The organism is Nocardiopsis sp. NPDC055824, from assembly GCF_053616335.1.
This window is the reverse complement of record NZ_JBSHDN010000011.1, coordinates 1-57438: the sequence shown is the minus strand read 5'-3', so window position 1 is coordinate 57438 and position 57438 is coordinate 1. Positions and strand designations below refer to the sequence as shown.

Sequence of the window (57438 nt, the reverse complement as noted above, 5' to 3'; positions counted from 1 at the left end):
GGACAGGTCCATGCGCCCGTCGCCGCCGTTCCCGTACCAGGTCCGGAGGTCCGCCCCGGGGAGCGCGCCGACCAGCGCGGCGGTCTCGTCGCGGTGCGCGTGCTCCGCGGGCCCGCGGTCGGCGTGCAGGACGAGGACCCGGCGGGCGCTGCGCTGTTCGGCGAGCCGGTGGAGCATGGCGACCATCGGGGTGCAGCCGATCCCGGCGGAGACCAGCAGGAGGGGGTGGTCGCCCCCGGACAGGGCGACGTCGCCCGCGGGGGCGGACACCATGAGGGTGTCGCCGGCGCAGGCGGTGTCGTGCAGCAGGGTGGAGACCTCCCCGGCGGGGTTCTCGCCGGCGCGCAGCCGCTTGACGGTGATCCGGCGGCGCCTGCCGTCCCAGCCGCTCAGGGAGTACTGGCGGGCCTGGTGCACGCCGTCGGGCATGCGCACCCGGACGCTGACGTACTGGCCGGGCAGGAAGTCGGGGACCGGGTCGCCGAAGCCGGGTTCGAGGGTGAGGGAGACGGTGTCGGGCGTCTGCTCGCGGCGTTCGGCCACCCGCCAGGGGCGCCAGACGTCGCGTCCGGCGCACCCGGCCGCGGCGTACAGGCGGGCCTCCAGGGCGGTGAGCGCCCCGGCCATGAGCCAGTACACCTCGTCCCAGGCGGAGACGACCTCCGGGGTGGCGGCGTCGCCGAGGGTGTGGGCGATGGCGCCGAAGAGGTACTTGTGCACGACCGCGTACTGGTCCTCGGTGACCCCGAGGGAGACGTGCTTGTGGGCGATGCGGGAGAGGAGGGCGTCGGGGCGTTCGTCCGGGTGGTCGAGGAGCGCGGTGGCGAAGGCGGCGATCGACCCGGCCAGGGCCCGGCGCTGCTCGCCGGAGGCCTGGTTGCCCCGGTTGAACAGGCCGTCGAGGAGTTCGGGGCGGTCCCCGAGCATCGTCTCGTAGAACCGGGCCGTGATGGTGTCCAGCGACCGGGCGACGACGGGGATGGTGGCCCGGACCGTGGCCGCGGACTCGGTGGAGAGCATGTGCCGTCCTCCTTCGCCGGGAGGCGTGGAACCCTCCCGGATCAGATAATTGGTATCTGAAATGCACATTAAATCCGTCCATGGAGAGCCCGTCCCCGGGGTCCTCCTCCGGGGCCCCGCCGCAGCCCGGGAGGACGCGTCGCCGCAGGCGCGAGGGGGCGGGAGCGGCACGAGGGGCCCCGGCGCCAGGGCCGTGCGGCCGTGCCTGCCGGGACCTCGGACCCCTCCGGCCGGGGGCGGAGGTCGCGTCCCGGTCCCGGCGGCGTACCGGGGGCGCCCGCGCGGAGACCTTCGCCACACGCGGCACGGGAGCCGGGACCGGTGGCGGGAGGGCAGCACGGTGCGGGCGGGACCGGAGCACCCCCTGTATCCATGAAACCGCGGACGGGCGGCCTCCGCCAGGGGCTGTGGACGGCCGGCCCGCCCCGGGCGCGCGGGAGCGCACGCGGCCCGCCCGGGCCGGGGTCAGGCGGAGGGCCCGGCCGCCTGTTCCGGGCGCAGCAGGGAGAGCGCGTCCCGGGTCGGCGGCGCCACCAGCGCCTCCACGGTGACGGCGTCGAGGGAGGAGTAGAACGCCTCGCGCGCGTCGCGCAGGGCGCCGCGCAGGCGGCAGGCCGCGCGCAGGGGGCAGGGCGGGTCGTCCTCGCAGCCGGCGAGGTCTCCCCCGCCCTCCAGGGCGCGCACGATCGACCCGACCGGGGTCCGCCGCCCCTCCTCCGTCAGGCGCAGCCCGCCGTTGCGGCCGCGCCGCGTCTCCACGATCCCCATGCCGGACAGGCGGGCCACGGCCTTGGCCATGTGCGTGTACGGCACGGCGAGCATGCCGGCGGCGGTCCTCGTGGTGAGGAGCTCGCCGTCCCCCGCCACCGCGAGCCGCATGACCAGTCGCAGGGAGACGTCGGTGAAGGCGGTCAGGCGCATGCCCCCAACGTAGGCGACCGGCCCCGCCCCGCGCGTCGGCCGGCGTCCCCGGCCCCGCCGGCACGGGCCGGGTGTGCGGGGTTCCCTCCCGGCGCCGTCCTCAGCTCGCCCCGGCGTCCCCGCCCCGCGGGGCGTCCGCCTCCTGGTGGCGGCCGGCCTCGCGGGGCATCCAGACCAGGACCACCACCAGTCCGACCAGGCCGAAGCACAGGGAGATCGTCGCGGCGGTGTGCAGCCCCGTCATGAACGCCTCCTTGGCGGGGCCGACCAGCGCACGGCCGGCCTCGCCCGCGCCGCGGGCGAGCGCCAGGGTGCCCTCGATCGACTCCCCCGCCGCGCGCAGCTCACCGGGGTCCGGCCGGTCGCCGCCCTCCTCCTGCGCGAACCGGTCGATGCTCCCGGTGATCCCCGCCCGGTAGCGGAAGGAGATGACCGCCCCCAGGATCGCGACCCCCATCGCGGTCGCGACCTGGCGGACCGTGTTCTGCACGGCGGAGGCCGCCCCGGCCTTGCCCGGCGGGACCGACGACATGATCGCGTCCGTGGCGGGTGTCAGCACGACCGCCATCGACCCCGACTGGAGGAGGAAGAAGCCGATGATCAGCGGGAGCGGCGTGTCCGGTTCCAGCTGCGTGAAGAAGACGAAGCTCGAACACACCCCGAGCACCCCGCAGGCGGCAACCACGCGCGGCCCCGCCCGGCGCACCAGGGTCGGGCTGAGCGGCGCCATGACCATCTGCCCCACGGCCGCGGGCAGCACCAGCAGGCCCGCGGCGAAGGGCGAGAACTCCCGGACGCTCTGCCAGTAGAAGCTCAGGAAGAAGATGATCCCCGACATGCTGAAGAACATCACCATGATGGTGGCGATGGAGACGCTGAACCGGGGGTCGCGGAAGAAGCGCACGTCCAGGGACGGGTCCTCGGTCCGGGACTCGTGCACCAGGAACAGCGCGAGCACGGCCACGCCTCCGGCCAGCGCGCCCCACACGTCCCAGTCCGCGAGCGAGGCCCGCTCCCCCGCGGTGATGATGCCGTAGATCAGGAGCACCAGGCCGGGGACGGACAGCAGCACGCCGAGGACGTCGGGCCGCCCCGGGTCCGCGTCCCTCGACTCCGGGATCAGGAAGAACACCAGTGCCAGTCCGAGAACGACGAAGGGCACGTTGATCAGGAAGATCGATCCCCACCAGAAGTTCTCCAGGAGCAGTCCGCCCGCCGAGGGGCCGATCGCCATCGCGAGTCCGACCGAGCCCGCCCAGATCCCGATGGCGCGTCCGCGCTGCTCGGGCGGGAACACGTTCGTGATGACCGACAGGGTCTGCGGCGTCACCATCGACGCGCCGAGCCCCATGGCGGCACGGGCGAGGATGAGCTGCTCGGGGCTCTGCGAGTAGGCCGACAGGGCCGACGCCGCCCCGAAGACGGTGAGGCCGGCCACGATCATGCGGCGCCGCCCCACGCGGTCGCCGATCACGCCGAAGGCGAAGAGCAGCCCCGCGAAGACCAGCGTGTAGGAGTTGATCGCCCAGGCCAGCTGCGACTGGCTGGCCCCCAGACCCGCCTCCGGGTCGGAGAGCACGCGCAGCGCCACGTTGAGGATCGTGTTGTCCGCGACGATCACCAGGAGGCAGATGACCAGGACCGCCAGCCCGCCCCATCTTCGCCGGTATGCCGTCTGTGCGTCCACGCGCCACCTCCGCTGCCGGGACCCCGATGGGCGGTTCGGGCCGTGGCACCCGTCGCGGCCGACGGTGTCCCGCCCGGTGGCGCAACCGGTATGACGGCTCACCCCCGCAGGCCCTTCCGCAACAAGAGGTACAGGGAATGAGCAGGCGGCGCAATCCGGTTGTATCCCGCGAGGAGACGCGTGTCGCAGGCATGCGATGATGCTTCCGTGTGGCGGCAGGAACCGGTTCCGCACCGTCGGCCACGGCGGTCGGAAGCCCTCCGGGACACCGGCGCCGCACCGCCCGGCCCCCTCCACGAGGGCCGCACCGGGGCCCCACGGCCCTCACGCGCGCGAGCGCGGACCATCATTCGTCCACATGTCCGGGGACACCCGCCGAGGTGCTTCGAGACGACGGAGGAAGAACACGCCATGACCATCACAGCCAACACCCCGCCCGCGGGCAACTCCCTGTACGGCGGCGTCACCAGCCGCCGCGTCACCGTCCGCGACCTGGCCTCCGCCAAGGTCCGCGGCGAGCGCTGGCCCATGCTGACCGCCTACGACGCCCTCACCGCCCGGGTCTTCGACGAGGCCGGGATCCCGGTGCTGCTCGTCGGCGACTCGGCCGCGAACGTCGTCTACGGCTACGACACGACCGTCCCGGTCACCGTGGACGAACTGGTCCCCCTGACCGCCGCCGTGTCCCGTTCGACCCGGCGGGCACTGGTGGTCGCCGACCTGCCGTTCGGCTCCTACCAGTCCTCCCCCCAGCAGGCGCTGGAGTCGGCGTCGCGGTTCATGAAGGAGGGGCGGGCCCAGGCGGTGAAGCTGGAGGGCGGCCGCGCGGTCGCACCCCAGGTGGAACTGCTGGTGTCCGCCGGGATCCCGGTGATGGCGCACCTGGGCCTGACCCCGCAGTCGGTCAACACGCTGGGCGGGTACAGGGTCCAGGGCCGCGGCGAGGCCGCCGCCGGGCTGCTCAAGGACGCCAAGGAGATGGAGCGCTCGGGGGCGTTCGCGGTCGTCCTGGAGTGCGTGCCCGCCGAGGTGGCCGCGCAGGTCACCGAGCAGCTCTCCATCCCGACCGTCGGCATCGGCGCGGGTCCGTCCACCGACGCCCAGGTGCTGGTGTGGCAGGACATGGCCGGGCTGAGCCCGAAGGTGGCGAAGTTCGTCAAGACCTACGCCAACCTGCACGAGACGCTGCGCGACGCGGCCTCGGCCTACGCGGACGAGGTCGTCAGCGGGGCCTTCCCGGAGGAGCGCCACTCCTACGCGAGCTGAGCGGGGAGCGCAGGACCGGCGTCCCGGTAGGGACGACGGCCGCCGGCCGGGGTGCGTGCGCCCCGGCCGGCGGTCCCCCGTACGGGGCGCGGCGGTGATCCGCGCGGCCGGCGCGGCCCCGGTGACCACCGCCACCAGGGCTTTCGCCGCCCGCCGGATAGCATGCGTTCCTGAACGGACTTCTCGGATACAGGGGTACGCACCATGACAGAACACACCGCACCCACCGTCAGCGTGGAGTGGCTCTCCGACCACCTGGACGACAAGGGCCTCGTCGTCGTCGACTCCACCACCCTCCTGTCCGTTCCCGACGAGGGCCCCTACACGGTGGAGTCGGGCCGGCCGGGCTTCGAGGCCGAGCACATCCCGGGCGCCCTCTTCGCCGACCTGACCACCGACTTCGCGGACACCGGGGCCCCCGCGCCGTGGACCGTGCCGCCCTCGGAGAAGTTCGCGGTCAGCGCGGGCGCACTGGGGATCGGGCCCGGCCGCACGGTCGTGGTCTACGACCGGAGCACCGGGTTCTGGGCGACCCGCCTCTGGTGGCAGCTGCGCCTGGAGGGCTTCGACGGCGCGGTGGTCCTCGACGGCGGGCTGCGCGCCTGGAAGGCCGCCGGCCTGCCGGTCACGGACGAGCCCACCCCCACCCCGATCCCCATGGCCTTCCAGGCCGAGCGGCGCCCCGAACTGCTGCGCTCCACCGAGGAGGTGGCCGCGGCCGTCGACGACCGGAGGACGGTGCTGGTCAACGTGCTCGACCCGGAGACCTACAGCGGCGACAAGCACACCTACGCACGCGACGGCCACATCCCCGGCAGCGTCAACCTGCCGGTCGGCGAGGTCCTCGACCCGGAGACCGGCAGGCTCAGGCCGGTGGAGGAGCTGCGCGCCCTCTTCGACGGCGCGGGCCTCCTCGACCCCGGGGTCACCCCGGTCACGTACTGCGGCGGGGGCATCGCGGCCACGGGGGTCGCGCACGCGCTCGCGCTCGTCGGCCGCGAGGACGTCGCCGTCTACGACGGCTCGATGACCGCGTGGGCCGCCGACCCGTCCCTGCCGCTGGTCACCGGCGACTCCCCCCGCTGACCGCCCCCGCCGCCGGCCGGGACCCCGGCCGGCGGCGGCCGGGGCCGTCCCGGGGCGTCCGGGGCGCCTCCCCGGAGGGGTCGCAGGGGTGTGGGCCGGACCATAGGCCGAACGGTACTCGGCAGTAGAGTTGCTCCCGTACCCAGCACCCACACGGGCCGGGGTCCGGCCCTCCCGGGAGGACACACATGCGCATCTCGATGCCGCTCCAGTACGCGGGTGACCCCAAGGCCTCCGTCGACCGGGTGGTCGAGCTGGAGAGGGCCGGGCTCGACACCGTGTGGGTCGCCGAGGCCTACGGGTTCGACAGCCCCACCCTGATGGGGTACATCGCCGCCCGCACCGAGACCGTGGCGATCGGTTCGGCCATCCTGCCGATGTACACCCGCACTCCCACCCTCATCGCGATGACCGCCGCCGGGCTCGACGACCTCTCCGGCGGACGGGCCGTCCTCGGCCTGGGGGCCAGCGGGCCGCAGGTCGTCGAGGGCTTCCACGGCGTCCCCTACACCAGGCCCCTCGCCCGCACCCGCGAGACCATCGAGATCTGCCGCAGGGTCTGGGCGCGCGAGGACCGCCTCACCCACGACGGCTCCGTCTTCCAGATCCCGCTGCCGCCGGAGAAGGGCACCGGGCTGGGCAAGCCCCTCAAGATCATCAACCACCCCCGGCGCCCGGACATCCCCGTCCACGTGGCCTCGCTGGGCGTGAAGAACGTGGCGATGACCGCCGAGATCGCCGACGGCTGGCTCCCCCACCTGTTCATCCCCGAGAAGGCCGACCTGGTGTGGGGCGAGGCCCTGGCCGAGGGGCGGGCGAAGCGGGACCCCTCCCTGGGCGGGCTGGAGATCACCGCCGGGGGCCTGCTCGCCATCGGCGAGGACGAGGACACCCGGAAGCTGCTCGACCTCGTGCGCCCCATGATCGCGCTGTACGTCGGCGGCATGGGCGCCAAGGGGAAGAACTTCTACAACACGGTCGCCCGCCGCTACGGCTACGAGGAGGCGGCCGAGCGGATCCAGGACCTGTACCTGGACGGCAGGAAGGACGAGGCCGCCGCGGCCGTGCCCGAGGAGTTCGTGGAGCTGACCAACCTGGTCGGCCCCGAGTCCTACGTGCGCGAGCGCGTGGAGGCCTTCCGCGCCGCGGGCGTCACCCAGCTCAACGTCACCCCCGTCGGCGGCGACCCGGCCGCCCTGGTCGGGAAGGTCAAGGACTGGCTCTCCTGAGCCGCCGCCCCGGGCCGGGGCCGCGGAGAGCGCCTCCCCGCGGCCCCGACGCGCGCACGGGGTTCACAGACCGGTGATACGCAGGCCCGCGTGGGTCTTGTACCGGCGGTTGACCGCGATCAGGTTGGCGGTGAGCGCCTCGACCTGGTGGGCGTTGCGCAGACGCCCGCCGAAGACCCCGCGCACGCCGGGGATCCGCCCGGCCAGGGCGCGCACCTCGTCGGTGGCGGCGCGGTCCTCGCCCAGCACCAGAACGTCGAGGTCCACCTGCTCGACCCCGGGGTCGAGCAGCACCACCGCCGACACGTGGTGGAAGGCGGCCGTGACCCGGCTCCCCTCCAGGATCCGGGCCGCCTGCTCGGCCGCGCTGCCCTCGGCGACCTCGAGCGCGTACGGGCCCCTCTCGTCGAACCCGAGCGGGTTGACGCAGTCGACCACGATCTTGCCCGCGAGGGGTTCGACCAGGCCCTCCAGCAACTCCCTGTGCCCGTCCCACGGCACGGCGACGATGACGATGTCGCCCGCCGCGGCTGCGGCGGCGTTGTCCAGTCCGCGGACGTCGATCCGCGCGGACTCCCCCTCCACCAGCTCGCGCGCGGCCTTCTGCGCCCGCTCCGCGCTGCGGGACCCGATGACGACGGTGTGGCCCGCCAGCGCGAACCGGCGTGCCAGGCCGCGCCCCTGGTCGCCGGTCCCGCCCAGGACCGCGATGGTCTGCCCGGCGGTGTCAGCGCTCTCGGGCGTGCTCTCTTCAGTCATGGCCCGATCCTGTCAGAGGCGCCGCCGCCGGGGCCCGCGGACCCTTCACGAACCGCCGTCCGCCTCGCGATCGTCCTGGGCGTCCCACTCCTCGTTGCGGTCGGCCGCGATCGACAGCGCCCGGGCCGCCGTGGCCTCGTCGGGGTACGGGCCCATCCTCTCCCGGTTCGGGCACCCCGCGCCGTGCTCGACCCTGTTGTGGGTCAGGCAGTACCACCAGCCGTCGTCCTGTACGTCGCTCACGCGCGTCCGCCTCCTGTCGGTCGGTCCTCGTCGCGGGTCTACCCGGAGTGGGGTGCTCCTCACACCACCGGCCGGCGCCTCGCCGACGCCGGGCGGGCGCGCCCACGAACTACAATCAGTCTCCATGACTACTCCGCTGGTGCCTGGGCGCATCTCGCCCCAACGTTCGGTTCCCCCCTCCATCGTCCGCCCGGAGTACGTCGGTCAGAAGTACCCGGTGGAGGGCGTTCTGGGCGACGTGCAGACGCCCGAGACGATCGAGCGGATGCGGGTGGCGGGCAGGATCGCGGCGCAGGCCCTGGAGGAGGTCGGCAGGCACGTCCGGCCGGGGGTGACCACGGACGAGCTGGACCGGGTCGGCCACGAGTTCCTGCTGGACCACGGGGCCTATCCCAGCACGCTCGGATACAAGGGCTACCCGAAGTCGCTGTGCTCGTCCCTCAACGAGGTGATCTGCCACGGCATCCCGGACGACACCGAGGTGTCCGACGGGGACATCGTCAACATCGACATCACCGCGTACAAGGACGGCGTGCACGGCGACACCAACGCCACCTTCCTCGCGGGGAACGTGTCGGAGGAGAACCGGCTCCTGGTCGAGCGGACCAGGGAGGCGACCATGCGCGCCGTCAAGGCGTGCCGGCCGGGCCGCCGGATCAACGTGATCGGCCGCGTCATCGAGTCGTACGCCAAGCGGTTCGGCTACGGCGTGGTCCGCGACTTCACCGGCCACGGCGTGGGACCCGAGTTCCACTCGGGCCTGGTGGTCCCGCACTACGACGACCCGCGCGCGGACACCGTGATGGTGCCGGGGATGACCTTCACGATCGAGCCGATGATCACGCTCGGCGGCGTGGAGTACGACATGTGGGACGACGGCTGGACCGCCGTCACCGCCGACCGCAGGTGGACCGCCCAGTTCGAGCACACCCTGGTGGTCACCGAGACCGGCACGGAGATCCTCACCCTGTCGTAGGCGCGCGGCGTCCACGGGCCCCGGAGCGCCGCTCCGGGGCCCGTTCGTCCTCCCGCGGCGTGCCCCGGTGCGCCGGCCCCGTCCGGCGCGCGGCCCGCGCCTCGGTGCCCCGTGCGTCGGACGCCGCGGGGCCCGGCCCCGTGTCGCAAGGGTGACCCCGCGCCTGTGGATCTCCCGCCGGGCCGGGGCGTAGTGTCGTCCGGGTGAAGATTCTCATCTCCGCCGACATGGAGGGCGCCACCGGCGTCACCTGGCCCGCCGACGTCGAACCCGGCACCGAGCAGTGGCAGCGCTGCAGGTCCATGTTCACCAGCGACGTGAACGCCGCGGTGGAGGGGCTGTTCGAGGGCGGCGCGACCGAGGTGCTCGTCAACGAGGCGCACTCCACCATGCGCAACCTCCTGCTGGAGGAGCTGAACGGCGAGGCCACCATGATCACCGGGCGCCACAAGGAGCTCTCGATGGTCGAGGGCGTGCAGTCGGGGGACTGCGACGGCGTGGTCTTCCTCGGGTACCACTGCGGCGCCGGCGACGAGGGCGTGCTCGCCCACACCTACCTGCCCAACGCGGTGACCGGTGTGTGGCTGGACGGCGAACCGGCCGGCGAGGGCCGCCTCAACGCCGCCGTCGTCGCCGAGTACGGCACCCCCGTCATCCTCGTGACGGGGGACGACCGCGCCTGCGAGGACGCCGCCTCCTACGCTCCGTTCGCACGCACGGTCGCGGTCAAGGACCACGTCAGCCGGTACGCCGCCCGCTGCCGTCCGCCCGTGCGGACCGCGCGGGACATCAGGGCGGGGGCCCGCGGCGCCATGCTGCTGGCCGGGCGGGTGGAGCCGGCCGCCCCCTCCCCCAGGGCCGTCGAGGTCGAGGTGGACTCCGCGCATCTCGCCCAGGCCGCCGCCATCGTGCCGGGCGTCACCCGCACCGGGGTCCGGCGTGTCCGGTACACCTCGCCCGACGCCTACGAGATGATCCGGTGCTTCAAGGCGGTGACCACGCTGATATCGAATGCGATGGAAGCCCACTACGGGTAGAACTGTGGCGGGGACCGCCGCCGGGTACGCGGTCGTCCCCTGTCCGCACCACCGCACCGAGAGCGAGGCCGCGCCCGTGGGCCACCCCGTCACACCCTCCCCAGACAGCACCGACGCTCTCGCCGCGGCCGGCGACGACGCCCTCCACCTGGCCCGCGAGCTCATCCGCCGCGACTCCACCAACCGCGGCGGCGGCGACGGCGACGAACGCGCCTCCGCCGAGTTCACCGCCGAGGCCCTGACGGACGCGGGGCTGGACCCGGTCCTCCTGGAAGCCGCCCCCCGGCGCTCCAACGTGGTCGCCCGCGTCCCGGGCACCGACCCCGGCGCACCCGCCCTGCTGGTCCACGGCCACCTGGACGTCGTGCCCGCCGAGGCCTCCGACTGGACCGTCCCGCCCTTCTCGGGGGAGGTCGCCGACTGCCCGGTCACGGGCGTGCCCGCCCTCTGGGGACGCGGCGCGGTGGACATGAAGAACACGATCGCCATGGTCACCGCCGTCGTACGCCACTGGGCCCGGCACGGGCTGCGGCCCCGCCGCGACATCGTGCTGGCGTTCGTCGCCGACGAGGAGGACAGCGCCGCCTACGGCGCCGACCACCTGGTGCGCGAGCACCCCGGCCTGTTCGAGGGCTGCTCCGAGGGGATCGGCGAGGGCGGCGGGGAGACCGTCCACGCCCGCGACGCGGACGGGCGCCCCGTCCGCCTCTACCCCGTGGGAGCGGCCGAGCGCGGCAGCGCCTGGCTGACCCTGCGGGCCAAGGGGACCGCGGGCCACGGCTCCCGCCCGCCCCGCGACAACGCGGTCGGCGCGCTGGCGGAGGCGATCGCCCGCATCGACCGGCACGAGTGGCCGCTGCACCTGACACCGGTCACCCGGGCGTCGATCGACGCGATCGCGTCGGCGCTGGGGGTGGACAGGACCCCCGGCGACACCGACACCGCCGAGGCCCTGGACGCGCTGGTCTCCCGGTTGGGCGTGGCCGGGGGGCTCATCGGCCCGACCACGCGCAACAGCGCGGCCCCCACCATGCTCTCGGCCGGGTACAAGGTCAACGTGGTGCCCGGGGAGGCCACCGCCGCCGTGGACGGGAGGGTCCTGCCGGGGGCCGAGGACCAGTTCGCGGTCACCATGAGCGAGCTCACCGGCGACCGCGTGTCCTGGGAGTACGCCCACGGTTCGCCCCCGGTGGACGCGCCCGTGGACTCGCCGGTGTTCGGGGCCCTGCGCTCCGCGCTGCTGGCCCACGACCCCGGCGCCCACGTGGTGCCGGTGTGCCTGGCCGGCGGCACGGACGCCAAGGTGTTCTCCCGGCTGGGCATCGACTGCTACGGCTTCTCCCCCCTGGCGCAGCCCGCCGGGCTCGACTACACCAAGCTGCTGCACGGGGTGGACGAGCGCGTCCCGGTGGACGGGCTGCGGTTCGGGGTGCGCGCGCTGGACACGTTCCTGCGCGCCTGAGCGAGCCGTCGCGACGCGGAGCGCGCGCGCCGGACATGCTGGGGGGACCCGGTCCGGCGGAGAGGGCCGGCCGGGCGCCCCGCCGGGGCGCCCGGCCCCGGACGACGGGACGGGCGGGTGCGTGCCGCGCCCGTGCGCGGTGCGGTGGGGACACGGACGACGGAGGGTGGGACGTGGGCGAAGTGACCGGGGTGGGCGAGGAGCTGGACGGGTTCGGCACCGTGGTGGAGGGGCGTCCGGATCCGGGCGGCCGGGTCTCGGGGGCGCCGTCCGGGGAGCGCCGGGGGGTGCGGGAGCTGGTCCGGCCGCCGCGCCTGCGCGAGGGCGGCCGGGTGCGCCTGGTCGCACCGTGCAGTCCCGTCCCCGCGGCGCAGCTGGACGCGGCCACGGAGGTGCTGCGCGGCTGGGGCCTGGAGGTGGGGCACGCCCCGCACGTGCGCGACCGGCACCCGCGGCTCCCCTACCTCGCCGGGGAGGACGCGACCCGGGCCGCCGACCTCCAGGAGGCCTGGTGCGACCCGGACGTGGACGCGGTGTTCTGCGTGCGCGGCGGCGACGGGGCGCACCGGACGCTGGACCTGCTGGACTTCGACGCCATGAGGCGTGCCGCGCCCAAGGCGCTGGTCGGGTTCAGCGACATCACGGCGCTGCACGAGGCGTTCGCCGTCGAGCTGGGCGTGGCGACGGTGCACGGGCCGGTGGTGGGCACCAAGTACTTCGTGGGCGACGCGGTGGCCCAGGACGAGCTGCGCACGACCCTGTTCCGCCCCGAGCACCGCACCGTGCTGACCTCGCCGGGCGCGTACGCGCTGGTGCCGGGGCGGGCCCGGGGCGTGACGTTCGGCGGGAACCTCAGCCTGCTCAACGACGGCCTGGCGACACCGCACAGCCGCCTGTCGGCCTCCGGGGGGATCCTGGTCCTGGAGGACGTCGGCGAGGACGTGGCCCGGCTCGACCGGATGCTCACCCACCTCCTGCGCACCGGGTGGATGGACGGGGTGGCCGGGGTCGCGCTGGGCACGTGGACCGACTGCCCGCCGGACCCGGGGGTGATCGCCGACCTGATGCGGGAGCGCCTGGAGCCCCTGGGGGTCCCGGTGCTGTGGGGTCTGGAGTTCGGCCACTGCGCGGCCCAGCTGACCGTCCCGCTCGGGGTACCCGCGGTGCTCGACACCGGGGCCGGCAGTCTGGAGCTGGACGTGCCCGGCCTGGCGTGACACGCGGGGCGGCCGGTGCGGCGCACCCCGCCACGGCGTCCTCCCGGCGGTGTGACGACGGTGTGCGGGTGCGCCGGCCGCGCACCGGCCACACCGTCGAATAACTATACCGGTATTGCTATAGAACCCTGGCGCGGGGGCGTTAGACTCGTCGCATGGTTCGTGAACCGCTGACCGCAGACCAGATCGAGCGCGGCCGCCTCCTCGGCGGGCTGCTCCGGCAGGCCCGCGCCGAGCGCACGATGGTGGACGTCGCACGCCAGGCCGGGATCTCGGTCGAGACGCTGCGCAAGATCGAGGGCGGGCGCATCCCCACCCCGGCGTTCTTCACCGTCGGCTCCATCGCCGCCGCCCTCGGCCTCTCCCTCGACGACCTCCTGCGCCGGGTGCACTCCGCCGTGCCCGTCGCGGGACCCGTGCCCGAACCCGCCTCCCTGGCCGTCTGACCCCGGCCGGTCCCCGTACCTTGGACACAGGCCCGTGACCCGCGCGCTGCCGTGCCGCCCCCGGACCGCGGCGGCGGCGGGCGCGCGGGCCGCGTCAACGAGGACCACCAGGGGGAGACCATGACAGAACAGGCGCTGAGACTGGACGAGGCCGAACTCCGCGGCCTTCTGGACGGCCGCTGGGCCCGCGTCCGCGAACACGTCCGCGACACCGTCCGCGGGGATCTGTTCGCCCCCGTCCACGGCCTGTCCGTGGAGGACCACCGGGCCCGCACGCTCGCCCAGCTCAAGGCCCTGGCCAAGACGGACCTTCCCGCGTACGGCTTTCCCGAGTCCGTGGGCGGCAGCGACGACGTCGGCGCCTCCGTCGTCGGCTTCGAGATGCTGGTCGCCGACCTGTCCCTGATGGTGAAGATGGGCGTGCAGTGGGGGCTCTTCGGCGGTGCGATCCGCGCCCTGGGCACCGACCGCCACCACGCCGAGTACCTGCCCGGCGTGATGTCGGTGGAGCTTCCGGGGTGCTTCGCCATGACCGAGACCGGCCACGGGTCGGACGTCCAGCACCTGCGCACCCGGGCGGTCTACGACCCGGCCGCCGAGGAGTTCGTCGTCCACACCCCGGACGAGTCGGCGCGCAAGGACTACATCGGCAACGCGGCCCGCGACGGCCGCATGGCGGTGGTGTTCGCCCAGTTGGAGGTCGACGGCGAGGAGCAGGGCGTGCACGCCCTGATGGTCCCGATCCGGGACGGCGAGGGACGGCCCGCGCCGGGGGTGCGCATCGAGGACTGCGGGCCCAAGGCCGGGCTCAACGGCGTGGACAACGGCCGCCTGTGGTTCGACCGGGTGAGGGTGCCGCGCACCAACCTGCTCAACCGGTACGGGGACGTGGCCCCCGACGGCACCTACTCCAGCCCCATCGAGAGCAAGAACCGGCGCTTCTTCACCATGCTCGGCACGCTCATCCGGGGCCGGATCAGCGTGGCCGGCGGCGCGGGCAGCGCGGCCAAGGCCGCGCTGGCCATCGCCCTGCGCTACTCCGACACCCGCCGCCAGTTCACCCGCCCGGGCGTGGACGGCGAGCCGGAGCAGGAGGTGCGCGTCCTCGACTACCTGGCGCAGCAGCGCAAACTGCTGCCGGCGCTGGCCCGCACCTACGCCCTGCACTTCGCGCAGGAGGAGCTGGTCACCCGGCTGCACGAGCTGTCGCGGTCGGCGGAGGGCGACGACCACGCCCAGCGCGAGCTGGAGTCGCGGGCGGCGGGGCTCAAGGCGGTGGCCACCTGGCACGCCACGGCGACCATCCAGACGTGCCGGGAGGCGTGCGGGGGCGCCGGGTACCTCTCCGAGAACCGCATCCCGCAGCTCAAGGCCGACTCCGACATCTTCACCACGTTCGAGGGGGACAACACCGTCCTGCTGCAGCAGCTCACCAAGGGCCTGCTGACCAACTTCCAGGACTCGTTCGGCGACCTGGACCAGCTGGGCCTGGCCCGGTTCATGGCGGGCAAGGTGTTCGAGACGGTCATCGAGCGCACCGCCGCGCTCCCGCTGATCGACCGCCTGATCGACGCCGCGCCGGGGCGCGGCGAGGAGGCCAGCCTCTACAACCGGGGCTGGCAGCTGGAGCTCCTGGAGGACCGGGAGAAGCACGTCGTCGAGGGCCTGGCCGGGCGCCTGCGCCGGGCGCGCAAGGACGGCAGCGACGCCTTCGAGGTGTTCAACCGGGCACAGGACCACGTGCTCGCCGCGGGCCGCGCGCACATGGACCGGGTGGTCCTGGAGGCGTTCGTGGCGGGGATCGACCGCTGCGGCGACAAGGCGACCGCCAAGCTCCTCAACCGGCTGTGCGACCTGTACGTGCTGTCGGTCGTGGAGGAGGACCGCGCCTGGTTCCTGGAGCACGAGCGCCTCTCCACCGCGCGGGCCAAGGCGGTCACCCAGGCGGTGAACGACCTGTGCCGGGGCCTGCGGCCGTACGCGGTCCGGCTCGCCGACGGGTTCGGGCTGCGCGACGAGTGGCTGGCCGCTCCGATCGCGCTGGGCTCCGAGCACGCCCGCCAGGGCGACCCGCAGCCCCGGCGCGGCTGATCCGCCGTCCCGCTGCCGCGCCTCCCCGTGCCGGGACCCGTCCGGGCACGGGGAGGCGCGGGGCGGGAGTCGGTGGGATCCGCGGGGCGACCGCGCGCGGAGGATATGCCGGTCAGAGTTGAATGGCGCAGAACGCGCTGGTGAGATGAGGGGTGTGGATGTCGGCCATCCGGTTGCTGGTCCTCGGGGCGGTCCGGCTCCACGGGCGGGCGCACGGCTACCAGGTGCGCAACGACCTGGAGTTCTGGGGCGCGCACGAGTGGTCCACCGCCAAGCCCGGGTCGATCTACCACGCCCTCAAGCAGATGGCGGGGCAGGGGCTGCTGATCGCCCACGAGACGGCCCCCTCCACCGCGGGCGGTCCGCCCCGGACCGAGTACGAGGTCACGGAGCGGGGCGACGAGGAGTACTTCGCCCTGCTGCGCGCGGCGGTGTCGTCCCACCGGGCGAGGCAGGACGTCCTGTCGGCCGGTCTCGGCTTCGTCGTGGACCTGCCCCGGCAGGAGGCCCTGGACCTCCTGCGGGAGCGGGTGCGGGGCCTGGAGGGGTGGCGCGGGAGCGTGACCCAGTACTACCCGCCGGAGGAGGGGCCCGAGCAGATGGGGCACATCGGCGAGGTCATGGGCCTGTGGGCGCACTCCGCGGAGTCGGACGCCGCGTGGACGCGCGGGCTGATCGGGCGGATCGAGAGGGGTGCGTACGTCTTCGCCGGCGAGAGGGGCGAGCCCTACGCGGGGGTCCTCGCCGACGACCCCGCCCACCTGGGCGGCGAGGAGCACCGCCCCGGGGCCCCGTAGGGCGGAGCCCGCCCGCCGGTCGTTGCGCACACCCCGCCCTCCGGCCCGCACACCGTGCGGACCGGAGGGCGGGAGCCGGGACCGGGGTCCTCAGCCGCCCAGTCCGCGGAAGCGGGCCGCGGCGAGCGGGAACGCGACCGCGAGCAGCACTGCGGGCCACAGCACCGCCAGGAGCAGGGCGTTCTCCGCGGGCCAGGACGTCCCGGCGGCGCCGGGGTTGCCGAACAGTTCGCGCACGGCGGTGGCGGTGGCCGACATGGGGTTCCACTCCGCGAGCGCGCCGAGCCACCCGGGCATCGACTCCGGCGAGGCGAAGGCGCTGGAGGTGAACGCCACCGGCCAGACCAGGATCTGCACGGCCATCACCAGCCCCGGCCTGCCGACGATCATCCCGAGCCAGATCCCGCACCACAGCATCGCGAAGCGCAGCAGGAGCAGCAGCCCCACCCCGCCCAGGGCGGCGGCGAGCGAGCCGTGCCAGCGCCAGCCGATCAGGAGTCCGGCGCCGACCATGACGGCCAGTCCGACCACGGACTCCAGCATGTCCGCGACGCTGCGGCCCACCAGGAGTGCGGTCGGCGCCATCGGCATGGACCGGAAGCGGTCGACCACCCCCTTCTGGAGGTCCTGGGTGATCGCGGTCATCGTGCCCTCCAGCCCGAAGGCCATGGTGAGCACGAACATGCCCGGGACGAGGAACTCGCCGTAGTCGCCTCCCCCCGCGACCGTCATGCTGCCGCCGAGGAAGAGCGCGAACATGACCAGCATCATCACCGGGAAGGCCAGTCCGATCGCGACCCCGACCGGCCGGCGCGCCCAGCGGGCGAGCTCGCGCCGGGTCATGGTCCAGGAGTCGGCCAGCCACCAGCCGAACGCGGAGGCGGGGCCCGGCGCCCGGGAGGGGGCCGGGGGCACGGCGGACGACGTCGCGGAGCTCATGCGGACACCTTCCCGTCGTGGCCGGACCGGTCGGCGTGCGGCGCTCCGCCCGCCCGGTCGACCCGGCCGGCGGGACCGCCGGTGAGGTGCATGAACACCTCGTCCAGGGTGGGGCGGCGGACGGTGAGGTCCTCCGCCTCGATCCCGCGGTCGTGGAGCGCCCGGACCACGTGGGTGAGGGCGGCCATCCGGTCGGCGACCGGCGCGCTGACCCTGCGCGCGTCCTCGTCCGCCTCGACGGTCCCGGCCACGGCGACCTCTGCCAGGACGGCGGCGGCCCCGGGCAGTCCGGCCCGGTCGCGCAGGACGACGTCGACGCGGTCGCCGCCCACCATGGCCTTGAGCGTGTCGGCGGTGCCCTCCGCGATCACCCGGCCCCCGTCGAGCACGGAGATGCGGTCGGCGAGCTGGTCGGCCTCCTCCAGGTACTGGGTGGTGAGCAGCACGGTCGTGCCGCCCCCGACCAGTGAACGGACCGCGTTCCACACCTCGGTGCGTCCCCGCGGGTCCAGGCCGGTGGTGGGCTCGTCCAGGAAGAGGACCTCCGGGTCGACGATGAGCGAGGCGGCCAGGTCCAGGCGGCGCCGCATCCCGCCGCTGTAGGAGCCGACGGCCTTGTGTCCGGTCTCCTCCAGCCCGAACCGCTCCAGGAGGGCGTCGGCCCGAGCCGCGGCGCGGGGCCGGCCCAGGCGGTGGAGGCGGCCGAACATCTCCAGGTTCTGGCGGCCGGACAGCTCCTCGTCGACCGCCGCGTGCTGTCCGAGGAGGCCGATGCGCTTCCGCACCTCCCGGGGCCGGGCGCCGACGTCGATCCCCGCCACCTCGGCGCGGCCCCGCTCCACCCGCAACAGGGTGGCCAGGGTGCGGACGAGCGTGGTCTTCCCGGACCCGTTGGGTCCGAGCACCCCGTGCACCGTGCCGCGCGGCACGGTCATGTCGAGCCCGTCGAGGGCCCTCTTGTCTCCGTAGGTCCTGCGCAGGCCCTCGGTTCGGACCGCTGGTACGTGTTCCGTCACGGACCCTCCTATTGATCAAATTTGACTAGTTAGTTGTGCGCGTGCCCGGACACGCGCGGTCTCGCGCCCTGCTCCTCGGACCCCGCTCCGGCCCGGCCGCGCACGACGAAGTCCGCACGCACCCGGGACACGGGAGCCTCCGGCCTCCGCGCGCCCCCGAACCCCGCGGGCGCCCCGCCCCGCTGCCGCGCGGCAGGTCCTAGACCCGGTCGGCGCCGCCGTCCTCGCCCAGCCAGGCCCGGAGGGCCTCGGCGTTGCCCAGCTCCGCCCCGACCCGCTCGCGCTCCTCCTCGGTGAGCTCGACCCCGGCGAGCATCGCCTGCCACTCCTGCGCCTTCGCCCCGTCGCCAGGGCGACGGAGAGTTCGACCAGGGTCGCGTACGCCAGCGCCCGGTCCGCGGCCGGAGCCCCGTCGCCGTGGCGGCGCAGCGCCGAGTTCGCCCTGCGGTAGGCGGCCTCGTCGTCGTTCTTGAACTCCCGGAAGATCCGCACCTGGTCGAGCGCCCTGGCCAGCCCCTCCAGGGAGGCGGACCCGCCGTACTCCGGTTCCGCCGGCTCGTCCCGCCGGATGAAGATGACCGAGTTGCCCGAGGGGTCCATCAAGGTGAAGCGGCTCGCCCCGGGCCGGTGGCGGGTGATGCGGGGCAGTCCCCTGGCGAGGACCTTCCCGTAGGCGGCGCGCATCGCCCGCGTGAGCTCGGCGTGGTAGGGCGCGACCTCGTCGACCATCACCAGGCAGCCGCCGCTGGTCTCCAGGGCCGGGTCCAACCCCTCCGGCGCCCTGCCGAAGTGCAGGTCGAACCCGCTCCACCGGAACGCCAGGTACAGGTACGGCCTCGTCTGCTCGTAGGTGACCTCGAAGCCGAGGGCCCGGTAGAACGCCAGGGTCTCCTCCGCCGAGACACAGGGCAGCACGGGCACCGTCGTCTCGTCGGGCCGCATCCGCCCCTCCGGCTCCCCGGGTGTCCCCACCGGGTCTCGCACGACCATGGAACCCCCTTCATTAATCAAGTTTGACTACTGATCGAGGCTAGCTCCCTCCCGCGCCACTGGTCAAACTTGACTACATGGCGACGGCGCCGGACCGCGCCGATGTGCGCGGCCCGGGGCCTTCCGCCCCCAGCGATCCCTGCCTAACATGAGACGAATTCACGTTAGGTAGGTCACACGTGCGCACTCCCCCCGCGCAGCCCTCCCCCGCGTCCCGTCGGCCGGTCCCGGCCGCACCGGCCGAACCCGTCCGGCCCGTCCGCCGCCTGTGGGTGGCCGGGATCAGCCTGGCCAACCTGGGCATGTGGATGGCCTTCTTCGGCCCGCTCCAGGTCCTGCTTCCCGAGCAGGTCGGGATGATCGCCCCCGACAGCAAGGAGACCACGCTGGCCTGGGTGACCGGGATCGGCGCCGCCTGCTCGACGCTCGGCACCCCTCTTGTCGGGGCGCTGTCGGACCGCACCACCGGCAGGTTCGGACGCCGCCGTCCCTGGATCCTGGCCGGGGCCGCCCTCGGCGCCCTGGGCCTGGTGGTCCTGGGGCGGCAGGACGGCGTGCTGGGCGTCCTGCTGGGCTGGTCGTTCGTCCAGGCCGCGCTGTCCTGCCTGAACGCGACCCTGCTCGCGGCCGTCCCGGACCGCGTACCGGTCCGCCAGCGCGGCGCGGTGTCCGGATGGATCGGCATCCCCCAGTCGGCGGGTGTGGTGGTGGCGGTGCTCCTGGTGACCGTGGTGGTCACCGGGCCCGCCCCCGGCTACGCCCTGATCGGCGCGCTGACCCTCGTGTGCGCGCTGCCGTTCGCGCTGCTGGCCCCCGATCCGCCGCTGCCCCGGGAGGCGCGTCCGCCCTGGCACGAGTTCTGGCGCGGCTTCCGGGTGTCCCCTCGCCGGTACCCCGACTTCGGCTGGGCGTGGCTGACCCGTTTCCTCATGCAGACGGGCAACGCCATGTTCACCCTCTACCTGCTGTACTTCCTGCGCGACGGCGTGGGCTACGAGGAGCTGTTCCCCGGCTCGTCGGCGGCGGACGGCCTGCTGGTGCTGATCCTCGTCTACACGGCGGCGGTCGTGTCCACGACCGTGCTCGCCGGGCTGGTCTCGGACCGGATCGGCCGTCGCCGGGGACCGGTGTGCCTGTCCGGCGTCGTATCGGCGGTCCCCGCGTTCCTGCTCGCCGCGTACCCGACCTGGCCGATGAGCCTGGCGTGCGCGGTGGTGCTGGGCGTGGGCTTCGGCATCTACCTGTCCGTGGACAACGCGCTGGTCACCGAGGTCCTGCCGACGGCAGGGGGCCGGGCCAAGGACCTGGGGATCGTCAACATCGCCAGTGCCGGTCCGCAGGTGCTCGCCCCCGCCGTCGCCGGGCCGATCGTCGTCCACCTGGGCGGATACCCGGTCCTGTACACCGTGTGCGGTCTGCTCACGCTGTTGGGCGCCGTGCTGGTCTGGCGGATCAGGGGGGTCGCCTGACCTCCCCCTCGATCCCCGTGAACCCCGTCGCAACCGCGTACGCACGAAAGGCAGGTCCGTCCATGTCGTCACCGTTCCTGTGGGGGGTGGCCTCCTCCGCCTTCCAGATCGAGGGTGCCCTGGCCGAGGACGGGCGCGCCGCGTCCGTCTGGGACACCTTCGCCCAGAGGCCCGGCGCGATCCGCGACGGCCACAGCCCCGCCGCGGCCTGCGACCACTACCGCCGCTGGGAGGAGGACGTGGACCTGCTGGACCGGCTGGGCGTGAACGCCTACCGGTTCTCGATCGCCTGGCCCCGGGTGGTGCCGCGGGGGCGCGGAGCCGTGAACCGGGCGGGGCTGGACTTCTACGACCGGCTCGTGGACGCCCTGCTGGCCAGGGGCATCACACCGGTGCCGACCCTGTTCCACTGGGACCTGCCGCAGGCGCTGGAGGACGGGGGCGGGTGGGGGACGCGCGACACCGCGTACGCCTTCGCCGAGTACGCGGCGGTCGCCGCCGACCGCCTCGGCGACCGCGTGGGGCGGTGGATCACCCTCAACGAACCCGTGGTGCACATGGCCTACGGGCACGCGTTCGGCGTGCACGCCCCCGGCCTGACCCTGGACGTGCCCGACGTCCTGGGCGTGGCCCACCACCTGCTGCTCGCGCACGGGCTCGCCGCCCGGGAGCTGCGCTCGCGCGGGCTGGAGGCCCTGCTCACCAACAACTACTCCCCCGTCGCGCCCGCCACCGGGTCCGCGGCCGACGCCGACGCCGCCGGCGCCTACGACGCCCTGCACAACCGGCTGTTCACCGACCCGGTGCTGACCGGCGCCCACCCGGACCTGTCGGCGTTCGGGGCGAAGGAGGTCCCCGGGGTGCGCGACGGGGACATGGAACTGGTCCTGGGCAGCGTGGACGGGATCGGCGTCAACTACTACAACCCGAGCGTGGTCGCCGCTCCCGGTCCGGGGTCGGGCCTGCCGTTCGACTTCGGCGAGGTCCCCGGGGCGCCGACGACGGCGTTCGGCTGGCCGGTGGTGCCCGAGGGGCTCGGGCGCACGCTCGACCTGCTGGTGGAGCGCTACGGCGACGCGCTGCCGCCCCTCTACGTCACCGAGAACGGGGCCTCCTACGCCGACGCCGTCGCCCCCGACGGGCGGGTGGCGGACCCCGAGCGGATCGCCTACCTGGAGGGGCACGTGGGTGCGGTCGAGGCGGCGCGCGGGCGCGGCGTCGACGTGCGCGGTTACTTCGCGTGGACGCTCACGGACAACTTCGAGTGGGCCGAGGGCTACCACCAGCGCTTCGGGCTCGTGCACGTGGACCACGCGACGCAGGTCCGCACGCCGAAGGACTCCTTCGCCTGGTACCGGGACCTCATCGCCTCGCGTACCGGCGCCTGAGCGCCCCCGGGCCTCCCGCCCCGGCCCCGCACCGGGGGCGGGGCGGGCGCCGTGTCAGTGCCGCCGCGCTCCCCGGGTCCGGCCCCTGGTGTCAGGGGTGTGGCGCAAGAGCCAGAGGAGCAGGAGGAGAACCGAGAGGGCGATCACCGCCGTCGAGGCCGAGAAGAGGGCCGCCTGTTTCCAGGTCTCGTCGAACAGGAAGAAGCGGACGGGCCACTGGAAGAGGGCCGTGAACAGGGCCACCGGCAGGGCCCGGAGGACACGGCCCCTCAGGGTGGACCAGGGGAAGGAGGGCTCGGCCGCGCCGCTCCGGGGGATGCGGCGGAAGGGGGCGGGCGGCGGGGTCAGTCCCTGACGGCGTCGAGCGTGCCGCTGTCCACGCGGTCCGGGGCCTCCTCGCCGCGCAGGCGCGCGGGCTCCCACCACCACCAGTGCGTCTCGGGCACCCAGTCGGGCACCTCCTCCTCGCTGACCGGGCTCGCGCTCCCCGCCACCCCGGCGAGGGCCTCGTCGATGCGCGGGATGGCGTCCAGGTCCACGGGTCGGAGGAACTCCTGCCAGGGCACGAACTCGTCGCCGAGCAGCTGGAGCATGGACCGGCGCCAGCAGGCCGGGCGGTACCCCTCGTGGCGGCCGTTCTCGGCCGCCGTCTGGCTGCGCACCACGTACAGGCTGAGCCGGTCGGGGTTGTTGCCGCTCACCAGCAGTCCGGCCAGGGTGGCGTTGAAGCGGCGTCCCGCCGGGGACTGCCGCTCGGACCGCGACGTCGCGCGGTACAGGTCGAAGAGCGCCGCGAAGGCGGTGTCCACCAGGGAATCGCGGTCCCTGCGCCGTGCGGCGCTCTCCGCGAACGCGTCCGCGGCCCGCCTGGCCAGGCCGGGGAGGTCTCTGCCCGGATCCGCGCTCACCAGTCACACCGCCTTGTCCTGTCGGGGGCCCGGCTGCCGGGGGCGGCCGGCCGGGGCTCTCTCGTCCTGTCGGGGCCGTGCCCGACGGGGTTCGATCATAATCTCCCTCCGTGCCGGGCCGGAAGCGGATTCAGTCCGGCGCGCCGCGCAGCTCCGCGTCGAGCACGCGCGCCCACCGGCGCACGATCCGGCGGCGGCGCGGGCCGTCGTCGGCGAGGAGGTTGGCGAGCCCGAGTCCGCGGGCCAGGTCGAGGGTGGCCTGGACCGTCTCACGGACCCCGGGCGCCGACTCGTCGGCGCCCAGCAGGTCCACGGCGGCCCGGTGGACCTCGCGGCCCATCTGCTCCTCCATGGGGAGGATGCGCTCGCGCAGGACGGGGTCGCTGGCGGCCGCGGCCCACAGCTGGAGTGCGGCCTGGAAGTCCATTCCGCTGAACGCGTCCACGACCATCTGCACGACGGCCTCGGTGCGCCCCGGTCCCTCGGGCACGGCGGCGGCGCCGCGCCTGAGCTCCTCCCCGCGGTTGTCGAGCATGTACCGCAGGGCCGCGAGGAACAGGTCCTCCCGGGTGGGGAAGTGGTGCTGGGCGGCCCCCCTGGACACTCCCGCGCGTTCGGCGACCGCGCCCACGGTGGCCCCGGCCGCGCCCCGCTCGGCCAGGCAGGCCACGGCGGCGTCGAGCAGCCGGGCCCGGGTGGCCCGGCTGCGTTCCTGCCTCGGCTCGCGGCCGGCTCCGGTGTCCACGGTCGCGTCCCCTCGCTGCGCTGGGCGGTTCCCGGGCCGGTGCGGCGGACGGGATCCCGCGTCCGGCCGCCGGACCGGGCGCGGGGACGCGCCGACGGTCCGCCGGCCGCCGTTCAGTACGACTTGGGCAGGCCGAGGGACTGCTGGGCCACGTAGTTGAGGACCATCTCCCGGCTGACCGGGGCGATGCGCGCCAGGCGGGCGGCGGCGATCGCCGACCCCAGCCCGTACTCGCTCGCCAGCCCGTTGCCGCCGAGGGTCTGCACGGCCTGGTCGACCGCGCGCACGCACGCCTCGGCGGCGGCGTACTTGGCCATGTTGGCCGCCTCGCCCGCCCCCGCGTCGTCGCCGGAATCGTAGCGGAGCGCCGCGTGCTGGGTCATCAGGCGTGCCTGCTCCAGTTCGATCTTGACCTGGGCGAGGGGATGCGCGAGCCCCTGGTGGGCGCCGATGGGCCTGTCCCCCCACACGGTGCGCTCCTTGGCGTAGGCGACGGCCTTGTCGAGGGCGTGCCGCGCGCTCCCGGCGGCCAGGGACGCGGCCATGATGCGTTCGGGGTTGAGGCCGGCGAACAGCTGGAGGAGCCCGGCCTCGGGGTCTCCGACCAGGGCGTCGCCGGGCAGGCGCACGTCGTCCATGAACAGCTGGAACTGGTGGTCGGGGCTGACCAGGTCCATCTCGATCCGCCTGGCCTCGAACCCGGGGGCGCCGGTGGGGACGGCGAAGAGGGCGGCCGACAGGGTGCCGGAGCCCTCGTCCCGGATCCGGGCGACCACGAGGACGGCGTCGGCGACGTCCACGCCGGAGATGAAGGTCTTGCGGCCGGAGAGCACCCACCCGTCGCCGTCGCGGCGGGCGGTGGTGGTGATGCGGTGGGAGTTGGACCCCGCGTCGGGCTCGGTGATGGCGAAGGCCATGATGGTCCTGCCCGTGGCCAGGCCCGGGAGCCACCGGCGCCGCTGGTCGGGGGTGCCGAAGCGGGCCAGGACGGTGCCGCAGATCGCCGGGGAGACCACCATCATGAGGGTGGGGCACCCGGCTGCGCTCAGCTCCTCCAGGACGGCGGCGAGGTCGCCGATGCCGCCCCCTCCGCCCCCGTACTCCTCGGGGATGTTGACGCCCAGGTAGCCGAGTTCTCCGGCCTCGCGCCACAGCTCGGTGAGGTACTCGCCCTCCCCTGCCCTGGCCCTGTAGTAGCCGGACCCGTATCCGGCGGCGAAGTCGGCCACGACTGCGCGCAGCTCGACGCGTTCGGCGGGTTCGTTGAAGGTCATGGCACCGGTCACGGGTGGGGCCCTTCGTAGTCGAGTACGGCGAGGGGCGCCCCTGCGGGGACCCTCTGGCCCGCCGCGACCGGGATCTCCCGGACGGCACCGGCGGCGGGTGCTGTGATGCGGTGCTCCATCTTCATGGCCTCGATGCGCAGCAGGGTCTGCCCCTCGGCGACCCGGTCCCCCTCGCGGACGTCCACGGCGACGACGGTGCCGGGCATCGGCGCGGGCAGGGCGCCGGGGTCGACCGCGGCCTCGGGTTCGGGGAGGGGGTCGACGGGGGTGAGGGTGACGGAACCGAGCGAGGACTCGACGTGGACGTCGGGGTCCCCCCCGTAGGTGTGGACGGTGAGGGCGCGGCGCAGGCCGTCGGCCTCCAGGACGACGAGGCCGGGGGCCGCGGAGAGGACGCGCACGCCGGGCTGTTCGGGCTCGTAGGCGCCCCGGACGGTCCGGTAGGCGGTGGTGATCCGGCGGCCTCCGCCGCCCCCGGCGGTGTGGACCCGGGTGTGGGCCCGGGAGGGGAGGTTGCGCCAGTTGGCGGGGATCCCCGCGGGGAGCGGGCTGCCGGGCCCCGGGTTCGGGGCGGCGCCGCCGACGCCCCCCGGCACGGCCCGGGGGGAGCGGGCCGCCTCGGCGGCGGCCAGGGAGGCGGCGAGCGCGGCGAGGCGTTCGGCGGGCGGGTCGGCGAGGGGCTGGGCGAGCGCCGTGAGCCGGTCGGCGCCGAGGTAGCCGGTGTGGAGCCCGTCCGGGTGCTCGTCGGCGGCCCCGAACGCGGGGTGGCGGAGCACCCGGACGAGCAGGTCGCGGTTGGTCCCCACCCCGTGGACGCGGGCTCCGGCCAGGGCGGAGGCCAGGCGGCGGACCGCGTCGCGGCGGTCGCGGCCGTGGGCGACGACCTTGGCGAGCAGGGGGTCGAAGTCGGCGCCGACGGTGTCGCCCGGCTCGACCCCGCTGTCCAGGCGCACGCCGTGCCCGTCGGGGTTCGTGAACCGGGCGGTCGCGTCGGGCACGTCGAAGGCCCGCAGGGTCCCGGTGCGGGGCCGCCAGCCTTCGCGGGGGTCCTCGGCGTACAGCCGCGCCTCGACGGCGTGGCCGCGCGGCGCGGGCGGGCCGCCCCCGGGCAGGGCCCCGCCCTCGGCGATCCGGATCTGCCACTCGACCAGGTCCAGCCCGGTGACGCACTCGGTGACGGGGTGTTCGACCTGGAGGCGGGTGTTCATCTCCAGGAAGACGGGGTCGCCGAGGGCGCCGCCGCCGACGGGGACGAGGAACTCGGCGGTCCCGGCCCCGGTGTAGCCGATGGCGCGGGCCAGGGCCCGCGCCGCCTCGTGCAGCCGTTCGCGCAGGCCATCGGGGAGGCCGGGGGCCGGCGTCTCCTCGACGACCTTCTGGTGCCGGCGCTGGACGGAGCAGTCGCGCTCCCCCAGCGCCCAGACGGCGCCGTGGGAGTCGGCGAGGACCTGGACCTCGACGTGGCGCCCGCGGCGGACGTAGGGCTCGCAGAACACGGCCGGGTCGCCGAACGCCGACGCGGCCTCCGCCCGGGCTGCGGCGGCCTCGGCCGGGAGGTCGGCGAGGTCGTGGACGACCCGCATACCGCGTCCGCCTCCCCCGGAGACGGCCTTGACCAGGACGGGCAGGTGTTCGGGGCGCACGTCCCCCGGGTCGAGGGCGTCGGCGACGGGCACCCCCGCCTCGCGGGCGATCCGCTTGGCGAGGGTCTTGGCTCCCATGCGCTCGACCGCGTCGGCGGAGGGTCCCACCCAGGTGAGCCCGGCCCCGGTGACGGCGCGCGCGAACCCTGGGTTCTCGGACAGGAACCCGTAGCCGGGGTGAACGGCGTCCGCCCCCGCGGAGCGCGCGGCGCGGACCAGGGCGTGCGGGTCGAGGTAGGCGTCGACGGGGCTCCCGCCGCCGGGGACCGGCAGGCGCACCGCCGTGTCCGCCTCGGACACGTGCGCGACGCCCTCCTCCCCGGGTGCGTGGACCGCGACGGTCCCGATGCCCATGGTGCGGCAGGTGCGGAAGACCCGGCGGGCGATCTCGCCGCGGTTGGCGACGAGGAGGCGGTTGACGGGGCGGGGCGGGGTGTGGTTCATGGTCTGTGGCTCACATCCGGAAGACGCCGAAGCGGTCGGTGCCGCGCACGGGCGCGTTGTGGGCGTGGGACAGGCACAGGCCCAGGACGGTGCGCGTGTCCCGGGGGTCGATGACCCCGTCGTCGTAGACCCGGCCGGAGAGGAACAGGGGGAGCGACTCGGCCTCGATCTGGTTCTCGACCATCTCGCGGACGGCGGCGTCCCGCTCCTCGTCGTAGGGGCGCCCCCGCGCGGCCGCGGACCGGCGGGCGACGGTGGACAGGACCTCGGCGAGCTGCCTGGGCCCCATGACGGCGGAGCGCGCGCTGGGCCAGGCGAACAGGAACCGGGGGTCGTAGGCCCTGCCGCACATCCCGTAGTGGCCCGCGCCGTAGGAGGCGCCGATGAGCACCGAGAAGTGGGGCACGGTGCTGTTGGAGACGGCGTTGATCATCATGGAGCCGTGCTTGATGATGCCGCCCTGCTCGTACTCCCGGCCGACCATGTAGCCGGTGGTGTTGTGCAGGAACACGAGCGGGGTGTCGGCGCGGTTGGCCAGCTGGATGAACTGGGTGGCCTTGTGCGCCTCGGCGCTGAAGAGCACGCCGTTGTCGTTGGCGAGGACGCCGACGGGGTAGCCGTGCAGCTCGGCCCAGCCGGTGACGAGCCCGCTGCCGTAGGCGGGCTTGAACTCGTCGAACTCCGAGCCGTCCACGATCCGGGCGAGGACCTCGCGCGGATCGACCGGCACCTTGAGGTCGGGCGGCATGACGCCGAGCAGGTCCTCTGCGGGGTGGAGGGGCTCCGCGGCGGCCCCTCGCGGGGCGGGCCCCTGTTTGCGGTGGTTGAGCCGGGCGACGATCCTCCGTCCGAGGCGCAGGGCGTCGTGCTCGTCCTCGGCGAGGTGGTCGGCGAGTCCGGAGACCTCGGCGTGCATGCGGGCTCCGCCCAGGGACTCGTCGTCGCTGTCCTCGCCGGTGGCCGCCTTGACGAGCGGCGGCCCGCCGAGGAACACCTTGGCGCGGTCGCGGACCATGACCACGTGGTCGCTCATGCCGGGGACGTAGGCGCCGCCCGCGGTGGAGTTGCCGAACACCAGCGCGACGGTGGGGATCCCGGCCGCGGAGAGGCGCGTCAGGTCGCGGAAGGTCCGTCCGCCCGGGACGAAGATCTCCTTCTGCGTGGGCAGGTCGGCGCCGCCGGACTCGACCAGGCTGATCATCGGCATGCGGTTCTGCTCGGCGATCTCGGCGGCCCGCGCCGACTTCCGCAGCGTCCACGGGTTGCTGGAGCCGCCGCGGACGGTGGGGTCGTTGGCGACGACGACGCACTCGACGCCGGAGACCACCCCGACACCGGTGACGACACTCGCGCCGACGTGGAAGTCGCTCCCCCAGGCGGCCAGGGGGGACAGCTCCAGGAAGGGGCTGCCCTCGTCCAGGAGGAGTTCGATCCGCTCCCGGGGCAGCAGCTTGCCCCGGGAGCGGTGGCGTTCGACGTACTTCTCCCCGCCTCCGGCCAGGGCCCTGGCGTGTTCGGCGCCGATCTCGGCGAGCTTGGCGAGCATGGCCTCGCGGGCCTCGGCGAACGCGGGCGAGGCGGGGTCGAGCCGGGTTCCCAGGACGCTCACGGCCGCTCCGTCCCCGGCGGGGGCCGGTGCGCTCGGCGGGGCCCGGGGAGGGCGGGGGTCGGGGCGTTCACTGCCGTGCCACCTCCGGGAGGAGCTTCTCGGGGATCAGGGTCCTGCGCGCCCGCAGCCACTCCCCCAGCCCCTTGGCCTGCGGGTCCGGGCCCTCGCGCCGGGCGCTGCCGGGGGCGAGCATGCCCTCGATCCAGAAGTTGGCCGCGCGCAGGTTGGGCAGCAGGTGGCGGGTGACCACGAGGCCGGCGGTCTCGGGCAGCAGCTCGCGCAGCAGGGGGACGGTGAGGGTGTGGGCGAGCCAGCGCCAGGCGTCGTCGTCGGCCGCCCACACGCCGAGGTTGGCGTCGGCGCCCTTGTCCCCGCTGCGCGCCCCCACGACCAGGCCGAGCGGCGCCTCGCGCAGCGTCCCCTCCGGGAGGGGCGGGGGGAGCGGGGGTTCGGGGACCTCGGCCGGCCGCCGGGTCCGGGGGGCGGGGGCGACGGACACCCGGGCCCCGTCGGGGAGGATGGCGGTGTGCTCCACCTCGTCGGCGGGCACGAGCACGTGCGTGGCGGCGACGCCGTCCGGGCGCGCGTCGCGCGGCGGCGAGGTGAGGTGGAAACCGGCGTACCCGGCCAGGGCCAGCTCGACGGCGGCCGCCCCGAAGGCCCTGCCGACCCTGGACGCGTCGTGGTCGCGCGCGGTCACCCGCAGCCGCGCGGTGGCGGCGTCCTGGGTGGGCCCGTGCGGGTCCTCGGCGGGAACGAACTCGAAGCGCAGGTCCTCGGGGCGGCGGTGGGCGAGCGCGGCGCGCATCTGCCGTTCGGCGAGCGCCGCCTTGTCCTCGGCGTCCAGCCCGGTGATCAGGAACTCGACGTCGTTGCGGAACCCGGTGAGGCCGGTCAGCCCCACCTTGAGCTCGGCGGGCGGTCGCTCGCCGCGCGTGCCGCTGATCCGGACCCGGTCGGGGCCCTCCCGGGTGAGCCGGACGGTGTCCAGGCGCGTGGTGACGTCGGGCCCGGGATAGCGGGCGCCCGCGATCTCGTAGACGAGCTGGGCGGTGACGGTCCCGGTGGTGACCGCTCCCCCGGTGCCGGGGTGCTTGGTGACGACCGCGCTGCCGTCGGCGCCGATCTCGGCGATCGGGAAGCCGGGGCGGTCCAGGTCGTGCCCCTCGCGGAGGAGGGCGGCCGCGTGGGCGTAGTTGCCGCCGGTGGCCTGGGCCCCGCACTCGATGACGTGCCCGGCGACCGTGGCCCCGGCGAGCGCGTCGAGGTCGTCCGGGGTCCACCCGAAGTGGGAGACGGCGGGCCCGACGGTCAGGGAGGCGTCGGTGACCCGTCCGGTGACGACGATGTCGGCCCCGGCGTCCAGGCAGGCGGCGATCCCGAAGGCGCCCAGGTAGGCGTTGGCGGTCAGGGGGCTGCCGAGGTCGAGCTCCTCCGCCCGGTGGAGGAGGTCGTCGCCCGTGACGCAGGCGATGCGGGGGGCGAGGCCGAGCCCGTCGGCGAGCTCGGTGAGCCTGTCGGCCAGGCCCCGGGGGTTGAGGCCGCCGGCGTTGGTGACCACCCTGACGCGGCGTTCCGTGATCAGGGTCAGGCAGTCCCGCATCTGGCCGAGGAAGGTCCTGGCGTAGCCGCGCCCCGGGTCGGCGAGCTGGTCGCGGCCGAGGATGGCCATGGTGAGTTCGGCCAGGTAGTCGCCGGTGAGGACGTCCACCGGGCCGCCCGTGAGCATCTCGTGGACGGCGGCGAAGCGGTCCCCGTAGAAACCGGAGGCGTTCGCGACCCACAGGGGGGACGTAGCGGTCATGGACACGAGGGTGACACCGGACACACCGAAAAACAAGCGTGGGTGATTGTTCTTCCCGGGCGGGCCGTGTGTCACGCCGTGGCCGGAACCGGCCACGGAGGGTGGGTTGCAGACCGGGGGAGCGGGCACGCGCGCGGGGTAGTTTGGCGCGGTGAGTACCTCCCCTGAAGACACGAACCCCACCGACGAGACCCCCGGCGCGGCGGCCGAGGAAACGAGGGCCGCGGGCGACACCGGGGCGGGCAACGCCTTCCTCGAAGGAACCCCGGTCGGCCCGCCCCCCACCCCGGGCGGGCTCTTCGCCGCCGAGACCTTCAGCGTCATCGGCCTGCTGCTGTTCGCCCTCACCACCGTCCACACCCGGCTGTTCGAGCTCTTCAGCTGGTTCTTCCTCAGCGGCGCGGCCCCGTCGCACAGCGCCCAGCAGGCGGCCGTGCTCTCGGCCGAGGTCGCCGTCGCGGGCGGCCTGAGCGCCCTGTCCGTGCTCGCCGCGGCCGTGGCCCTGTTCCGCGGCGGCGCCGCCACCCGGGCGTGGAGCCGCTGGTGCGCGGCCGCCACCGTCGTCGTGGGCAGCCTGATGCTGATCGTCTCCGTGCTGACCTTCGCCGGCCTGCCCTCCGGGTCCTGAGCCCGGAGCCCTCCGGGGTCGGGGCCTTTGATTGCCCCGGTGGTCGGGGTCGCGCGATCGCGCCCTCCCGCACCCCAACTGGTCCCGCCCCTGAGGCGACGCACCCCGCTCAGGGTCTGAGCGGGCAGCGCGGGTCCTACGGCCGACCCGCGCGTTCCTGCCCGGGCACACCCGGATCCGTTCGCACCCCGCCGTGTCCGGGGAGGGCAGCACCGCCCACCTTCAACCACCACACGGTGACGGCGAAAACCCTCTATGGCCGAGGTTCACAACCCCCTGGTGACAGCGGCGATTCTTAGGCTCCGCTTACGGTGACCAACGGGTACGTTGGCCGCGTGAGTACCGCACCAGGAGACAACGACAGCCCCGACCGCAACCCCCTCACCCCGAACGAGGCCCCGAAGCCGACGTTCGAGCCCGGGGTCGCGCCGGAAGTGCCCGACTCCGGGGCGGCCCACCCGTCCGACTCCGGCCCACCGACCGGCGAGGCCGCCGACACGAGGGAGGCCGAGGCCGAGGCCGCCGCGGTGACCGCGGCGCCGCACGCACCGGCGGCCTCCGGCGTGTTCTCGACGGAGACCCTCGGCATCGTCGGACTCGTGCTCCTCGCCGTGACCCTGTTCTCCGGCCAGCTGCTGGAGATCCTCACCAGCATGCTCCTCGTCGGCGGCCAGCCCATCGGCGCGGACCAGATCACGCAGATCCGCACGCAGATCATGCTCGGCGGCGCCGTGGCGCTGCTCACCGTGGTGGTGTCCGCGCTCGCGCTGGTGCTCGCCGACTCGAGGACCCGGCCGTGGGGGCGCTGGGTGTCCGCAGCCGCGTTGATCGCCGGACTCCTGTTCGTGGCCGTCGCCGCCGTGTCCTACCTGCTCATCCCCGAGGCGGCCCCGATGATGCCGCCCGTGATGGAGTGACCGCGGGCCCGTGCGCGGAACACCCCGGAGCGGGTCCCGGACGAGCGGTCGCCGAACGGCCGCGCGTCCCCGGGGCCCGCTCCTGTGTCGTTTCCCGTACGGCTCCGACCCCTCCGTGATTGACGCACCCAGAAACTGCAACTATCTTGGTGTCCGTTAACGGCTCGACGGGGAAGGGGCGGACGTGAGCGTCAACAGCCGGAGCGCGGTCGCGATCCACGCGCTGACCTACCTGGCCCGCCGGGGGGACGAACTGCCGCGGTCCTCCGCCGACATCGCCGAGAGCCTGGAGAGCAACCCCGTGGTCGTCAGGCGCATCCTCGGGCGCCTGCGCGACGCCTCGCTGGCGTGGTCCACCGAGGGGCGGGGAGGCGGCTGGCGCCTCGCGCGCCCGGCGGAGGACATCAGCCTCTACGACGCCCACGCGGCGGTCGCGGACGGTCCCCTCCTCCCCCTGCACTCCCACCCCCCGAGCGCGGGGTGCGTCATCGGCAGGCACATCCAGTCCCTGCTCGAAGTGGAATTCGCACAGGCGGAGCAGGCCCTGCGGGACCGACTCGGCCGCACGACCGTCGCCGACATGCTCGCCCAGGTCCTCGAGCGCGAGCGCACCCTCGGCGCACCGCGCTCCTAAATCGGGCGGAAGGGAGACCTTCCGCCTTTTTTTCGCCCAAAACTGCCACCAAATTAGTTGCAGTAAGTGAGAGTCAAGGTGAACACATGAGACCGACGCCGGCCTCCGCGCCCCCCGCCCCCTCGACGTCCGCGCTCTTGGCGGTGCTCGTCGCGGCCATGCTCCTCATGGTCGTCGCCAGCGACATGGTCGGGCTCGTCCTACCCCTCATGGGAGAGCAGTTCGCAGCCTCGGAAGCACAGCTCGCCTGGGTCGTCACCGGCTTCCTCCTGGTCTTCTCGGTCGGCATCCCCGTCTACGGCCGCGTCTCCGACCGCGTCGGCCTCCGAAGCTTGTTCCGCGGGGCCCTGCTGGTCTACGCGGCGGGCAGCCTGGTCTGCGCCCTCGCACCGACGCTGCCGCTCCTCGTCCTCGGACGGCTGGTGATGGGGGCGGGCGCCGCCGCGGTCCCGGTCCTGTCCGTCATCGCCGTCACCCGGGTCCTCCCGCCCGGCAGGAGAGGCACGGGGATCGGGTTCGTCTCCGCCGCGGGAGGCGCGGGCGCCGCCCTCGGCCCGTCCATCGGGGGCGGAATCGGTGAACTCCTCGGGTGGCCCGCGCTCTTCTGGATCACCATGGCGGGCGCGCTGCTGCTGGCCGCCGCCTCACGGGTGCTGCCCGACGACGCCCCCGGGGACGCGCGGCCCTTCGACCTGCTCGGCGGCGTCCTCCTCGGTCTGGCGGCCGGTCTCGTCCTGTTCGGGGTGACCCGGGGGCAGGAGAGCGGCTTCGACTCGCCGTCGTCGTACGGGAGCGTCCTGGCCTCCGCCACCGCGGCCGCGCTGTTCGCATGGCGCACCGTCCGCTCCGAGCAGCCGTTCGTCCCGCCGGCGCTGTTCGCCGACCGGGTCTACGTGTCGGCCGTGGCCACCGTGTTCCTGGCCATGTTCGTGAACATGACCGCCCTCGTGTTCGTCCCCCTGCTCGTCGTCGGCGTGAACGGTCTCGGTCCCGGAGCGGGAAGCCTCGTGATGATCCCGGGCGGGGTCGCGCTGGCGGTCCTGTCCCCGCTGGCGGGCCGGGTCGCCGGGTCCGCGGCGGCGCGGTGGTGGGTGGTCGGGGGCCTGGCTCTGATGGGCGCCTCGACGTTCCACCTCTCCGTCCACGGGGCGTCGCCCGCCGCCGCCGCGCTCGGCGTGGTGGGCGTGGGCGCGGGCTTCGCCTTCGTGGCCACCCTCGTCACGGACAGCGCGGCCGGCGCCCTTCCCCCCGACCGGGTGGGTGTCGGCATGGGTGTCCTCCAGGGCGCCCAGTTCCTGGGGGCCGGTACGGGACCGGCGCTGATCGGCGCCCTGGTCGCGGCCCGCCAGGCGGGCGGGCACGACGCCGTCAACCCGCTCCACACCCTCGCGGCCCCCGCGTACTCGGACGCCTTCCTGGCGGTGACCCTGGTGGCCGTCCTCGGAGCGGCGTCCGCGCTCGGCCTGGCCCGGCGCCCCACCGGGCCGGCGGCGGACCCCGTACGGACCTGACCGGCGGCCCCCGGAAACCGCGGGGACGGCGGGGCCGCTCGCCGGGAGCCGCACGGTTCCCCGACCGACCGGTCGCGGGGCGGCCACCCGACCGGTGGCTGCCCCGCGGCCGGTCCCGGGCCGCGAGGGGTCCGGGCTCAGGCGATGCGGTCGATGACCAGCGGGGCGGCCTCGTGGCGCCCGTCCTGGTCGATCCCGAACGCGCCCTCCAGGGCCTGCGCCGCCCGCTCGAACCGCGCCTCCTCGTCCGCGTGCAGGGTGAACAGGGGCTCCCCCGCCTGCACCCGCTCCCCCGGCTTGGCGTGCAGTGTCACCCCGGCCCCGAAGGAGACCGCGTCCTCCTTGCGCGCCCGTCCCGCGCCCAGCCGCCACGCCGCCAGCCCCACCTGGTAGGCGTCCAGCCGGGTGACGGTGCCCGACGCCGGGGCGAGCACCGTGCGCCGCTCGGCGGCCACCGGCAGGGGTGCGTCCGGGTCGCCCCCCTGCGCCCGGATCAGCCGCTTCCACGACGCCAGCGCGCTCCCGTCCCGCAGGGCCTCGGCCGGGTCCTTGACACCGTTCCCGCCGGGGGTGAGGCCTGCCGCGGCCAGCATCTCCCGGGCCAGGGCCACGGTCAGCTCCACGACGTCGGCGGGGCCGCCGCCGGAGAGCACCTCCACCGCCTCGGCGACCTCCAGGGCGTTGCCGACCTGGCGCCCCAGCGGCGCCTCCATGTCGGTGAGCAGCGCCACGGTGCGGACCCCGTGGTCGTTGCCGATGTCCACCATGGTGCGGGCCAGCTCGCGGGCGGACCCGGCGTCCTTCATGAACGCGCCCGATCCCACCTTGACGTCGAGGACGAGCGCCCCGGTGCCCTCGGCGAGCTTCTTGCTCATGATGGAGGCGGCGATGAGCGGGATCGACTCGACCGTCCCGGTGACGTCGCGCAGCGCGTACAGCTTGCGGTCGGCGGGGGCCAGGCCGGTCCCCGCGGCGCAGATCACGCCGCCCGTGGCCTCCAGCACGCCGCGCATCTCCTCCGCGGTCAGCGACGCGCGCCACCCGGGGATCGACTCCAGCTTGTCCAGCGTGCCGCCGGTGTGGCCGAGCCCGCGCCCGGACAGCTGCGGCACGGCGGCCCCGCACGCGGCGACGGTCGGGGTGAGCGGCAGGGTGATCTTGTCGCCGACCCCGCCGGTGGAGTGCTTGTCGGTGGTGGGCCGGTCCAGGCCGGAGAAGTCCAGCCGGTCCCCGGACGCGAGCATCGCCTCGGTCCACCGGCCCACCTCGGCACGGTTCATCCCGCGCAGGAAGACCGCCATGGCCAGCGCCGACATCTGCTCCTCGGCCACCGCCCCCCGCGTGTAGGCGTCGATCACCCAGTCGATCTGCCCGGGGGTGAGCTCTCCCCCGTCGCGCTTGGCCCGGATGATCTCGATGACGTCCATGTCTGTTCCTTTCACCTGGCGGGAACTTCGGCGGCACACAGGTCTCCCCGGCCGCCGCCGGGCGGGCGGGGACCGGGGAGACGGCGGGCACCGGCTATGTGAGGTTGTCCGGACCGAAGGCCTGCGGCAGGATCCGGTCCATGGACAGGATCCCCTCCGGGGTGTCCACGAGCAGGTGCGGCCCGCCGTGCTCGAACAGGAGCTGCCGGCAGCGGCCGCACGGCATGAGGACGCCGCCCCGCCCGTCCACGCAGGCGAACGCCGTCAGGCGCCCTCCCCCGGAGGCGTGCAGGGCGCTGACGAGCCCGCACTCGGCGCACAGGCCGACGCCGTACGACGCGTTCTCCACGTTGCAGCCGCTGACCACCCGGCCGTCGTCGACCAGGGCCGCCGCTCCCACCGGGTAGTTCGAGTAGGGCGCGTAGGCGTGCGACATGGCCTCGCGTGCGGCGGCCCGCAGCGCCTCCCAGTCCACCGTGTCCGCGCCGGGCGGGCCGGCCGTCGGTGTGTGGCTCATGACCGGCTCGCCCTCCACTGCTTGCCGACCCCGGCGGGGGGCCGGAGCCTCTGGGAGGCCAGCGAGAGCACCAGGAGCGTCGCGATGTGCGGGCTGTAGGTGGCCAGCTCCCGCGGCAGGGAGTCGGTCGAGAGGTACCAGACCAGCAGCAGGACGCCGGTGAGCACGGCGGCGACCGCCAGGCCCTTGCGGTCCTTGCGCACCTGCCAGACCGCCACCGCGAGCAGCGCCACCGCCAGGAGCAGCAGCAGGGCGTGGATCGCCGCACCGCCGCCGCGGATCTGGAGGGCGTCGGTGTAGCCGAACAGGCCGGCGCCCATGGCGAGGCCTCCCGGGCGCCAGTTGCCGAAGATCATGGCGGCCAGGCCGATGTAGCCGCGGCCGCCGGTCTGCCCCTCCTGGTAGATCTGCGACGCCACGATGGCCAGGAACACCCCGCCCATGCCGGCGAGCCCGCCGGAGATGACCACGGCGACGTACTTGAGGCTGTACACCGGCACGCCGAGGGACTCGGCGGCGTCGGGGTTCTCGCCCACCGAGCGCAGCCGCAGGCCGAAGGTGGTTCGCCACAGCACGAGGTAGGTCACCGGGATCATCATGATCGCGATGAACGTCAGGGCCGACATGCGGGTGGTCAGGCCGATCACCAGCGACGCCAGGTCGCTGACCACGAAGATCCCGCTGCCCGCCACGGGCGCGAGCGCGTCGGCGACGAACGGGAGGTTCCACACCGGGAACGGCGGCGTGGTCGGCGACTGGGCGGCCCCCGCGCCGGGCACGTCGGAGTAGACCAGGATCGACAGGTAGCGCATCGCGCCGAGCATGAGGATGTTGATGGCCACGCCGGACACGATGTGGTCGACCGCGAAGGTGACCGTCGCCACGGCGTGCAGCAGGCCCCCGGCCATGCCGGCCAGGACACCGGCCAGCAGGCCCATCCACGGGTTGTCGGTCGACCAGGCGAAGTAGGCCCCGAACCAGGTGCCCAGGATCATCATGCCTTCGAGGCCGATGTTGATGACGCCCGCCCGCTCGGCCCACAGGCCGCCCAGGGCCGCCAGGCCGATGGGCACCGCGAAGGTGATGGTGGTGCGGATGGTGCCCGCGTCGGTGAGCATGTCCTGGCCGGTGATGACGCGCAGCCCCGCCAGGGACACCAGCACCGCGCCGAACAGGGTGAGGAAGCGCCAGCGCGACCAGCCTCCCGGCCTGGGCGGCGCCTTGACCGGTTCCATCACGTTGAGTTCCTGGCTCACTGGGCCTCCCCGTCGCGCTTGCCGTCGGAGCCGGGGGCCGTGTCGCCCCCGCCGTCGGCGGACCCGTCCTCGGACGCCGTGCCGGAGGGCACGGCCTGCGCGGGTTCAGTGGTGGACTCGGCGGTGGCGCCGAGCTGGTTGCCGATCTGCTGCTGCTGGTAGCGGCGGCCCCAGCGGTGCACGACCTCGTAGACCACGACGACGGTGAGCACGATGGTGGCCTGGGAGATGACCGCGATCTCCTGGGGGATCCCGTCGAAGGGCAGGATGCCCGCCGCCTGGTTCAGGAACGACCAGAAGAGGGCGGCGAAGACGATGCCGACCGGGTGGTTGCGGCCCAGCAGTGCGATGGCGATGCCGATGAAGCCGATGCCGGTCGGGAAGTCCAGGGCGTAGTAGTGCGAGCTGCCCAGCAGCTGGGGCAGGCCGACCAGCCCGGCGACCATGCCCGAGAAGAGCATGGACAGGAACACCATCTTCTTGACGTTGACGCCGCTGGCCTCGGCGGCCGACTGCGACTGGCCGGTGGCCCGCAGCTCGAACCCGAAGCGGGTGCGGTTGAGCATCACCCAGTAGCCGATGCCCACGGCGACCGCGAGGAGGACGAAGCCGAAGATCTCCTGCTCGGAGCCGAGGAAGCCCGCCGGGATGCCGGGCACCCACGACGACTCGGGCATCGGCGGGGTGCCGATGTTGTTGGTGCTGATCTCCACCGCGAGGCGGTCGGTGCTGAGCAGGTAGGCGGTGATGCCGGTGGCGATGGCGTTGAGCATGATCGTGGAGATCACCTCGGAGACGCCCCGGGCCACCTTGAGGTACCCCGCGATGCCCGCCCACGCGCCGCCGACGGCGACGGCCGTGGCGATGACGACGATCTGGCTGAGCACCGGGGGCAGGACCACGTAGCCGCCGACGGCGGCCGCGAGCAGGGCCGCGAGCCGGTACTGCCCGTCGACGCCGATGTTGAACAGCTTCATCTTGAAGCCGATCGCCACGGCCACGGCGGCCAGGTAGTAGGTGGTGCCGTCGTTGATGATCTTGACCAGGCTGTTGGGCCTGGTGCCGTACTCGATCATCCGCGCGAAGGTGGGCAGCGGCGGGATGCCGCTGAAGAAGAGGACGGCGGCCGTGACTCCGATCGCGATGACCCCGGCGGCGAGGACCGCGGCGAAGGACAGCGCGAGCATGGCGGACAGCCGGTGGAACAGCGTGAACGCCACGGCCGAGCCGACGAGCGCGCCCAGGGCGGCGGCGACCGGCTCGATCAGGGACAGGTCCAGGAACCAGGCGGACAGCAGCCCGGAGACCACCGCCAGCACCAGCGCGGTCGGCACGACCAGGGTCGTGTGGAGCGTGGTGCCCTGCTCCTTCGTGCCGTCGGCCCCGGCCCTGCGCTCGTCCGGGACCAGCGGTCCGGACCAGGCCACGAAGGCGAAGGCCGCCGCGACGCCGATGACCAGCGCGGCCCACCACAGCAGCGCGAGATCGAGGGCGGCGGTGACCCCGACGCCGAGGACGACGGCGACGGCCGCCGCGGCCGGGGCGGGCAGGGTCCTGTCGGGGCGGGGAATCCTACTCATGATCCGCCCTCGTTCCCGTTTCGGTCGGCACCGTCAGCACCGCTGTCACCTTCTGTGCTCGCGTCGCCCCCGCCCAGCCCGGCCCCGGTCATGGCGGAGCCCAGCTGTTCGGGTGTGACGGTGGTCGGGTCGGCCTGCGCGACCAGGCGGCCGCGCAGGATCACGTGCAGGGTGTCGGACATGCCGATCAGCTCGTCCAGGTCGGCGGAGACCAGCAGCACCGCCAGGCCGGCCGCGCGGGCGTCGCGCAGCTGCTCCCAGATGGCGGCCTGGGCGCCGACGTCCACACCGCGGGTGGGGTGGGCGGCCACCAGGAAGCGCGGGGAGCCGCTCATCTCCCGGCCGATGATGAACTTCTGCTGGTTGCCGCCGGACAGGGCGTCGGCGATCACGTCGATGTTGGGGGTGCGCACGTCGTACTCGGCGACGATGCGCTCGGAGTCGGCGCGCGCCCCGGCCCTGTCGATCCAGGGGCCGCGCACGCTGGGCGCCTTGGTCTGGTGGCCGAGGATCCGGTTCTCCCACAGGGGGGACTCCAGCAGCACGCCGTGCCGGTGCCGGTCCTCGGGGATGTAGCCGACCCCCGCCTCGCGGATGCGCAGCGTGGACCAGGACGTGATGTCGTCCGTGCCCAGGGAGATCGTCCCCGAGGTCAGCGGGCGCATGCCCATGATGGCCTCGATCAGCTCCGACTGGCCGTTGCCCTCGACGCCGGCGATGCCGACGATCTCGCCCTCGCGGATGTCCACGGTGACGCCGTCGACGACGGCGCGGCCGTCGGCGGAGCTGACGGTGACCCCGTCCAGGGACAGGACGACGTTGTCGGTGACGGTCGACTCGCGCAGCTCGGGGACGGGGAGCTCGCCGCCCACCATCAGCGTGGCCAGTTCCCGGGCGGTGGTGGTGCCCGGGTCGGCCGTGGCCACGGTGGTTCCCCGCCGGATCACGGTGATCTCGTCGGCGACGGAGAGCACCTCGTCCAGCTTGTGCGAGATGAAGATGACGGTGAGGCCCTCGCGCTTGAGCTCGCGCAGGTTGTCGAACAGTTCGTCGACCTCCTGCGGGACCAGGACCGCGGTGGGCTCGTCGAGGATGATGGTCCGGGCGCCCCGGTAGAGCACCTTGAGGATCTCCACCCGCTGGCGCTCCCCGACGCCCAGGTCCTCCATGAGCCGGTCGGGGTCGACCCCGAGCCCGTACTGGGAGGAGAGCTCCCGGATGTGCGCGCGGGCGCGGTTGCCGATGCCGAAGCGGCGTTCGGCTCCGAGCACCACGTTCTCCAGCACGGTCAGGTTGTCGGCGAGCATGAAGTGCTGGTGCACCATGCCGATGCCGTGTTTGATGGCGTCGGAGGGCGAGTTGAGCCGCACCTCCGCGCCCCTGACGTAGATCTGTCCCTCGTCCGGCCGGTGCATGCCGTACAGGGTCTTCATCAGCGTGGACTTCCCGGCACCGTTCTCGCCGACGATGGCGTGCACGGTGCCCGGGGCCACGGTGATGTCGATGTCGTGGTTGGCCACGACCCCGGGAAAACGCTTGGTGATCCCGCGCAGCTCAACGGCGGGGGGCGCCAGGGCCCCGTTGCCCGGTGGCGTGCTGCTCATCTGTCTCCTCGTGAACGTGCGGCGTGGCGCGGACCGCCGGGCCGGGGGCTCCCGGCGGGCGCCACCGTCGCGGAACGGCAACCGGGGCGGCACCGGGACCGGGGGACTCCCCCTGTCCGGTACCGCCCTTGGATGCGGCCGCCGCGGGCCCCGCCCGCGGCGGCTCCGCGCGGGGCGCGGCCCCCGGACACCCATCCTGCTACGCGAGCGGCGGTATCCGCGGGACACGCCCGGAGGGCGCGGCCTACGGCGCGGTCGGGACCTCGATCTCGCCGTCGATGATCTGCTGCTTGATCGCGTCCAGCTCCTCCTGGATGGGGCTGATCGCCTCCTCGTTGGAGGTCGTGTAGTCCACACCGCCGTCGGCCAGCTCGAAGCGCTGGATGCCGCCCTCGGGGGTGCCCTCCACCGTGCTGTTGATGAGCTCGAACACGGCGACGTCCACCTGCTTGATCGCGGAGGTGAGCACGTACGGCTTCTGGTTGTCCTCGGCGTTCTCGTACTGGTCGCTGTCCACGCCGATGAAGGTGAAGTCGTTCTCCACCGCGGACTCCAGGACGCCGTTGCCGGAGGCGCCGGCGGCGTGGTAGATCACGTCCGCGCCGCGGTCGTACTGGGCCTGGGCCAGCTCGCGCCCCTTGGCCGGGTCGCTGAAGCCGCTGAAGTCCGGCGGCTGGCTGAGGTAGTCGACCTCGACGGTGATGTCCTCGGTGACGTGCTCGGCGCCCGCGACGTAGCCGGCCTCGAACTTGTGGATCAGCGGGGTCTCGACGCCGCCCACGAAGCCGACGTGGTCCTCCTCGGAGGTCAGAGCGGCGGCGGCGCCGGCCAGGAAGGAGGCCTGCTCCTCGGCGAAGACCAGGCTGGTGACGTTGTCGACGTCCTCGATCTCGGAGTCCACGATGGCGAAGTGCACGTCCGGGTACTCGGGCGCGACGGCTCGGACGGCCCCGTCGTAGGCGAACCCGACGGCGATGACCAGGTCGTAGCCCTCGTCGGCCATGGTCGCCAGGCGCTCCTCCTTGGCGGAGTCGGCCTCTCCGTCGGAGGGCTCGAAGTCCTGGGTCTCGACGCCGAGCTCCTCGGCGGCCTGCTCGAGGCCGCGGTAGGCGGAGTCGTTGAACGAGCGGTCGCCGCGGCCGCCGACGTCGTAGGCCAGGCCGACGCGCACGTCGGCCGAGTCCCCCTCGCCGCCGTCGCCGGAACCGTCGGCCTCCTCCGCTGCACTGTCGCACGCGGTGAGGGCCAGCACACCCGCCGCCGCCACCGCGGCGAACTTGACTGCGTTGCTGCGCTTCACTGGTAACTCTCCCCTTCGCCCTCTCAGCGGCCCACATTCCGTACGACCGAACTGAGTTCTGCGGTCGGACAATATCCGGTGGCCGAAAGTACACCTAACCAACAGGCGGAGTTGTTATGAAGGCGAGAGCGTAGTGAAACGGGGTCTTACCCGGAAGTTACCGAACACTCGCCGGAAGCGGTCGGCCGGGTTTGTGTTCCGGGTTTTGACCTCCCGTTCCCCGGACCCCGCGGGCATTACTACGCATTGCTCCACGGTGTTCACCCGTTGTCACACCAGCACGTGGGGGCGGGCCGGTCTAGACCGGTATGCGCCGCCTCAGGCGAGGAGGAAGTCCACCACCGCCTGCCGGAAGGCGCGGGAGGACACGGCGTTGCCGTGGTCGCGCCCGGGAACCTCCACGTGCACGCCGCCGCAGCGCCCGGCGAGCCCGGCGGCGCCCTCGGCGACGGCGTCCCGCTCCCCCGAGACGAGCAGGAGCGGAACGCCGTTCAGCAGCGGGTCGGAGCTGAAGGGGCGGGAGGCCTGACCGCGCGCGCACGCCGCGAGCGCCGCGGTGTCGTTGCCGGGGAGGGCCGCGACCGCGCGGTAGACGCGGTCGAACGGGGAGTCGCCGGAACCGGGTTCGGACAGGTCGGTCCCGGCGAAGGCGTTAACGGGTCCGAAACCGCCCAGGGCCACACGCCTCACCCGTTCCCGCATGGTCAGCGCCAGTTCCCACCCCAGGCGGGAACCCATCGAGTAGCCCACCACGTCGACCCTCTCCACGCCCAACTCGTCGAGCAGGGAAACGAGATCCGCGACAAAGTGTTCGGGCAGGTAGAAAGCCTCCTCCACGGGTTTGTCGCTGGAACCGTGGCCGCGCAGATCCGGACCGATCACCCGTAGCCCTGCGGACTCCAGCGCCCGGGTCCACCCGGTGGCACGCCAATTCATGTCGAAATCGGTGCCGAAACCGTGCAGCAGAAGAACCGGCACCGCATCCGCCGGGGCACGCGGAGGCAAATCCACATAGCGCATTGTCACGTCGCCGGTGAGTTTTGCGGACATGAATCCCACTCCATTAAATTCTGAAGAACTTGCCGGGCCGCCCGAGGCCCTGTCGGATATTCCTATGAACGGCTCCCCCTGGGGGGCGCCGCCGTTCGTGCGGACCTCCCAACGGCACCGGCGGTCCGGCCGGCACGGCGGCGGCGGGTCAGGCCGTCGGGGGCTTCAGGCGCACCCGGCGGGCGGGCCGGGCCTCCTCCGGGGGGACCCGGCCGACGATGCCCGCCCGGGGCGCCTCGTCGGCCGCCTCCACCGCGAAGGTCACCAGGGGGTCGCCCACCGGGACCACCTGGTCCTCCGCCGCGTGCAGTTCGGCGATCCGGCCCGCCTGGGGCGAGGGGATGACGACGGCCGACTTGGTCGTCTCCACCTCCACGAGGGGGGCGTTGCGCGCCACGACGTCGCCGACGGCGACCTGCCACTCCAGGACCGTCGCCTCGACGAGCCCCTCTCCCAGGTCGGGGAGGGTGAAGGTGATGCTCTCTTCTGCCATGGTCTGTCTAGTACTCCAGGGTCCGTTGGACCGCGAGCAGGATGCGGTCGATGGTCGGCAGGTACTGGCCCTCCAGGGGCCCGGCCGGGTAGGGCACGTCGAACCCGGTGACGCGCTGGACGGGCCCGGACAGGTCGCGGAAGCAGTTCTCGGTGACGAGCGCGGCGACCTCCGCCCCGAGCCCTGCGGTCAGCGGCGCCTCGTGCACGACCACGGCGCGCCCGGTGCGCGACACCGAGGCGGCGAGCCCCGCGGTGTCGACGGGCTTGAGCCAGCGCAGGTCCAGGACCTCCAGGTCCACCCCGTCCTCGGCGGCCAGTTCGGCCACCTGGAGGCACTTGTGCACCATGGCGCCCCAGGCGACGAGGGTGGCGTGGCTGCCCTCGCGCACCACACGGCTGGTGCCGATGGGGTCGCTGGGCTCGCGCAACCGGACGGGCCTGCGGTCCCAGTAGCGGGCCTTGGGCTCCATGAAGACGACGGGGTCGTCGGAGCGCACCGACTGGAGGAGCAGGGTGTAGGCCTCGGCCGGGTCGGAGGGCGCGACGACCTTGAGCCCGGGGGTGTGCGCGAAGAGCGCCTCCAGGCTCTCCCCGTGGTGCTCGGGCGCCTGGATGCCGCCGAAGGAGGGCAGCCGGAGCGTGATCGGCATCGGCGCCGATCCCCGCGTCCGGTAGTTCATGCGCGCCACCTGGTTCACGATCTGGTCGATCGCCGGATAGGCGAAGCCGTCGAACTGGAGCTCGGGCACGGGCCTCCAGCCGTTCATCGCCAGTCCCACCGCCATCCCCATGATCGCGGACTCGGCCAGGGGGGTGTCGAAGACACGCTTGTCGCCGAACTCCCGCTGGAGCCCGTCGGTGACGCGGAAGACCCCGCCGAGGGCTCCGACGTCCTCGCCGAAGACCAGGACGTCCGGGTCCTCGGCGAGCAGGGTGCGCAGGGCGCGGTTGACGGCCTGCTGCATGGACAGCTCGACGGGCGGGGCCCCGGCGGCGTCGGGGCCGGCCCCGGCCCGTTCGATCAGCTCGGTCACAGCTCGACCTCTTCCTGCCAGGTGCGGTGCTGACGGGTCAGCTCCTCGGTGGTCTCCCGGAAGACGTGGGTGAAGAGCTCGGAGCCGTGGGGCTCCGGGGCCCCGGCCACGCCGTCGCGGATCTCCTCCGCGCGCCCGGCGGCCTCGGCGTCGGCCTCGGCCAGGTCGGCCTCGTCGGCGTGCCCGGCCGCGAGGACGGCCGCGCGCAGCAGGGCGACGGGGTCGCGGTGCACCCGCCAGTGCTCCGCCTCGGTGTCCTCCCGGTAGCGGCCGGGGTCGTCGGAGGTCGAGTGAGGCTCCACCCGGTAGGTGAGCGCCTCGATGAGCGTCGGCCCCCCGCCGGAGCGGGCGCGGGCGACCGCCTCGGCGGTGGCCTCGTACACGGCCCCCGCGTCGTTGCCGTCGACGACGGCCCCGGGCATGCCGTAGCCCTCGGCCCGCGCGGCGACGGATCCGCCGGCGACCTGGCGCTCGTTGGGCACCGACAGCGCCCACCGGTTGTTCTGGCAGAAGAACACGACCGGCGCCCCGAAGACCCCGGCGAAGTTCATCGCCTCGTGGACGTCGCCCTCGGAGCTGGCGCCGTCGCCGAAGTAGGAGAGGGCCACCCCGTCGCCGCCGCGCAGCCGCTCCCCCACGGCCCAGCCGACGGCGTGGGGGACGGGCCCGCCGACCACGGCGTTGACCGCGCCGAACCGGGAGGCCATGACGTCGTAGAGGCCGCCGTGCCACAGGGCGCGGTGGCTCGCCATGTAGCCGACCATGTCCACGCCGTAGGCCAGCGCGGAGGCCATCTCGCGGTAGGTCGGGAAGACGAAGTCGCGCTCGGGGTCGAGCGCCGTGGCGCTCGCGACCTGGGCGGCCTCCTGTCCCCGCACGGACACGTAGGCGGGGAACACGCCCTGGCGCTGGAGGGCGACGGCCTCGGCGTCGAGGTCGCGCGCCGTCCGCATGGCCTGGTACAGGGCGCGGGTGAGGTCCGGCCGGAGGTGGTCCACGCTGATGTGTTCGGGTGCGGCCGATGCGTGGGCGGGCGGGACCGGGCGCACGGGGCCTCCGTCGAGGGGGGTGTCCCCGTGCTTCCCCCGGAGCGGTCCCCGGGGCGATGGTGAGCGGCGGGCGGGCATGTCGAGCGGCTCCCAACGTGGCCCGCCGCACGTGGTGGCGCGTCCGGACCGGGTGGTGTCTGTCCTCTACGGCGATTCTCCGGACAACTCGACACTTGCGCTAGATATTCAGGAATAGTTGAAACAAAAGAGAACGAATACCACCATCACGTTCTTGAATGTCTAACATAGGACCTGGTTCACCTGCGAAAACGACACGGTGACCTATACAGCGCTTACTGTCACCAACCCTCACGAACACCTGGGCATCACCCGAAAACCCCTCGGTTCCGTCGGAGGTAGGGCCTATCATCACGGAACCATCGCGGTTGACTACCAGGGGTGCGTGTTCGACGCCGAGCGCGTACGTTCGGATCAGCCCGACCACCGAGCCAGGGAACGCCCCCCACGACACGACACATGAGGCCGGAAACGGCCGCCGAGCAAGAAGTTCCGTCACCGCCCGGACACGCCGGCGCGGTTACCCGCCGGTCGGGGAAACCCGCCGCCCGCCGTCCGCGTCAACCATGGGTACAGTCGGACTCCCCGCCGACACGCGCCCCGCACTCCGGATCTCCCGAAACGGTTCCCCCGCCCCCGCCCTCCCGGTACGCCACCTCCCGGTGACCGGCCGGACACCCATCCGGACCCCATCTCGCCGACTGAGACTCCGATGGACGCAAACAACGTTTACCTGGTAGTTCGTTAGCCCCGGTCCACGAAGAGGGAAGGGGCTCCATCCTGAGAACAAGAGCACACGAGGAGACCCACATGGCCATGGGCGACCAGCGCAGGAACGGCCGGCGGCCGGACACGACCGACCAGACGATCCTGAGCGCCCTCGCCAAGGACGCGCGAACAGGCATCACCGAGATCGCCGCCCTGGCCAACGTCTCCCGAGCCACGGCCTACAACCGCATCAAGCGGCTCACCGACGAGGGCGTCATCCGCGGGTACTCCGTGGTGACCGACCACTCCAAGATGGGGCTCGGCGTCACCGCGCTCGTCCTCATCTCGGGCAGCCAGCCGGACTGGCGGGCCAACCGGGAGATCCTGTCCTCGTACCCCGAGATCGAGTACTGCTGGTACGTGGTCGGCTCGGCGGACATCGTCCTCCTCGTCCGCGTGGCCAACACCAACCAGCTGCGCGACCTCATCCTGACCCGTCTGCAGTCGCTTCCCGGTGTGACGTCCACCCAGACGCTCACCGTCATCGACGAGGTCGTGCACCGGCCGGTCGTGGAACCCTCGGACGGCGAGTGAGGCCCCTCATCCCCTGACCGCCCCGGCGACCGAGGCCATCAGCTCGGCGAGCATGTCCGAGCCACGCGCGCGGATGGCCGCGACGTCGTCCCCCACCTCCAGCACCACCTCGGCGTACGCCTTCAGCTTGGGCTCGGTCCCCGAGGGACGCAACGTCACGCGCCCCCACGCCCCGCCCTCCAGCCGGAAGCGCAGTGCGTCCGTCGGCGGCAGTCCCGCGTGTCCGCCGGCGAAGTCGTCGACCCCCGCGACCTCGAGGGGGCCGAACGCGGTGGGCGGTTCGGCGCGCAGCCGCCGCATCGCCGCGGAGATGACCGACAGGTCGTCCACCCGCACCGAGAGCTGGTCGCTCAGGTGCAGTCCGTACCGGCGGGCCTGGTCGTCGAGCAGGTCGACCAGGGACCTGCCGCCCCTCTTCGCGTCGTCCGCGAGCGCCGCCGCCACCAGGGCCGCTCCCACCCCGTCCTTGTCGGCGACCGGGCGGCCCCCGTCCCCTCCCACGCAGTAGCCGAGGGCCTCCTCGAAGGCGAAGACCCGCCGCTGCCCGGGACCCCCCGCGCGGGCCAGCCACTTGAAGCCCGTCAGCGTCTCCTCGTAGTGCACGCCGCGGTCGGCGGCGATCTTGCCCAGCAGGCTGGACGAGACGATCGAGGTGGCCACCACGCGGTCCGGCCCGGAGGTGTGGTCCAGCACGTACTCGGCGAGCAGCCCCCCGACCTCGTTGCCGGTGAGCAGGCCGTGCCCGGGGACGGCGAGCGCGAGCCGGTCGGCGTCCGGGTCGTTGGCGATGACCAGGTCGGCGCCGTCGGCGGCGCCGGCCGCCGTCGCCAGGTCCATCGCACCGGGTTCCTCGGGGTTGGGGAACTCCACGGTCGGGAAGTCGGGGTCCGGGTCGAACTGCTCCCGGACCACGGACGGGCGGGCGAACCCGGCCCGCTCCATCGCGGCGAGGAGCACCCTGCCGCCCACCCCGTGCATGGCGGTGTAGGTGGTGGCCAGCGCGCGCTCGCGCCGGGGGACGAGCGCGGTGACCGCCGCCAGGTAGCGGTCCACGGCCTCCTCCCCCAGCACCGTCCACCCCTCCCCCAGGGGGAGGACGCCGACCGGTCCCGCGGCGTCGATGGCGGCGGAGATCTCGGTGTCCACCGGGGAGACGATCTGGGCCCCCGCGTCGTCCCCCGTCCCGCCGGCGTACACCTTGTAGCCGTTGTCCTGCGGCGGGTTGTGGCTCGCGGTCACCATGATCCCGGCGTCCGCCCCCAGGTCCCGGACGGCGAACGCCAGCACGGGGGTGGGCAGCGGCCCGGGCATCAGGGACACCCGGTGCCCGGCCCCGGTGAGCACGGCGGCGCTGTCGCGGGCGAAGTCCGCCGACCGGTGCCGGGCGTCGTAGCCGACGACCACGTGGGCCCCGGCGCCGCCCCTGCCCCGCAGCCAGGCGGCGATGCCGGCCGCGGCCCGCATCACCACCACGCGGTTCATCCTGTTGGGGCCCGCTCCCAGGGCTCCGCGCAGGCCGGCGGTCCCGAACTCCAGGCGTGCGCCGAAGCGGTCGGCGAGACCGGCCAGGGCGGCGGCCTCGCCCCTGCCGGCGCGCTCCAGCAGCCCCCGCAGCTCCTCGCGGGTGGCGGGGTCGGGGTCCTGGGCGAGCCACTCCCGGGCGAGGGCGGCGGTGTCGGCGGTCATCGGTCCCGTTCCCTCAGAGCCCGGCGACGATGTCGGCGAGCAGGCGGCCGACGGTTCCCGCGGACTCCCGGCCCGTGGCGAGCACGTCCTCGTGGTCGAGGTTGGCGCCCTCCAGCCCGGCGGCGATGTTGGTGACGAGCGACAGGCCGAGGACCTGGGCGCCCGCCTCGCGGGCGGCGATCGCCTCCAGGACGGTGGACATGCCGACCAGGTCGGCTCCCATGGCGCGGAGCATGCGGATCTCGGCGGGGGTCTCGAAGTGCGGGCCGGGCATGGCCGCGTAGACGCCCTCGGGCAGGTCCGGGTCCACCCTGCGGGCCAGCTCGCGCAGGGCCGGGGTGTAGGTCTCGGTGAGGTCCACGAAGGTGGCGCCGGTGAGCGGCGACCTCGCGGTCATGTTGAGGTGGTCGGCGATCAGCACCGGGGAGCCCACCGCGTAGGCGGGGTTGATGCCGCCCGCGGCGTTGGTCAGGACGACGGTCCGGGCCCCGGCGGCCACGGCCGTGCGCACGCCGTGCACGACCGCGTCCGTGCCGTGGCCCTCGTACAGGTGGGTGCGGCCCAGGAAGGCGAGCACGCTGCGGCCGCCGTCGCGGATGCTGCGGATCGTGCCGCTGTGCCCCTCCACCGCGGGGGGCCGGAAGCCCGGCAGGTCGGAGGCGGCCAGCTCGTGCCCCGAGTCGCCGAGCAGGTCGGCGGCGGGCGCCCACCCCGATCCCATGACCAGGGCGACGTCGTACTCGTCGACGCCGGTGCGCGAGCGCAGCTCCGCGGCGGCGTCCTCTGCGGCGGCCTGGGGTGTGCGAGTCACTGGGTGCTCTCCGTTCGTTCGTGCCGCGCCGGCGGCGCGGGGTGTCGCCCCGGTGCGCGGGGGGCGGGACATGACCGGTCGGGGGCGGCCCGGCCCGTCCGCCGGCGCCACCGCTCCTCCGCGCGCGGACCGGCGCCCGCTCCGGGGCGCCGGTCCCCCTTCTCTACACCCCGACGGGGTGCCACACCGTCTTGGTCTCCAGGAAGGGGGTCATGCGCGAGGTGCCCGGGTCGGGGTCGAGCCAGGCGTCCTCTCCCCCGCCGGGCGCGGGCCGGGGCCGCAGCACCCGGGTGAGGGTGGTCGCCGCAGCCCGCTCGAACTCGACCGCCAGCTCCCCGGAGCCGGCGAGGTCCAGGGCGTTGACGTCGGCGTGGGAGGCCAGGTGCGGTCCGATCTCGCCCACCCTGCCGGTCAGCAGGTTGACCACCCCGCCGGGGAGGTCGGAGGTGGCGAGCACCTCGGCCAGGTCGACGGCGGCCAGGGGCGCGGTCTCGGACGCGACCACCACCGCCGTGTTGCCGGTGGCGACGACCGGCGCGATCACGGAGGTCAGGCCGAGCAGCGGCGCGTCCTGGGGCGCGAACACGGCCACCACGCCGGTCGGCTCGGGGGCCGAGTGGTTGTAGAAGGGGCCCGCCACGGGGTTGGCGCCGCCGAGCACCTGGGCGAACTTGTCGGTCCAGCCCGCGTAGTACACCCACCGGTCGACGGCGGCGGAGACCACCCGGTCGGCGTCCGCGCGGGACAGCCCCTGCGCGGCCGCCGCCTGGGCGGCGAACTGCTCCCGCCGGCCCTCCAGGACCTCCGCGACCCGGTACAGGACCTGGCCCCGGTTGTAGGCGGTGCGCGACGACCAGCCCCCGAAGGCCTTGCGGGCCGCGGTGACGGCGTCGCGCGCGTCCTTGCGCGACGCGAGGGAGGCGTTGGCCAGGTGTTCGCCGCTCGAGGAGGTCACGGGGTAGCTCCTGCCCGACTCCGAGCGGGGGAAGGCCCCGCCCACGTAGAGCTTGTAGGTCTTGCGGACCGCGAGGCGCGCGGGCACGCCGGACGCGGGGGCCGCGCTCCCTCCCCGGCCCTCGGCGGCCTCGGCCGCGCCCCTGCCGGCCTTCCCGGTACTCCGCCGCTCAGCCAAGGTAGGCCTCCAATCCGTGCCGTCCGCCCTCGCGGCCGTATCCCGACTCCTTGTAGCCGCCGAAGGGGCTGGTGGGGTCGAACTTGTTGAACGTGTTGGACCAGACCACGCCCGCGCGCAGGCGCTCGGCGGTCCACAGCATGCGGGAGCCCTTCTCGGTCCACACGCCCGCGGAGAGGCCGTAGGGGGTGTTGTTGGCCTTCTCCACCGCCTCCTCGGGGGTGCGGAAGGTCAGGACGGACAGGACGGGCCCGAAGATCTCCTCGCGGGCGACCCGGTGGGCCTGGCTGACGCCGGTCAGGACCGTGGGGGCGAACCAGTAGCCGTTCTCCGGCAGGTCGCAGGCGGGCGACCAGCGCTCGGCGCCCTCGGCCTCCCCGGTGTCGGTGATCTCGCGGATCCGCTCCAGCTGGGCGGCGGAGTTGATCGCCCCGATGTCGGTGTTCTTGTCCAGGGGGTCGCCCAGGCGCAGCTTGGAGATCCGCGCCTTGAGCAGCGGGAGGAACTCCTCGGCGACCGACTCCTGGACCAGCAGCCGGGATCCCGCGCAGCACACGTGGCCCTGGTTGAAGAAGATGCCCGAGACGACGCCCTCGACGGCCTGGTCGATCGCCGCGTCGTCGTAGACGATGTTGGCGCCCTTGCCGCCCAGTTCGAGGGTGAGGCGCTTGCCGGTGCCCGCGACGGAGCGGGCGATCCGGCGCCCCACCCCGGTGGAGCCGGTGAAGGCCACCTTGTCGGCGCCGGGGTGCTCGACCAGGGCCTGCCCGGTCTCGCCCGCACCGGTCAGGATGTTGACCACGCCCGGGGGCAGCTCGGCCTCCTGGCAGATCTGGGCGAAGACCATCGCGGTGAGCGGGGTGGTCTCGGCCGGCTTGAGGACCACGGTGTTGCCGGTGGCCAGGGCGGGTGCCACCTTCCACGCGAGCATGAGCAGCGGGAAGTTCCACGGGATGACCTGCGCGGCGACGCCGAGCGGCTTCGGGTCCGGGCCGAGGCCCGCGTGCGCGAGCTTGTCGGCCCACCCTGCGTAGTAGAAGAAGTGCGCGGCGACCAGCGGCACGTCGACGTCGCGGGTCTCCTTGATGGGCTTGCCGTTGTCCAGCGACTCCAGCACGGCCAGTTCGCGCGAGCGCTCCTGGACGATGCGGGCGATGCGGAACAGGTACTTGCCGCGTTCGGCACCGCTCATCCGGCCCCACACGGTCTCCTGGGCGCGGCGGGCGGCGGCGACGGCGCGGTCGACGTCGGCGGGCCCGGCGACGGCGACCCGCGCGAGCGGGGTCTCGTCGGCGGGGTTGAGGGTGGTGAGGTACTCCCCGCCCTCGGCGGGGGAGAACCCTCCGTCGACGAACAGGTCGTAGGTCTCGCGCAGGGCGACGACGGAGCGGGACTCCGGTGCGGGCGCGTACTCGAAGATCACGGCTCTAGTCCAGCGTGTAGTAGTCGGGGCCCGGGTAGGTGCCGGTGGTCAGCCTGGTGCGCTGCATGAGCAGGTCGTTGAGGAGGCTGGAGGCGCCGATCCGGAACAGGTCGGGGGTCAGCCAGTCGGGGCCGGCGACCTCGTTGACCATGACCAGGTTGCGGACGGCGTCCTTGGTGGTGCGGATGCCCCCGGCGGGTTTGACGCCCACGCGCCGCCCGGTGTCGGCGTGGTGGTCGCGGACGGCCTCCAGCATCACCAGGGTGACCGGCGGCGTCGCGGCCGGGGACACCTTGCCGGTGGAGGTCTTGACGAAGTCGGCCCCGGCCCGGATCGCCAGGTGCGAGGCGCGCCGGACGTTGTCGTAGGTGACGAGCTCGCCGGTCTCCAGGATGACCTTGAGGTGCGCGGCGCCGCAGGCCTCCTTGACGGCGGCGATCTCCTCGAAGACCTTGAGGTAGTCGCCGGACAGGAACGCCCCCCGGTCGATGACCATGTCGATCTCGCTCGCGCCGTCGGCGACGGCGCGGCGGGTGTCGGCGAGCTTGACCTCCATCGGGGCCCGGCCGGACGGGAAGGCGGTGGCCACCGAGGCCACCCCGATCCCGGTGCCGCCCAGCGCCGCGACGGCGGTGGCGACCATGTCCGGATAGACGCACACGGCGCCGACGCGCGGCACGGTGCGGTCCGAGGGGTCGGGGTTGGCGGCCTTGGCGCACAGGGCCCGGACCTTGCCGACGGTGTCGGCCCCCTCCAGGGTGGTCAGGTCGACCATGCTGATGGCCAGGTCGACGGCCCTGGCCTTGGCGGTGGTCTTGATCGACCGGGTCGCCAGGTCCTGGGCCCGGGACCGCGCGCCGACCTCGTCCACGCCCGGAAGTCCGTGCAGGAACGCCCTGAGGGCGCGGTTGGTCGTCGCCTCGGGCGCGAATGCGGTGTGGGGCACGGGCACCTACTGCTCGATCGGGTTGCTGGCCGGTCCGCCCGCCGAGGTCGGCGGAAGCGGTTCGGGGAAGCGTGCGCGAAGGCCCGTTCCCCGGGCGTCCGGCCGGGGTCGCCCCCGGGGCCGGGCACTCAGGCAGTCACCATAACCCCGGGCGGAGCGGCCGTCAGTATCCGCCCTGAGGGCATTGCCGAAGGTTGGAGAAGCCTCCAACCAGGACCGGTGAGCCGAGTGGTGGTTTCCTCCAACCCGGGTGGGAAAATCCCTGAAAACGGACACTCGGGCCGGGACCTCACCGGCATCGGGGGCCCACGCGGTCTAGACCGGGGTACTCCTCCACGCCGCCCGGACGGGGTGCGAGACTGGCGCGGACCGGACCCCCGCCGGGCTCCGGAAGGGGCCCGGCCGAGTCGACAGGAGCGAGCGGTGGCACCAGCGAACACGACGGGGCGGACCGGTCCGCGCACGGGCGCGGACGCCGCCGGCCGCACGGGGGACGGGGACGGCGCCGCAGGCCGGCCGGGCACGGCCGGCGCCCGGCGGTCCGGCCCCCCGGGGCTGCGCCTGGTGCGCCTGGACCGGGGAACCTCCGAGTCCGCCCTGCTCAGGGCGGCCGTGCTGGAGCACCGTCCGCTGCCCGGACGGCGCGGGTACGTGAGGGCGCCCGCGGCCACGCTCCCCCTCGCCGACGCCGACCCGGCACGCACCCCCTTCGCGGTCGTGGCGGGGCCCGGACCGGTGCGGGACGCGGCCGGGGCGCGTGCCTCGTGCGCGGGTTTCGGCGTCCTGGACCGGGCGGTGCACGCGCGCGACCTGGTGCCGGATCCCGCGCACGCGGTTCTGCTGCGCGCCTTCCACGTCGCCCCGGACTGGGAGGGGAAGGGGGTGGGACGGGCCTCGTGCTCGGCCCCGCTGCTGGACCGGCTCGCGGCGGAGGTCGCGCCGGACGCCTCCGAGCTGGTGCTGTGCGTCGACGAGGCCAACCGGCGGGCGGCGCGGGTGTACGGGGCCGCCGGGTTCTCCTTCACGGGCCGGCGCCTCTTCACCGAGCCGGACGGCATACAGCTGGTGATGGTCCGGCCGCTCGCCGCCGGGGGCGGGTCCTGACACGCGGCCGCCGGGGTCGGCGTACGCTTGCCCCATGGCGGAGTTCCGGATCAGCAGCGACGACGACCGCGTCGACCTGCGCAGGATGGCGGCTGCCCTCGTCGAGTCCCAGAGGTGGGCGCGCGACGACGTGAGCATCTGGGACAACCGGCGCGGCGAGGTGATCGTGACGGTCGACGACGCGCTGCTGCGCAAGCCCGAGGCCGACCCGATGCACCGCCCCCGGCACACGCCCCGGGACGTCCACGACGCCTGCGAGACCCTGCGCAGGGAGGACCCGTCGCTGCGCCGCGTGGACTTCCGGTTCCTGCGCGAGGAGACGGCGCGCTTCTTCTCCGCCGGGTGGACCGTCTCCGACGTGCTGCACGCCCTGGGCCACCGCCCCGACGGGGCGCCCTGGCCCCTCGGTCCGGAGCGGCAGGGCACCGACTGGCTCCGCGAGCGCATGAGGGCGTGGCGCACCCCCGACGGGGACATCCGCCCCTCGCAGTCGCAGGAGGGCGCCCAGCTCCGGGTGATCAGCCGCGCGGGGCTGCCGGTGGACATCGGCCTGCCCGAGGACGCCGAGGTGTCCCAGCGGCCCGTGGCGAGCCGGTCGGCGGCGCGCTCCGCGGCCGACGACGCCCGGCGGCTCATCCGGCAGAACTCCCGCACCAGCAGCGACTCCCTCGCCCACCGGGACCGCACCTCCGCGAACATCACCCGCCGGGACGGCCTCCGCTAGTCCGTCTTCGCTCGTCGACGAGGGAGACGGCCCCGTTCGCCGCCTCGCCGAGGAGGAGTTCGGCCGGCCCCCTGCCGACGAGCAGCCTCCAGAGGGTGGCGAACAGGAGGGCCCCGAGGACGAACCACTCCAGCAGCCACGGGGAGGCCCACGCGGATCCGGCGGCCCCGATGACCACCGCCAGGACGAGGATGTGCCCGCTGTAGACGGTGAGCGGCATCCGGCCGACCGAGGTCAGCGGGTACATGGCGATCCGGAACCGGTCGCACAGGAACAGGCAGGCCACGAGCACGAGGAGGCCCTGGCCGACCGCCTCGGCGATCTCGAAGGTGGTGCCGGTGTGCGGCGTGTTGACCGCCAGCCACCACCAGGTGTCGGTCGGGACCTGCCCCGAGATCGACTCGGCGTGGTCGGTGACCGCGTACCGCACCTGCTCCGCCACCGCCGGATCGGCGGCGGCCTCCGGTGTCAGGCCGGTGAGCTCCGGGCCGCTGGCCGCGACGAGCCGGTCCAGCCCGCCCAGGGGGCCGAGTGCCAGCCACGACCCCCCGTAGGCGAACACGGACAGCGCCGCGCCCGTGACCGCCAGGCGCACCCTGACGGCGGTGGCGGTGAGGTCGAGCCGTCCGACGGCCATGCCCGCGACCACGAAGACCATGAAGGTGACCGCCGGGTAGTAGCCGGTCAGGAAGAACTCCGTGAGCGTCGGCACCGAGCCGCTCCGCAGCTGCGGGGGGAAGAAGGCCTCGCGCAGCGCGAACGACAGGAACGGTCCGACGGCGGCCAGGGCGCCCGCCACCGCCCACAGCGCGCCCGGGCGCAGCTTCACCAGCGGCAGCGCCAGCAGGAAGAACCCGGCGTAGTAGGTGAGGATGATCGCGATCGGCACCGCCATGACGTCCAGGACCGCGCCGAGGAGCCCGATGAGGACGGCCCGGGTGAGGATGCGCGCGATGGCCCGGCGCAGCGGTTCCCCGGCGGCGGGGACGGTGCGTCCGGTCATGAACGCCAGGGAGACCCCGGCGAGGAGGGCGAAGAGCGCCGAGGAGTTGCCCCGCACGATGCCGTGCAGGTCCCACGCGTAGTTCTCGGGCGACAGGAAACCCATCGAGGCCACCCCGAGGTGGACGACGAACATCCCGAAGACGGCGAGGGCGCGGGCCGCGTCGATGCCGTCGATCCGCGCCTTCGGCGAGGGCGGTCCGGCGGGGGCCGTGGAGGTGTCGTCAGACTGGTTCTGTGCCACGCCCGTCAGGCTATGCCCGTTCTGTCCCCCGCAACAATGCGCGGCGCCGCCACCGCGTGGCCACAGACGGCCACGCGCGGAACGCCGTTCCGCCGGACCGGGGAGCGGTCACGGCGACGACCGCGGAGGGGACGCGGCGAGGAGGATGTCGAGCAGGCCGGGGAAGCGCCCGTCGATGTCAGCGCAGCGCAGGGCGAGGTAGAGCCTGCGACCGTCGGGCCGCTGGCGGATGACCCCGCTCTCCCGGAGCACACGCAGGTGGTGGGTCATGCTCGACTTCGGGATCTCGGGGACGACCTCGCCGCAGAACCGCTCCTCGCCGTCGGCGAGTGTGCGGGCGACCTCCATCCGGACGGGGTGGCCCAGGGCGGCGAGCACGTCGACGAGCTCGATGTCGGCGGTGTCGGGGTGGTGGAGTCCTGCCATGCGACCACTGTACGGGAATAGCGTACGAACAGCGGCCCGAGGGCCTTGACAGCCGACGCACATCCGTACGAGGATTCCGTACAGTTCGTTTGTACGGTTTTTTCGTACAAAAGGACGGCCGCAGCCCCCGGACAGAGGACCCCCACATGACCACGGTCGACCCCCTGAGCGACACCGCGCTCGCACACTCGCTCGACGGCGGCTTCTCCAGCCGCCACGCCGACGTCGACGGCGTCCGGCTGCACTACGTCTCCGGCGGGGACGGGGACGGGGATCCCCTGATCCTGCTGGGCGGGTGGCCGCAGACCTGGTGGCAGTGGAACAAGGTGATGCCCGCGCTGGCGCGCCGCCGCCGGGTGATCGCCGTGGACCTGCGCGGCATGGGATCCTCCTCCAAGCCCGAGGGGGGCTACGACAAGAGGACCATGGCGCGCGACGTCCACGCCCTCGCCGAACACCTCGGGCTGACCCGCGTCAGCATCGCGGGACACGACATCGGCGCGATGGTCGCCTACGCCCACGCCGCCCTCTTCCCGGAGTCGACCGGCCGGATCTGCCTCCTGGACGTCCCCCACCCGGACGGGGACTGGTCCTCCTTCACCCTCCTGCCCGGACCGCACCAGTACGTCGACCCCGACCGGACGGGCGTGTCCGGCTCCTACCTGTGGTGGTTCGCCCTCAACCAGGTGCAGGGCCTGCCGGAGGCGTTGCTGGAGGGCCGCTACCGCCTGCTCTCCGACTGGCTCTTCGACCGCTCGGCCAAGGACCCCGCCTCGATCGACGAACGCTCCCGGCAGGTCTACGGCCGCGCCTACTCCACGGCGGACGCCATCCGCTCCGGCAACGCGTGGTACCGCGCCTTCAACACCGACATCGAGCACGAGAGGGACTACGGGAAGGTGGAGGCGCCGCTCCTCGCCCTGGGCGGCGACGAGAGCAACTACGCCTACCTGAGGGACCTGATGCCCTCCAAGGGCGCCGACGTCCGGGTGGTCGAGATCGCCGACTGCGGGCACTACCTGCCCGAGGAGCAGCCGGAGGCCGTGGTCGACGCGCTGGAGTCCTTCCTGCGCTGACCCCGCCCCGGCGCGAGGGGCCGGGCTCCGCCACGGCGGTCTCTGCTACACATCTGACGCTGCC

52 protein-coding genes (1 of these 52 only partly in view) are annotated in these 57438 nt (G+C 74.0%); 20 read left to right on the top strand and 32 right to left on the bottom strand.

What is annotated here, in order from left to right:
* From ACWGL3_RS05110 to ACWGL3_RS05100, 3 genes are all read right to left on the bottom strand, one after another.
* Positions 1-1020: the 5' portion of a globin domain-containing protein gene (locus ACWGL3_RS05110; protein WP_452460919.1), read on the bottom strand. Its footprint begins 153 nt before the window's first position; only the first 1020 of its 1173 coding nucleotides appear in the window; its start codon is at positions 1018-1020; its stop codon lies beyond the left edge, outside the window.
* Positions 1021-1485: 465 nt separating this feature from the next.
* Positions 1486-1941, bottom strand: a complete 456-nt coding sequence (locus ACWGL3_RS05105) for an RrF2 family transcriptional regulator (RefSeq protein ID WP_267948835.1) — start codon at positions 1939-1941, stop codon at positions 1486-1488.
* A gap of 100 nt (positions 1942-2041) precedes the next feature.
* Positions 2042-3628 (bottom strand): MFS transporter, encoded by a 1587-nt coding sequence (locus ACWGL3_RS05100; protein ID WP_452460918.1) that lies wholly within the window; start codon positions 3626-3628, stop codon positions 2042-2044.
* Between the two features lie 411 nt (positions 3629-4039).
* Between ACWGL3_RS05100 and panB the strand changes: the two genes are divergently transcribed.
* From panB to ACWGL3_RS05085, 3 genes are all read left to right on the top strand, one after another.
* On the top strand, positions 4040-4894 hold the full coding sequence (panB, locus tag ACWGL3_RS05095) for a 3-methyl-2-oxobutanoate hydroxymethyltransferase (RefSeq protein ID WP_267948833.1): 855 nt from the start codon (positions 4040-4042) through the stop codon (positions 4892-4894).
* A 204-nt stretch (positions 4895-5098) separates the two neighbouring features.
* Complete coding sequence (locus tag ACWGL3_RS05090) at positions 5099-5980, top strand: sulfurtransferase (RefSeq protein ID WP_452460917.1); 882 nt, start codon at positions 5099-5101, stop codon at positions 5978-5980.
* A 188-nt stretch (positions 5981-6168) separates the two neighbouring features.
* Positions 6169-7209: an LLM class F420-dependent oxidoreductase gene (locus ACWGL3_RS05085; protein ID WP_267948831.1), complete on the top strand. Its 1041-nt coding sequence runs from the start codon at positions 6169-6171 to the stop codon at positions 7207-7209.
* A gap of 63 nt (positions 7210-7272) precedes the next feature.
* Here ACWGL3_RS05085 and npdG read toward each other — a convergent pair whose 3' ends face one another.
* Together npdG and ACWGL3_RS05075 are read right to left on the bottom strand one after the other, a co-directional pair.
* The gene (gene npdG, locus ACWGL3_RS05080; protein WP_267948830.1) at positions 7273-7968 is read right to left on the bottom strand and encodes an NADPH-dependent F420 reductase; all 696 of its coding nucleotides are present in this window, start codon (positions 7966-7968) and stop codon (positions 7273-7275) included.
* Between the two features lie 45 nt (positions 7969-8013).
* On the bottom strand, positions 8014-8211 hold the full coding sequence (locus tag ACWGL3_RS05075) for a hypothetical protein (RefSeq protein ID WP_452460916.1): 198 nt from the start codon (positions 8209-8211) through the stop codon (positions 8014-8016).
* A 124-nt stretch (positions 8212-8335) separates the two neighbouring features.
* Between ACWGL3_RS05075 and map the strand changes: the two genes are divergently transcribed.
* From map to ACWGL3_RS05040, 7 genes are all read left to right on the top strand, one after another.
* Entirely contained in the window at positions 8336-9187 is an 852-nt protein-coding gene (gene map, locus ACWGL3_RS05070) for a type I methionyl aminopeptidase (protein WP_452460915.1), read from the top strand.
* A gap of 203 nt (positions 9188-9390) precedes the next feature.
* Entirely contained in the window at positions 9391-10224 is an 834-nt protein-coding gene (locus ACWGL3_RS05065) for a M55 family metallopeptidase (protein WP_267948827.1), read from the top strand.
* A gap of 76 nt (positions 10225-10300) precedes the next feature.
* On the top strand, positions 10301-11686 hold the full coding sequence (locus ACWGL3_RS05060; protein WP_267950297.1) for a M20/M25/M40 family metallo-hydrolase: 1386 nt from the start codon (positions 10301-10303) through the stop codon (positions 11684-11686).
* Between the two features lie 287 nt (positions 11687-11973).
* Positions 11974-12903, top strand: coding sequence for a S66 peptidase family protein (locus tag ACWGL3_RS05055; protein ID WP_267950296.1), 930 nt, complete (start codon positions 11974-11976; stop codon positions 12901-12903).
* A gap of 155 nt (positions 12904-13058) precedes the next feature.
* The gene (locus tag ACWGL3_RS05050; protein ID WP_267948826.1) at positions 13059-13349 is read left to right on the top strand and encodes a helix-turn-helix domain-containing protein; all 291 of its coding nucleotides are present in this window, start codon (positions 13059-13061) and stop codon (positions 13347-13349) included.
* A 120-nt stretch (positions 13350-13469) separates the two neighbouring features.
* Positions 13470-15440 carry an acyl-CoA dehydrogenase family protein gene (locus ACWGL3_RS05045; RefSeq protein ID WP_267948825.1) on the top strand — a complete coding sequence of 657 codons (1971 nt, stop codon included), beginning with the start codon at positions 13470-13472 and terminating at the stop codon, positions 15438-15440.
* A gap of 158 nt (positions 15441-15598) precedes the next feature.
* A complete protein-coding gene (locus ACWGL3_RS05040) occupies positions 15599-16237 on the top strand; it encodes a PadR family transcriptional regulator (protein WP_267948824.1) in 639 nt (212 codons plus the stop codon).
* A gap of 90 nt (positions 16238-16327) precedes the next feature.
* On the opposite strand, the gene ACWGL3_RS05035 is transcribed toward ACWGL3_RS05040, so the two are convergent.
* Genes ACWGL3_RS05035 through ACWGL3_RS05025 form a run of 3 tightly spaced genes read right to left on the bottom strand, consistent with a single transcriptional unit; the run spans position 16328 to position 19182 of the window.
* Positions 16328-17176: an ABC transporter permease gene (locus ACWGL3_RS05035; RefSeq protein ID WP_267948823.1), complete on the bottom strand. Its 849-nt coding sequence runs from the start codon at positions 17174-17176 to the stop codon at positions 16328-16330.
* Positions 17173-18192: an ATP-binding cassette domain-containing protein gene (locus ACWGL3_RS05030; protein WP_452460914.1), complete on the bottom strand. Its 1020-nt coding sequence runs from the start codon at positions 18190-18192 to the stop codon at positions 17173-17175. The genes ACWGL3_RS05035 and ACWGL3_RS05030 overlap by 4 nt, the downstream gene beginning before the upstream one ends.
* Before the next feature lie 15 nt (positions 18193-18207).
* Complete coding sequence (locus ACWGL3_RS05025) at positions 18208-19182, bottom strand: glyoxalase (protein WP_452460913.1); 975 nt, start codon at positions 19180-19182, stop codon at positions 18208-18210.
* 179 nt (positions 19183-19361) lie between these two features.
* Between ACWGL3_RS05025 and ACWGL3_RS05020 the strand changes: the two genes are divergently transcribed.
* A complete protein-coding gene (locus ACWGL3_RS05020) occupies positions 19362-20651 on the top strand; it encodes an MFS transporter (RefSeq protein ID WP_452460912.1) in 1290 nt (429 codons plus the stop codon).
* Positions 20652-20713: 62 nt separating this feature from the next.
* On the top strand, positions 20714-22039 hold the full coding sequence (locus ACWGL3_RS05015; protein WP_452460911.1) for a GH1 family beta-glucosidase: 1326 nt from the start codon (positions 20714-20716) through the stop codon (positions 22037-22039).
* 54 nt (positions 22040-22093) lie between these two features.
* On the opposite strand, the gene ACWGL3_RS05010 is transcribed toward ACWGL3_RS05015, so the two are convergent.
* The 7 genes from ACWGL3_RS05010 to ACWGL3_RS04980 all read right to left on the bottom strand — a co-directional run bounded on the left by ACWGL3_RS05010 (position 22094) and on the right by ACWGL3_RS04980 (position 30478).
* Positions 22094-22282, bottom strand: coding sequence for a hypothetical protein (locus ACWGL3_RS05010; protein ID WP_267948818.1), 189 nt, complete (start codon positions 22280-22282; stop codon positions 22094-22096).
* Positions 22283-22383: 101 nt separating this feature from the next.
* The gene (locus tag ACWGL3_RS05005) at positions 22384-22947 is read right to left on the bottom strand and encodes a hypothetical protein (RefSeq protein WP_344179808.1); all 564 of its coding nucleotides are present in this window, start codon (positions 22945-22947) and stop codon (positions 22384-22386) included.
* 130 nt (positions 22948-23077) lie between these two features.
* Positions 23078-23692, bottom strand: a complete 615-nt coding sequence (locus ACWGL3_RS05000) for a TetR/AcrR family transcriptional regulator (protein WP_267948816.1) — start codon at positions 23690-23692, stop codon at positions 23078-23080.
* A 113-nt stretch (positions 23693-23805) separates the two neighbouring features.
* On the bottom strand, positions 23806-24978 hold the full coding sequence (locus tag ACWGL3_RS04995) for an acyl-CoA dehydrogenase family protein (RefSeq protein WP_267948815.1): 1173 nt from the start codon (positions 24976-24978) through the stop codon (positions 23806-23808).
* A complete protein-coding gene (locus tag ACWGL3_RS04990; protein ID WP_267948814.1) occupies positions 24975-27065 on the bottom strand; it encodes an ATP-binding protein in 2091 nt (696 codons plus the stop codon). Before ACWGL3_RS04990 ends, ACWGL3_RS04995 begins: the two co-directional genes overlap by 4 nt.
* Positions 27066-27075: 10 nt before the next feature.
* Complete coding sequence (locus ACWGL3_RS04985) at positions 27076-28674, bottom strand: acyl-CoA carboxylase subunit beta (RefSeq protein WP_267948813.1); 1599 nt, start codon at positions 28672-28674, stop codon at positions 27076-27078.
* A gap of 67 nt (positions 28675-28741) precedes the next feature.
* Positions 28742-30478: an acyclic terpene utilization AtuA family protein gene (locus tag ACWGL3_RS04980; RefSeq protein WP_267948812.1), complete on the bottom strand. Its 1737-nt coding sequence runs from the start codon at positions 30476-30478 to the stop codon at positions 28742-28744.
* 151 nt (positions 30479-30629) lie between these two features.
* Between ACWGL3_RS04980 and ACWGL3_RS04975 the strand changes: the two genes are divergently transcribed.
* The 4 genes from ACWGL3_RS04975 (at position 30630) to ACWGL3_RS04960 (ending at position 34168) form a co-directional block, all read left to right on the top strand.
* Positions 30630-31106 (top strand): hypothetical protein, encoded by a 477-nt coding sequence (locus ACWGL3_RS04975; protein WP_267948811.1) that lies wholly within the window; start codon positions 30630-30632, stop codon positions 31104-31106.
* A 335-nt stretch (positions 31107-31441) separates the two neighbouring features.
* The gene (locus ACWGL3_RS04970) at positions 31442-32023 is read left to right on the top strand and encodes a hypothetical protein (protein ID WP_452460910.1); all 582 of its coding nucleotides are present in this window, start codon (positions 31442-31444) and stop codon (positions 32021-32023) included.
* Positions 32024-32207: 184 nt separating this feature from the next.
* Positions 32208-32657 (top strand): Rrf2 family transcriptional regulator, encoded by a 450-nt coding sequence (locus ACWGL3_RS04965; protein ID WP_267948809.1) that lies wholly within the window; start codon positions 32208-32210, stop codon positions 32655-32657.
* A gap of 86 nt (positions 32658-32743) precedes the next feature.
* The gene (locus ACWGL3_RS04960; RefSeq protein ID WP_267948808.1) at positions 32744-34168 is read left to right on the top strand and encodes an MFS transporter; all 1425 of its coding nucleotides are present in this window, start codon (positions 32744-32746) and stop codon (positions 34166-34168) included.
* 137 nt (positions 34169-34305) lie between these two features.
* On the opposite strand, the gene ACWGL3_RS04955 is transcribed toward ACWGL3_RS04960, so the two are convergent.
* The 10 genes from ACWGL3_RS04955 to ACWGL3_RS04910 form a co-directional block, all read right to left on the bottom strand.
* Entirely contained in the window at positions 34306-35595 is a 1290-nt protein-coding gene (locus ACWGL3_RS04955) for a thymidine phosphorylase (protein ID WP_267948807.1), read from the bottom strand.
* Between the two features lie 94 nt (positions 35596-35689).
* Positions 35690-36130, bottom strand: a complete 441-nt coding sequence (locus tag ACWGL3_RS04950; RefSeq protein ID WP_431061488.1) for a cytidine deaminase — start codon at positions 36128-36130, stop codon at positions 35690-35692.
* Complete coding sequence (locus ACWGL3_RS04945; protein WP_267948805.1) at positions 36109-37368, bottom strand: ABC transporter permease; 1260 nt, start codon at positions 37366-37368, stop codon at positions 36109-36111. Before ACWGL3_RS04945 ends, ACWGL3_RS04950 begins: the two co-directional genes overlap by 22 nt.
* Complete coding sequence (locus tag ACWGL3_RS04940; protein ID WP_452460909.1) at positions 37365-38948, bottom strand: ABC transporter permease; 1584 nt, start codon at positions 38946-38948, stop codon at positions 37365-37367. Before ACWGL3_RS04940 ends, ACWGL3_RS04945 begins: the two co-directional genes overlap by 4 nt.
* Positions 38945-40552, bottom strand: a complete 1608-nt coding sequence (locus ACWGL3_RS04935; protein WP_267948803.1) for an ABC transporter ATP-binding protein — start codon at positions 40550-40552, stop codon at positions 38945-38947. Before ACWGL3_RS04935 ends, ACWGL3_RS04940 begins: the two co-directional genes overlap by 4 nt.
* 244 nt (positions 40553-40796) lie before the next feature.
* Positions 40797-41852, bottom strand: a complete 1056-nt coding sequence (locus ACWGL3_RS04930) for a BMP family lipoprotein (RefSeq protein ID WP_267948802.1) — start codon at positions 41850-41852, stop codon at positions 40797-40799.
* A gap of 318 nt (positions 41853-42170) precedes the next feature.
* Positions 42171-42902 (bottom strand): alpha/beta fold hydrolase, encoded by a 732-nt coding sequence (locus tag ACWGL3_RS04925; protein WP_267948801.1) that lies wholly within the window; start codon positions 42900-42902, stop codon positions 42171-42173.
* A gap of 148 nt (positions 42903-43050) precedes the next feature.
* The gene (locus ACWGL3_RS04920) at positions 43051-43395 is read right to left on the bottom strand and encodes a biotin/lipoyl-containing protein (RefSeq protein WP_267948800.1); all 345 of its coding nucleotides are present in this window, start codon (positions 43393-43395) and stop codon (positions 43051-43053) included.
* Between the two features lie 7 nt (positions 43396-43402).
* Entirely contained in the window at positions 43403-44431 is a 1029-nt protein-coding gene (locus tag ACWGL3_RS04915; protein ID WP_267948799.1) for an alpha-ketoacid dehydrogenase subunit beta, read from the bottom strand.
* Positions 44428-45429 carry a thiamine pyrophosphate-dependent dehydrogenase E1 component subunit alpha gene (locus ACWGL3_RS04910; RefSeq protein WP_267948798.1) on the bottom strand — a complete coding sequence of 334 codons (1002 nt, stop codon included), beginning with the start codon at positions 45427-45429 and terminating at the stop codon, positions 44428-44430. The genes ACWGL3_RS04915 and ACWGL3_RS04910 overlap by 4 nt, the downstream gene beginning before the upstream one ends.
* A gap of 879 nt (positions 45430-46308) precedes the next feature.
* Between ACWGL3_RS04910 and ACWGL3_RS04905 the strand changes: the two genes are divergently transcribed.
* Entirely contained in the window at positions 46309-46800 is a 492-nt protein-coding gene (locus ACWGL3_RS04905) for an Lrp/AsnC family transcriptional regulator (protein ID WP_267948797.1), read from the top strand.
* 6 nt (positions 46801-46806) lie between these two features.
* Here ACWGL3_RS04905 and ACWGL3_RS04900 read toward each other — a convergent pair whose 3' ends face one another.
* The 5 genes from ACWGL3_RS04900 to deoC form a co-directional block, all read right to left on the bottom strand.
* A complete protein-coding gene (locus ACWGL3_RS04900) occupies positions 46807-48486 on the bottom strand; it encodes a phospho-sugar mutase (protein ID WP_452460908.1) in 1680 nt (559 codons plus the stop codon).
* A 13-nt stretch (positions 48487-48499) separates the two neighbouring features.
* Entirely contained in the window at positions 48500-49297 is a 798-nt protein-coding gene (locus ACWGL3_RS04895; RefSeq protein ID WP_267948795.1) for a purine-nucleoside phosphorylase, read from the bottom strand.
* A gap of 163 nt (positions 49298-49460) precedes the next feature.
* Positions 49461-50429, bottom strand: a complete 969-nt coding sequence (locus ACWGL3_RS04890; RefSeq protein ID WP_267948794.1) for an aldehyde dehydrogenase family protein — start codon at positions 50427-50429, stop codon at positions 49461-49463.
* On the bottom strand, positions 50422-51852 hold the full coding sequence (locus ACWGL3_RS04885; protein WP_267948793.1) for an aldehyde dehydrogenase family protein: 1431 nt from the start codon (positions 51850-51852) through the stop codon (positions 50422-50424). Before ACWGL3_RS04885 ends, ACWGL3_RS04890 begins: the two co-directional genes overlap by 8 nt.
* Positions 51853-51856: 4 nt before the next feature.
* Complete coding sequence (gene deoC / locus ACWGL3_RS04880; protein WP_267948792.1) at positions 51857-52804, bottom strand: deoxyribose-phosphate aldolase; 948 nt, start codon at positions 52802-52804, stop codon at positions 51857-51859.
* Between the two features lie 549 nt (positions 52805-53353).
* On the opposite strand from deoC, the gene ACWGL3_RS04875 reads away from it, so the two are divergent.
* Both ACWGL3_RS04875 and ACWGL3_RS04870 read left to right on the top strand, forming a co-directional pair.
* A complete protein-coding gene (locus ACWGL3_RS04875; RefSeq protein ID WP_412759557.1) occupies positions 53354-53902 on the top strand; it encodes a GNAT family N-acetyltransferase in 549 nt (182 codons plus the stop codon).
* A 34-nt stretch (positions 53903-53936) separates the two neighbouring features.
* Positions 53937-54626, top strand: a complete 690-nt coding sequence (locus ACWGL3_RS04870) for a hypothetical protein (RefSeq protein WP_267948791.1) — start codon at positions 53937-53939, stop codon at positions 54624-54626.
* Here the strand turns inward: ACWGL3_RS04870 and ACWGL3_RS04865 are convergent.
* Both ACWGL3_RS04865 and ACWGL3_RS04860 read right to left on the bottom strand, forming a co-directional pair.
* Entirely contained in the window at positions 54601-55872 is a 1272-nt protein-coding gene (locus ACWGL3_RS04865) for a heparan-alpha-glucosaminide N-acetyltransferase domain-containing protein (RefSeq protein WP_267948790.1), read from the bottom strand. The two genes, ACWGL3_RS04870 and ACWGL3_RS04865, sit on opposite strands and share 26 nt — an antisense overlap.
* A gap of 108 nt (positions 55873-55980) precedes the next feature.
* Entirely contained in the window at positions 55981-56298 is a 318-nt protein-coding gene (locus ACWGL3_RS04860) for an ArsR/SmtB family transcription factor (protein ID WP_267948789.1), read from the bottom strand.
* A gap of 146 nt (positions 56299-56444) precedes the next feature.
* On the opposite strand from ACWGL3_RS04860, the gene ACWGL3_RS04855 reads away from it, so the two are divergent.
* Entirely contained in the window at positions 56445-57374 is a 930-nt protein-coding gene (locus ACWGL3_RS04855; RefSeq protein WP_267948788.1) for an alpha/beta fold hydrolase, read from the top strand.
* Positions 57375-57438: the final 64 nt, after the last annotated feature.

Bases quoted from the DNA above. Each gene is read 5' to 3' on its own strand.
- ACWGL3_RS05105 (WP_267948835.1), bottom strand. From the start codon at position 1,941: ATGCGCCTGACCGCCTTCACCGACGTCTCCCTGCGACTGGTCATGCGG.
- panB (WP_267948833.1), top strand. From the start codon at position 4,040: ATGACCATCACAGCCAACACCCCGCCCGCGGGCAACTCCCTGTACGGC.
- ACWGL3_RS05090 (WP_452460917.1), top strand. From the start codon at position 5,099: ATGACAGAACACACCGCACCCACCGTCAGCGTGGAGTGGCTCTCCGAC.
- ACWGL3_RS05085 (WP_267948831.1), top strand. From the start codon at position 6,169: ATGCGCATCTCGATGCCGCTCCAGTACGCGGGTGACCCCAAGGCCTCC.
- npdG (WP_267948830.1), bottom strand. From the start codon at position 7,968: ATGACTGAAGAGAGCACGCCCGAGAGCGCTGACACCGCCGGGCAGACC.
- map (WP_452460915.1), top strand. From the start codon at position 8,336: ATGACTACTCCGCTGGTGCCTGGGCGCATCTCGCCCCAACGTTCGGTT.
- ACWGL3_RS05050 (WP_267948826.1), top strand. From the start codon at position 13,059: ATGGTTCGTGAACCGCTGACCGCAGACCAGATCGAGCGCGGCCGCCTC.
- ACWGL3_RS05045 (WP_267948825.1), top strand. From the start codon at position 13,470: ATGACAGAACAGGCGCTGAGACTGGACGAGGCCGAACTCCGCGGCCTT.
- ACWGL3_RS05040 (WP_267948824.1), top strand. From the start codon at position 15,599: ATGTCGGCCATCCGGTTGCTGGTCCTCGGGGCGGTCCGGCTCCACGGG.
- ACWGL3_RS05035 (WP_267948823.1), bottom strand. From the start codon at position 17,176: ATGAGCTCCGCGACGTCGTCCGCCGTGCCCCCGGCCCCCTCCCGGGCG.
- ACWGL3_RS05025 (WP_452460913.1), bottom strand. From the start codon at position 19,182: ATGGTCGTGCGAGACCCGGTGGGGACACCCGGGGAGCCGGAGGGGCGG.
- ACWGL3_RS05015 (WP_452460911.1), top strand. From the start codon at position 20,714: ATGTCGTCACCGTTCCTGTGGGGGGTGGCCTCCTCCGCCTTCCAGATC.
- ACWGL3_RS04990 (WP_267948814.1), bottom strand. From the start codon at position 27,065: ATGAACCACACCCCGCCCCGCCCCGTCAACCGCCTCCTCGTCGCCAAC.
- ACWGL3_RS04980 (WP_267948812.1), bottom strand. From the start codon at position 30,478: ATGACCGCTACGTCCCCCCTGTGGGTCGCGAACGCCTCCGGTTTCTAC.
- ACWGL3_RS04960 (WP_267948808.1), top strand. From the start codon at position 32,744: ATGAGACCGACGCCGGCCTCCGCGCCCCCCGCCCCCTCGACGTCCGCG.
- ACWGL3_RS04955 (WP_267948807.1), bottom strand. From the start codon at position 35,595: ATGGACGTCATCGAGATCATCCGGGCCAAGCGCGACGGGGGAGAGCTC.
- ACWGL3_RS04940 (WP_452460909.1), bottom strand. From the start codon at position 38,948: ATGAGTAGGATTCCCCGCCCCGACAGGACCCTGCCCGCCCCGGCCGCG.
- ACWGL3_RS04935 (WP_267948803.1), bottom strand. From the start codon at position 40,552: ATGAGCAGCACGCCACCGGGCAACGGGGCCCTGGCGCCCCCCGCCGTT.
- ACWGL3_RS04925 (WP_267948801.1), bottom strand. From the start codon at position 42,902: ATGTCCGCAAAACTCACCGGCGACGTGACAATGCGCTATGTGGATTTG.
- ACWGL3_RS04920 (WP_267948800.1), bottom strand. From the start codon at position 43,395: ATGGCAGAAGAGAGCATCACCTTCACCCTCCCCGACCTGGGAGAGGGG.
- ACWGL3_RS04905 (WP_267948797.1), top strand. From the start codon at position 46,309: ATGGCCATGGGCGACCAGCGCAGGAACGGCCGGCGGCCGGACACGACC.
- ACWGL3_RS04900 (WP_452460908.1), bottom strand. From the start codon at position 48,486: ATGACCGCCGACACCGCCGCCCTCGCCCGGGAGTGGCTCGCCCAGGAC.
- ACWGL3_RS04870 (WP_267948791.1), top strand. From the start codon at position 53,937: ATGGCGGAGTTCCGGATCAGCAGCGACGACGACCGCGTCGACCTGCGC.
- ACWGL3_RS04860 (WP_267948789.1), bottom strand. From the start codon at position 56,298: ATGGCAGGACTCCACCACCCCGACACCGCCGACATCGAGCTCGTCGAC.
- ACWGL3_RS04855 (WP_267948788.1), top strand. From the start codon at position 56,445: ATGACCACGGTCGACCCCCTGAGCGACACCGCGCTCGCACACTCGCTC.